Annotated in this window: 50 protein-coding genes and 3 pseudogenes (1 of these 53 cut by a window edge); 23 read left to right on the top strand and 30 right to left on the bottom strand. The window is 66.6% G+C overall.

Features of this window, described 5'->3' with window-relative positions; all coding sequences use genetic code 11:
- Positions 1-1421, bottom strand: partial view of a GMC oxidoreductase gene (locus DIE17_RS03360; RefSeq protein ID WP_124920663.1) — the 5' portion only. 175 nt of this gene lie to the left of the window's left edge; only the first 1421 of its 1596 coding nucleotides appear in the window; the start codon lies at positions 1419-1421; its stop codon lies off the left edge, out of view.
- A 370-nt stretch (positions 1422-1791) separates the two neighbouring features.
- Here DIE17_RS03360 and DIE17_RS03355 point away from each other — a divergent pair, with 370 nt between their 5' ends.
- On the top strand, positions 1792-2052 hold the full coding sequence (locus DIE17_RS03355) for a hypothetical protein (protein WP_044848681.1): 261 nt from the start codon (positions 1792-1794) through the stop codon (positions 2050-2052).
- Positions 2053-2070: 18 nt separating this feature from the next.
- On the opposite strand, the gene DIE17_RS03350 is transcribed toward DIE17_RS03355, so the two are convergent.
- Entirely contained in the window at positions 2071-2454 is a 384-nt protein-coding gene (locus tag DIE17_RS03350; protein ID WP_124920662.1) for a hypothetical protein, read from the bottom strand.
- A 384-nt stretch (positions 2455-2838) separates the two neighbouring features.
- Between DIE17_RS03350 and DIE17_RS03345 the strand changes: the two genes are divergently transcribed.
- Complete coding sequence (locus tag DIE17_RS03345; protein WP_044848682.1) at positions 2839-3099, top strand: hypothetical protein; 261 nt, start codon at positions 2839-2841, stop codon at positions 3097-3099.
- 149 nt (positions 3100-3248) lie between these two features.
- On the opposite strand, the gene DIE17_RS03340 is transcribed toward DIE17_RS03345, so the two are convergent.
- The gene (locus DIE17_RS03340) at positions 3249-4220 is read right to left on the bottom strand and encodes an NAD(P)/FAD-dependent oxidoreductase (protein WP_124920661.1); all 972 of its coding nucleotides are present in this window, start codon (positions 4218-4220) and stop codon (positions 3249-3251) included.
- An 11-nt stretch (positions 4221-4231) separates the two neighbouring features.
- Entirely contained in the window at positions 4232-6577 is a 2346-nt protein-coding gene (locus tag DIE17_RS03335; RefSeq protein ID WP_124920660.1) for a hypothetical protein, read from the bottom strand.
- Between the two features lie 281 nt (positions 6578-6858).
- Between DIE17_RS03335 and DIE17_RS03330 the strand changes: the two genes are divergently transcribed.
- Both DIE17_RS03330 and DIE17_RS03325 read left to right on the top strand, forming a co-directional pair.
- A complete protein-coding gene (locus DIE17_RS03330; RefSeq protein WP_124920659.1) occupies positions 6859-9243 on the top strand; it encodes a molybdopterin cofactor-binding domain-containing protein in 2385 nt (794 codons plus the stop codon).
- Positions 9171-9629: a (2Fe-2S)-binding protein gene (locus DIE17_RS03325; protein WP_044848690.1), complete on the top strand. Its 459-nt coding sequence runs from the start codon at positions 9171-9173 to the stop codon at positions 9627-9629. The genes DIE17_RS03330 and DIE17_RS03325 overlap by 73 nt, the downstream gene beginning before the upstream one ends.
- Before the next feature lie 17 nt (positions 9630-9646).
- Here DIE17_RS03325 and DIE17_RS03320 read toward each other — a convergent pair whose 3' ends face one another.
- Entirely contained in the window at positions 9647-11752 is a 2106-nt protein-coding gene (locus DIE17_RS03320; RefSeq protein ID WP_124920658.1) for a serine/threonine protein kinase, read from the bottom strand.
- Positions 11753-12199: 447 nt separating this feature from the next.
- Here DIE17_RS03320 and DIE17_RS03315 point away from each other — a divergent pair, with 447 nt between their 5' ends.
- Entirely contained in the window at positions 12200-12418 is a 219-nt protein-coding gene (locus DIE17_RS03315; protein ID WP_124485927.1) for a hypothetical protein, read from the top strand.
- A gap of 29 nt (positions 12419-12447) precedes the next feature.
- Here DIE17_RS03315 and DIE17_RS03310 read toward each other — a convergent pair whose 3' ends face one another.
- Complete coding sequence (locus DIE17_RS03310; RefSeq protein WP_044846567.1) at positions 12448-12690, bottom strand: hypothetical protein; 243 nt, start codon at positions 12688-12690, stop codon at positions 12448-12450.
- A 42-nt stretch (positions 12691-12732) separates the two neighbouring features.
- Positions 12733-13254 (bottom strand): lecithin retinol acyltransferase family protein, encoded by a 522-nt coding sequence (locus tag DIE17_RS03305; protein WP_124920657.1) that lies wholly within the window; start codon positions 13252-13254, stop codon positions 12733-12735.
- Between the two features lie 482 nt (positions 13255-13736).
- On the opposite strand from DIE17_RS03305, the gene DIE17_RS03300 reads away from it, so the two are divergent.
- Positions 13737-14021, top strand: a complete 285-nt coding sequence (locus tag DIE17_RS03300) for a hypothetical protein (RefSeq protein WP_044846565.1) — start codon at positions 13737-13739, stop codon at positions 14019-14021.
- Between the two features lie 84 nt (positions 14022-14105).
- The gene (locus tag DIE17_RS03295; protein ID WP_124920656.1) at positions 14106-14876 is read left to right on the top strand and encodes a PP2C family serine/threonine-protein phosphatase; all 771 of its coding nucleotides are present in this window, start codon (positions 14106-14108) and stop codon (positions 14874-14876) included.
- A 15-nt stretch (positions 14877-14891) separates the two neighbouring features.
- On the opposite strand, the gene DIE17_RS03290 is transcribed toward DIE17_RS03295, so the two are convergent.
- The 8 genes from DIE17_RS03290 to DIE17_RS03255 all read right to left on the bottom strand — a co-directional run bounded on the left by DIE17_RS03290 (position 14892) and on the right by DIE17_RS03255 (position 26355).
- Positions 14892-16220 carry a sigma-54-dependent Fis family transcriptional regulator gene (locus DIE17_RS03290; RefSeq protein WP_124920655.1) on the bottom strand — a complete coding sequence of 443 codons (1329 nt, stop codon included), beginning with the start codon at positions 16218-16220 and terminating at the stop codon, positions 14892-14894.
- Positions 16217-19288 carry a peptidase domain-containing ABC transporter gene (locus tag DIE17_RS03285; RefSeq protein ID WP_124920654.1) on the bottom strand — a complete coding sequence of 1024 codons (3072 nt, stop codon included), beginning with the start codon at positions 19286-19288 and terminating at the stop codon, positions 16217-16219. The genes DIE17_RS03290 and DIE17_RS03285 overlap by 4 nt, the downstream gene beginning before the upstream one ends.
- An 18-nt stretch (positions 19289-19306) precedes the next feature.
- A complete protein-coding gene (locus DIE17_RS03280; protein ID WP_044846561.1) occupies positions 19307-20059 on the bottom strand; it encodes a peptidylprolyl isomerase in 753 nt (250 codons plus the stop codon).
- 101 nt (positions 20060-20160) lie between these two features.
- The gene (locus tag DIE17_RS03275) at positions 20161-21570 is read right to left on the bottom strand and encodes an HlyD family secretion protein (protein WP_082088613.1); all 1410 of its coding nucleotides are present in this window, start codon (positions 21568-21570) and stop codon (positions 20161-20163) included.
- Positions 21557-23416, bottom strand: a complete 1860-nt coding sequence (locus DIE17_RS03270) for an FHA domain-containing protein (RefSeq protein WP_124920653.1) — start codon at positions 23414-23416, stop codon at positions 21557-21559. The genes DIE17_RS03275 and DIE17_RS03270 overlap by 14 nt, the downstream gene beginning before the upstream one ends.
- A 191-nt stretch (positions 23417-23607) precedes the next feature.
- Entirely contained in the window at positions 23608-25035 is a 1428-nt protein-coding gene (locus tag DIE17_RS03265; RefSeq protein ID WP_124891955.1) for an efflux transporter outer membrane subunit, read from the bottom strand.
- Positions 25036-25458: 423 nt separating this feature from the next.
- Positions 25459-25884, bottom strand: a complete 426-nt coding sequence (locus DIE17_RS03260; protein WP_124485920.1) for a DUF4399 domain-containing protein — start codon at positions 25882-25884, stop codon at positions 25459-25461.
- A gap of 42 nt (positions 25885-25926) precedes the next feature.
- Positions 25927-26355, bottom strand: a complete 429-nt coding sequence (locus DIE17_RS03255; protein ID WP_124485919.1) for a DUF4399 domain-containing protein — start codon at positions 26353-26355, stop codon at positions 25927-25929.
- A 325-nt stretch (positions 26356-26680) separates the two neighbouring features.
- Between DIE17_RS03255 and DIE17_RS38375 the strand changes: the two are divergent.
- A pseudogene (locus tag DIE17_RS38375) lies at positions 26681-27379 on the top strand (caspase domain-containing protein); the annotation flags it as partial.
- A gap of 3 nt (positions 27380-27382) precedes the next feature.
- On the top strand, positions 27383-28648 hold the full coding sequence (locus DIE17_RS38370; protein ID WP_409410391.1) for a formylglycine-generating enzyme family protein: 1266 nt from the start codon (positions 27383-27385) through the stop codon (positions 28646-28648).
- A gap of 68 nt (positions 28649-28716) precedes the next feature.
- Here DIE17_RS38370 and DIE17_RS03245 read toward each other — a convergent pair whose 3' ends face one another.
- The 6 genes from DIE17_RS03245 to DIE17_RS03215 all read right to left on the bottom strand — a co-directional run bounded on the left by DIE17_RS03245 (position 28717) and on the right by DIE17_RS03215 (position 34292).
- Positions 28717-30282: a methyl-accepting chemotaxis protein gene (locus DIE17_RS03245; protein WP_124666238.1), complete on the bottom strand. Its 1566-nt coding sequence runs from the start codon at positions 30280-30282 to the stop codon at positions 28717-28719.
- A 421-nt stretch (positions 30283-30703) separates the two neighbouring features.
- Positions 30704-31261 carry a GNAT family N-acetyltransferase gene (locus tag DIE17_RS03235; protein WP_260439195.1) on the bottom strand — a complete coding sequence of 186 codons (558 nt, stop codon included), beginning with the start codon at positions 31259-31261 and terminating at the stop codon, positions 30704-30706.
- A 65-nt stretch (positions 31262-31326) separates the two neighbouring features.
- Positions 31327-32076 (bottom strand): amino acid ABC transporter ATP-binding protein, encoded by a 750-nt coding sequence (locus DIE17_RS03230; RefSeq protein WP_044846549.1) that lies wholly within the window; start codon positions 32074-32076, stop codon positions 31327-31329.
- Positions 32063-32713: an amino acid ABC transporter permease gene (locus DIE17_RS03225; RefSeq protein WP_124519822.1), complete on the bottom strand. Its 651-nt coding sequence runs from the start codon at positions 32711-32713 to the stop codon at positions 32063-32065. The genes DIE17_RS03230 and DIE17_RS03225 overlap by 14 nt, the downstream gene beginning before the upstream one ends.
- Positions 32710-33396, bottom strand: coding sequence for an amino acid ABC transporter permease (locus tag DIE17_RS03220; RefSeq protein WP_044846547.1), 687 nt, complete (start codon positions 33394-33396; stop codon positions 32710-32712). Before DIE17_RS03220 ends, DIE17_RS03225 begins: the two co-directional genes overlap by 4 nt.
- A gap of 89 nt (positions 33397-33485) precedes the next feature.
- Complete coding sequence (locus DIE17_RS03215) at positions 33486-34292, bottom strand: transporter substrate-binding domain-containing protein (protein ID WP_124519821.1); 807 nt, start codon at positions 34290-34292, stop codon at positions 33486-33488.
- Positions 34293-34906: 614 nt separating this feature from the next.
- Between DIE17_RS03215 and DIE17_RS03210 the strand changes: the two are divergent.
- Positions 34907-35891, top strand: a pseudogene (locus DIE17_RS03210) (hypothetical protein).
- A 141-nt stretch (positions 35892-36032) separates the two neighbouring features.
- On the opposite strand, the gene DIE17_RS03205 reads toward DIE17_RS03210, so the two are convergent.
- The 3 genes from DIE17_RS03205 to DIE17_RS03195 form a co-directional block, all read right to left on the bottom strand.
- Positions 36033-36353 carry a DUF4148 domain-containing protein gene (locus DIE17_RS03205; RefSeq protein WP_124920652.1) on the bottom strand — a complete coding sequence of 107 codons (321 nt, stop codon included), beginning with the start codon at positions 36351-36353 and terminating at the stop codon, positions 36033-36035.
- A gap of 153 nt (positions 36354-36506) precedes the next feature.
- Positions 36507-37856 carry an ATP-binding protein gene (locus tag DIE17_RS03200; protein WP_185643503.1) on the bottom strand — a complete coding sequence of 450 codons (1350 nt, stop codon included), beginning with the start codon at positions 37854-37856 and terminating at the stop codon, positions 36507-36509.
- On the bottom strand, positions 37856-38518 hold the full coding sequence (locus DIE17_RS03195; protein WP_124519817.1) for a response regulator transcription factor: 663 nt from the start codon (positions 38516-38518) through the stop codon (positions 37856-37858). Before DIE17_RS03195 ends, DIE17_RS03200 begins: the two co-directional genes overlap by 1 nt.
- Before the next feature lie 164 nt (positions 38519-38682).
- On the opposite strand from DIE17_RS03195, the gene DIE17_RS03190 reads away from it, so the two are divergent.
- From DIE17_RS03190 to DIE17_RS03180, 3 genes are all read left to right on the top strand, one after another.
- The gene (locus DIE17_RS03190; protein WP_124891927.1) at positions 38683-39057 is read left to right on the top strand and encodes a cytochrome b562; all 375 of its coding nucleotides are present in this window, start codon (positions 38683-38685) and stop codon (positions 39055-39057) included.
- A gap of 43 nt (positions 39058-39100) precedes the next feature.
- On the top strand, positions 39101-39667 hold the full coding sequence (locus tag DIE17_RS03185) for a cytochrome b (protein ID WP_124920651.1): 567 nt from the start codon (positions 39101-39103) through the stop codon (positions 39665-39667).
- Between the two features lie 244 nt (positions 39668-39911).
- Complete coding sequence (locus tag DIE17_RS03180) at positions 39912-40865, top strand: universal stress protein (RefSeq protein ID WP_124920650.1); 954 nt, start codon at positions 39912-39914, stop codon at positions 40863-40865.
- A gap of 12 nt (positions 40866-40877) precedes the next feature.
- Here the strand turns inward: DIE17_RS03180 and DIE17_RS03175 are convergent, their stop codons facing one another.
- Positions 40878-43181 carry a heavy metal translocating P-type ATPase gene (locus tag DIE17_RS03175; RefSeq protein WP_124920689.1) on the bottom strand — a complete coding sequence of 768 codons (2304 nt, stop codon included), beginning with the start codon at positions 43179-43181 and terminating at the stop codon, positions 40878-40880.
- 234 nt (positions 43182-43415) lie between these two features.
- Here DIE17_RS03175 and DIE17_RS03170 point away from each other — a divergent pair, with 234 nt between their 5' ends.
- The gene (locus DIE17_RS03170; protein WP_124920649.1) at positions 43416-44033 is read left to right on the top strand and encodes a VTT domain-containing protein; all 618 of its coding nucleotides are present in this window, start codon (positions 43416-43418) and stop codon (positions 44031-44033) included.
- Between the two features lie 52 nt (positions 44034-44085).
- Here DIE17_RS03170 and DIE17_RS03165 read toward each other — a convergent pair whose 3' ends face one another.
- Entirely contained in the window at positions 44086-45039 is a 954-nt protein-coding gene (locus DIE17_RS03165) for a cation diffusion facilitator family transporter (RefSeq protein WP_124920648.1), read from the bottom strand.
- Positions 45040-45310: 271 nt separating this feature from the next.
- On the opposite strand from DIE17_RS03165, the gene DIE17_RS03160 reads away from it, so the two are divergent.
- Positions 45311-45697: a hypothetical protein gene (locus DIE17_RS03160; RefSeq protein ID WP_124920647.1), complete on the top strand. Its 387-nt coding sequence runs from the start codon at positions 45311-45313 to the stop codon at positions 45695-45697.
- A 117-nt stretch (positions 45698-45814) separates the two neighbouring features.
- Here DIE17_RS03160 and DIE17_RS37815 read toward each other — a convergent pair.
- A pseudogene (locus DIE17_RS37815) lies at positions 45815-46012 on the bottom strand (ATP-binding protein); the annotation flags it as partial.
- A gap of 152 nt (positions 46013-46164) precedes the next feature.
- Entirely contained in the window at positions 46165-46806 is a 642-nt protein-coding gene (locus DIE17_RS03150; RefSeq protein WP_311768783.1) for a CBS domain-containing protein, read from the bottom strand.
- Between the two features lie 354 nt (positions 46807-47160).
- Here DIE17_RS03150 and acsA point away from each other — a divergent pair, with 354 nt between their 5' ends.
- Genes acsA through DIE17_RS03125 form a run of 5 tightly spaced genes read left to right on the top strand, consistent with a single transcriptional unit; the run spans position 47161 to position 52341 of the window.
- The gene (gene acsA, locus DIE17_RS03145) at positions 47161-48930 is read left to right on the top strand and encodes an acetate--CoA ligase (protein WP_124920688.1); all 1770 of its coding nucleotides are present in this window, start codon (positions 47161-47163) and stop codon (positions 48928-48930) included.
- Complete coding sequence (gene pdhA, locus DIE17_RS03140) at positions 48927-49949, top strand: pyruvate dehydrogenase (acetyl-transferring) E1 component subunit alpha (RefSeq protein WP_124920687.1); 1023 nt, start codon at positions 48927-48929, stop codon at positions 49947-49949. The genes acsA and pdhA overlap by 4 nt, the downstream gene beginning before the upstream one ends.
- Complete coding sequence (locus DIE17_RS03135; protein WP_124920646.1) at positions 49946-50920, top strand: alpha-ketoacid dehydrogenase subunit beta; 975 nt, start codon at positions 49946-49948, stop codon at positions 50918-50920. The genes pdhA and DIE17_RS03135 overlap by 4 nt, the downstream gene beginning before the upstream one ends.
- 27 nt (positions 50921-50947) lie before the next feature.
- A complete protein-coding gene (locus DIE17_RS03130; RefSeq protein ID WP_124920645.1) occupies positions 50948-52084 on the top strand; it encodes a dihydrolipoamide acetyltransferase family protein in 1137 nt (378 codons plus the stop codon).
- A complete protein-coding gene (locus DIE17_RS03125; RefSeq protein ID WP_124920644.1) occupies positions 52081-52341 on the top strand; it encodes an acyl carrier protein in 261 nt (86 codons plus the stop codon). The genes DIE17_RS03130 and DIE17_RS03125 overlap by 4 nt, the downstream gene beginning before the upstream one ends.
- Before the next feature lie 139 nt (positions 52342-52480).
- Here DIE17_RS03125 and DIE17_RS03120 read toward each other — a convergent pair whose 3' ends face one another.
- Both DIE17_RS03120 and DIE17_RS03115 read right to left on the bottom strand, forming a co-directional pair.
- Positions 52481-52996: a flavodoxin family protein gene (locus DIE17_RS03120; RefSeq protein WP_124920643.1), complete on the bottom strand. Its 516-nt coding sequence runs from the start codon at positions 52994-52996 to the stop codon at positions 52481-52483.
- Positions 52997-53308: 312 nt separating this feature from the next.
- Entirely contained in the window at positions 53309-53854 is a 546-nt protein-coding gene (locus DIE17_RS03115; protein ID WP_124920686.1) for an Hsp20/alpha crystallin family protein, read from the bottom strand.
- A gap of 242 nt (positions 53855-54096) precedes the next feature.
- On the opposite strand from DIE17_RS03115, the gene groL reads away from it, so the two are divergent.
- From groL to DIE17_RS03100, 3 genes are all read left to right on the top strand, one after another.
- Entirely contained in the window at positions 54097-55731 is a 1635-nt protein-coding gene (gene groL / locus DIE17_RS03110) for a chaperonin GroEL (RefSeq protein ID WP_124920642.1), read from the top strand.
- 396 nt (positions 55732-56127) lie between these two features.
- The gene (locus tag DIE17_RS03105) at positions 56128-56478 is read left to right on the top strand and encodes a hypothetical protein (RefSeq protein ID WP_124920641.1); all 351 of its coding nucleotides are present in this window, start codon (positions 56128-56130) and stop codon (positions 56476-56478) included.
- Positions 56479-56547: 69 nt separating this feature from the next.
- A complete protein-coding gene (locus tag DIE17_RS03100) occupies positions 56548-56919 on the top strand; it encodes an HPF/RaiA family ribosome-associated protein (protein ID WP_124920640.1) in 372 nt (123 codons plus the stop codon).
- Positions 56920-56939: the final 20 nt, after the last annotated feature.

Raw genomic sequence — 56939 nt, 5'->3', positions numbered from 1 at the left:
TTGCAACCACCGAGCGGATGCGGGGTGATCAGCCTGTGGAAGTCGCTCCACGTCGGAGGGACGAAGGGTTCGCCGCCCGTGGCGGCCGACAGGCGCCGGTGCGTGTCGACCATCGCATCGACCACCGCCCGCGATCGCGTGTACGACCAGTCGAGCCGCAACACGCGACGCCACGGCGCAAACCAGCAGCGACCGAGACGCATGCGCCCGTCTCCCGGATCGATCGCCTGGCCGAACCAGGGCATCATGTTCTCGACCGGGTCGTCGCAATCGAAATGGCGCGCGAAGGCTCGCCAGAACGTGCGCATCGCCCTGCCGTGCGAACGCTGCAGGTGGCGGCGCACGAAATCATGCGCAAGATTGGGCACGCCGCCATCCTCGACGAACAAGGGCTGACCTTCGTCGGCAGCCCCGTCGAGCAGGTCGATCGCGGCGGAAATGGTGACGCCGTGCGACGGCGAGATCTTCCGGCTGCCGTAGAAGGCCGGCGTCACGAAGTCGCCGTTGAAGGCCCAGCCCCAGCCGAGCCGCGGCGATAGATTCGGCAGCGTGCGATGCGCGTCGCGACAGCGCAGCAGCAGCTCGGTGCTGCCGATCGATCCGGCGCTGACGATCACCCTGGTCGCCGTGACGGATCCGGGCATGAAACTGCCCGCGGCCGGATCGATGACGTTGAAATGCACGCGCCATCCCTGGCCGAGCGGCTCGAGCTTGTGCACGACGTGCAGCGGCAGGATCGTTGCGCCATGGCGCTCGGCCACGGCCAGATAGTTGAGATCGAGCGTGTTCTTCGCCGACACCTGGCATCCGATGTCGCAATTGCCGCAGTGTACGCACGTGCCTTGCGATACCCCGTGCACGTTGACGTGCCTGACGGAATGCCTGTCGTCGCGCGCGTCGGGCAAGGACGGATCGTAAGTCGACGAAAACGACACGGCGAGCGGCAACTTGCGATACCGATCGCCCCAGCCGCAGGCGTCGGCCGCATCGCGCAACAAGCGGGTGCGTTCGCTGATCTGGTTGTCGGGCACCTCCTGGACCGACAGCATCCAGCCCACGCGCTGGTAATAAGGCTCGAGCGCCTCGTACGTGATCTCCGGCGGCCAGCCATGCTCGAAGGCGTCGGGTTTGGCCTCGACCGAGACGTTGGCGTAGATCAGCGACCCGCCGCCGACGCCCGCGGCAGTCACCACCGACATGTCGGAAAAAACACGCAGGTCGGCCCAGCCGTGGAAGCGTTGCGGGTTCTGCTGGTTCCAGAGCCACAGGTCGGTCTCGTCGCGCGGATACGTTTTCGGCGTCCAGCGCCGGCCACGCTCCAGCACCAGCACCCTCCATCCCGCTTCCGCGAGGCGGCAGGCCGCCACCGCGCCCCCGAAGCCACTGCCGACCACGACGACATCGTATTCAAGCGCGCTCATGACGACGATCTCCTAACGCAGGTGCGCCACGGTTCCGATACGAACGACCCGCAGCATCCGCGGATTTCCGGCGGCATCGCGATGCCGGACGGAGCGAAGCCGATGCGGGCAGCCAGGCCGCCTTCGTGTTGGATGACGCGAAACAGTTGCCCGGCAAATTGTTTGGCAACACCCGACATCGTCTTTCCTCGAGCTTGCCCGGCGCACGCGGCGAATTATCGGAAGCCGGATGGAATGTCCTTTGTTTTCAGTGGGTTAAGCACCAATCGCGCAGGCGTGATGCGGGCTGGCACGCCCCATGCGTTTGTAGCTGCGAGCGCAACGAAAACGTGCTCTCTTCCAAAACCGCAGCAAACTTAGGAGATTTATCATGTCCGCACTGATGATCAGCGACCTGTCCCGCGCCCACGAACTCAGCCGCAAGGAAATGGCTTCCGTCCGCGGTGGTAGCGTGTTCCAGAACTACGGAATCAACAACATCGCAACCGGCGGCGGCTTCTCGTTCGCGAGCCCCAATACCATCACGGCCCCGGTCACCCAGGTCGATGCATCGACCCACCTGGATCTCACCAGCGTGACCAACTCGATCAACAACCTCGGCGGCCTGGTCGTCGGAAAGCTGGGCCTCTAAGCCGCGCCGGATGTCCGCTCAGCGGCAACCGTGTCCGACAGCGTCGACCGAAACGCTCCAGCCCGCCGCGGGGTTGTCCTCGCGGCGTTCAAAGCCCGCCAGGCCATGTTCCTGGCGGGCTTCCTGCATGACAAAAACGAAGCCGGCATGAACGGGCAGACGGGCCGACGCACCGTCGGCAGCACCGCCCGCGTCCATCAGCGGCCGGGCTGATCCCGCCGCGCCTTCGACCTCCCTTCCCTGCATGCGGATCCGCTTCGCCTCGTCGAGGCGGATGGCGTCGCGGCGCCAGTCATGGTGCCGCGTGGTCGCATCGATGCCCCGTTGGCCGTCGGCGCGGCAGTCCCGATGCGTTGTGCCATTCCGGATGGTACGCGTTAAATTCAGTGATCCGAAGTACATCGTGACGATCGTTGCGTCAATGCCGGTTGCTGTCGACCGCCGGCGCAGCATCGCGTCGCTGGCTTTCCTGCGCGGGCGCTCACACGCTGCGGCTGCCCGTCGATGCCTTCGACGCGAATCGCAAGCGTCATGTCCCGTTCCTGTTGGCCGGGATAGAACAGCAGACGCGGAAACCGTCTGGAAGAACCCGACACCGCCGTGCTCCGATCTTGCCCGGCGAACCCGGTGAAATGGCGTCGAGCCAATTGAATTGCGTTTGTTTTCATGAGGTTGGATGTGTTTCCCGCGCGCACGAGCAGAGCCTGGCACGCGCCGTGCATTGGTAGCTGCGAGCGCAACGAAACGTGCTCTTTCCAAACCGCAGCACACTCAAGGAGATTGACCATGTCCGCACTGATGATCAACGATCTGTCCCACGCCCACGAACTCAGCCGCAAGGAAATGGCTTCCGTCAGCGGGGGTAGCGTGTTCCAGAACGCAGGTATCAACAACATCGTGACCGGCGGCGGATTCTCGTTCGCCAGCGCCAATACCATCACGGCGCCGGTGACGCAGGTCGATGCATCGACCCACCAGGATCTCACCAGCGTGACCAACTCGATCAACAACCTCGGCGGCCAGGTCATCGCGAAGCTGGGCTTGTAAGTTTCGCGATGCTTGCTTGCAGTCGCAGCAGTGTTTCGATCGAGTCGTACCGAAGTTCCTCAGCCCGCCGCGGGTTCGTCCCGCGGCGTTTCAAGCCCGCCAGGTCCCGCTGGCGGGCTTCTTTGCATGGTCGAAAGCGCAACCGGCCTTCATGCCGCATCCACTGCCGCGCAGCGGACTGCGTCGCGCCATCCGAGATCGAGCCCAGCACGCGCGTAACTCCGTGCCAACACGGCTCTGCTGCGCTCGTAGCTGTCTGTCACCCAGTCGCAGTACAGCGCGGCCAGCACGCTTACCCGACCGGGATGACGCGAAACGTCGACGGCCATTGCGCCCGCGCGCAGGCCGGAAGCGATGGCGAAACGCAAACCGTCTCCTGTCGCGGGGTCGAGATAACCCGCCGCATCGCCGCACACGATATAGCCCGGGCCCGCGGTCCGGCGCACGCACTGCCAGCGCCTGCCCTCGCGCCACACCGGTCCGACGGGTGTCGTGTCCGCCGGCCACGCGATCTCGCCGTCGCGCAGCGTCGATAGCGACGTCCAGATCCGGAACGTGGACGTCGCCCTCATCCACAGCCAGCCGCCGCGCGCGATGTTCCAGTAGGTGCCGGGGTGCGTGCGTGGCCCGCGCGCGTAGCCGCGGCGAAGCCAGAACAGCGAAGAGTCGGTCGTCACCTCGAGCCGCATCGCGCGACGCAGCCACCCGTTGACGCCGGTTGCATCGATCACGGTGCTCGCGCCGACATCGCCGTCGCCGTGCGTGATGCCCACGACCGCGCCGTGTTCGACACGCGCGAGAAGCCCGCCGGCGGGCGTATGTGAATAGCGAACGCCGGCAGCCAGCGCTTCGGCACGCAGGCCGTCGTCGAGACGGCTGCGGATGACCGCACGTCCCCGCTGCGCATCGGCCACATCATCGAGCCATGTATGCGGTTGCCGGGCGAGACTCGGCGCCAGTCGATCGAGCAGCGCGAGCGCGGCGCCGGACACGCATTCCGGCGCCGCCCGCGAACGCCCGCGGCCCAGCATCCACACGTTGCCGCCCGCTCTTGCTGCCGCGATCGCGGCAGCGCATCCGGCAGGCCCGTCGCCGACCACGAGCACGTCGATCGCATTCATCGCGGTTCCCTTCAGTAAAGCCCGAGCGCGTCCGGCCCCGGTGCGCTGCGCAGCACGGGGCCGATCACCCGGGCCTCGGTCGCATCGCAACGGATCGCCTCACCGTAGCGCACGCGCAGCCGTCCCGGCATGTGCTGCGCCGGCGTCGCATCGGCAGCAGGCAGAACGAAAAGAAAGCGATAGCGCGCGGCAACGCCCGGCGCATCCGCAGCGTCGGCTTCGCGAAGTGCCCGCGCGGATACCAGCCACAGCTTCGTATGCGACGGCGTTTGCCCGTGGTCGCATGCGGCGACGGCATGGCGCAATGCACCGATGCGCCGGACCAGCTCGGCCGAATCGACATGCTCGAACGCGCCGTACAGCATCTCGCCGTGCAGCGCGTTGGCGACGTAGTCCGAGCGTTCGATGTCCGCGTAATCCACGCTGCCGTCGGGCGTCAGGTACGGGCCGTATTCGCCGTCCCATCCGCGCCGCGTGTTCGACTCGTCGCCGCGCGTGACCAGCGGATGACACGGATGAAGGCCGAGTTCATGGTCGAGCATCGGGATCGCGGTCGGCGCGTCGCTCCGGTTGAAGGTTCTGGACGCGTCAGGACTCACGGCGGGCCAGAAGCTGTTGGAGGCCGCGCACAGCTTGATATCTTCGGCGAACGGGCTGCCCAGCCCGAAGGTGGCGAGGAAGATGCCGCGCCGGTTGCCCGCATAGGTGACGTCCCAGCCGGGCGCAAACACGCCCGAAGACGCGTCCGACAGAAACGAGGTCATGCGCGGCATCTGCACTTCCCGGTCCCGCCGCCGCGCCGAGCGTGCCTCCCGGCTGAACGCGACGGCGACCGTCTCGTCACGCGGCGAAAACGCCTGCGTATGGCTGAACGGATCGATGTGATGGGGATTGGCCGGCAGGCGCTCGGCGCTGAGCGATATCGGCGAGCCGCTCCTGAACTGCGACTTCGGATCGATCCGACGGTCCTTGAACCAGCGCTGCAATTCCGCCTGGTCGGCATACGGGTAGAAGTCCGGCGCGGCAACGACCGAATAGGCCGGGTGTACCGCGTGTCCCGCCAGTTCGGCGATACGGATCGTCACGACGCCTTCGCTGCAGTGATCCAGAAACAGCTGCGCGCGATAGCCGCCTTTGCCGACTTCCCCGAGGAATGCCTGTCGGTCGACGGGATGCGCGCGCATATCCGTGCAGGAGCCGTCCTCATGCGCCTTGTGCCGGATGTTGATGAACTCCGGTGCATTGCGCGGTTCGGGAAATCGAAGCCAGGCGGGCGCGAAATGCGGAAAATAGTGCTGCCGCAGGTCGTCGACGGCGGCCAGCACCAGCTTCCACAGATTCGTGATGATTCTCATCGTCGTGAAGCGCCGGTTGGCGAGCGGGGCCAGCCGCCATCGAGCCGGCACGCCGAAGCCGTGCACGCCGAAGTTGGCGGCGTTCACCGGCTCGATCAGCGGCCGCGCGGCCGGGATCAGGAGTACGGCCGCGCCCGAACGCTTCAGTGCGACTGCCGGGGTGCTCGCGCCGGCAGGCGGTGCCGTGCCGGCGTCCTCGGAGCAGATCGCATACGGTGCGCCGCCCAGATCGCCGGATGGCGACGGCCGCACGCCCCAGCGCGCCTCGACGGCCCGCTTCAGCTTCTCACCGCGATGGCAGTGGCCATATTGCATCGTCAACCGGCGTCCGGGCAGGCATTCATCGGGAAACAGCTTGCGTACCGGTTCGATGAAGGTGCGCCGATCGTCGCCCGCTTGCCTGCCCTCGATCAGCGCGAGCGTGCCGGGGCCGGTGACCCGGCGCACGAGAAACGCGCCATAGCGCGCCGGCATCGCGCGGACATGCTCGATCCCGTCCGGCACGTGCGGCACGAAGCTGCGGGTCTGCTCGTCGTAGCTTGCGTCGACGTCGCCGTTGCGCGCAATGCCGAGTCGCGAAAACACGAGGTCCGCATGCTGCTGATGTCCGGTACGGCGCGCGGGCCGGTAGTGGTAAGCCAGCACCGCGATGTCCAGCGTCTGCCAGTCGGGCGGCAACGGCGCCAGCGAATCGATGTAGTTCTCCAGCAAGTCGATTGCCTCGAGGCGCACGCCGGCATCCGGCGCCGGGCACGTGGACAGTGCAAGCAGGTGATAGACGAGACTGCGTGCCGGGTCGCCGGGCTCGATCGCCCGCGTGGTGTCCGGGCAGAGATCGTGAATGCGCGGATCGTCCCAGTCGATCGGCAGCGGCCGGCTCAGTCGCTTCGCCGTCTCCTCGGGCGTGCCCGAATCGGACAGGTCGAGACCGTGACGTTCGAACGCTGCTCCCCATGGCGCCGGCAACCCGAGCAGCAACGCGTGAACCTCATCGACGAGCATCGACGGCCTCCGGCGGTGGTGCGTTCGAAGCGGCCGGCTCGATGCGCTTCGCGTCCCGGAACCCCACGCATGTCGATCCGGTCGCTGCAGGCCGCCTCTTCAGCGCTTGTTTCAAACGAACCTCACATTCAGGTTCTCGGTTGCCGAGATCAGTGACTAATATAGGTGATTGCAGCTGTAATGAAATGTCGGATTGTGTTCGAAACATTGAATGCCGGAGGCGCGTGGCGTGATTCGCCGGCGGCGCCGTGACTCGATCAACACATGTCGGCGGCCACCTCATGTTGACGCGCAGAACCTTCGTGCTGGGCAGTGCGGGCGTGGCGGGCACGCTGGTGATCGGCTGGGCGTGGTGGCGCCGCGACGACCGGCTGGCCATACCCGCGCAGCTGGCGATGTCGCGCGTCGATGTGCCGCTGAACGGCTGGGTGATGATCAGTTCCGCTAACGACGTGACGATCGTCATGAGCAAATCCGAAATGGGCCAGGGGATACATACCGGCGCGGCCATGTTGCTGGCCGAAGAGCTGGATGCGGACTGGTCGCGGGTGCGCATCGTCATGTCCCCGCTCGACACGATCTACAAGGACCGCGAATCACTGGCCGACGGCCTGCCGTTTCGTCCCGATGACGACAGCCTGCTCGCGCGCGGCGCGGCGGCCGTGGTGCGCCACGGCGCACGCTATCTGGGTTCGATGGTGACGGGCGGATCGACGAGCATGATCGATCTGTGGGGGCCCATGCGCGAAGCGGGCGCCACGGCCCGCATCATGTTGCGCAGCGCCGCGGCGCAGCTTTGGCAGGTGCCCGTCGCCGAATGCGAGACGAAAGCCGGCGCGGTGCTGCATCGGTCGGGGCGCTCGGCGACGTACGGCGAACTTGTCGAGCGCGCGCGGGACGTGCCGCGCCCGGCACATGTCGCTCTGAAGAACCCGAAGACTTTCATGCTGGTCGGGAAACGGCTGGGCCGCATCGAGGCGCACGCGAAGCTCGACGGCAGCGCGCGCTATGGCATCGACGTGCTTCCGGACAAGCTCCTGTATGCGAGCGTCACGATGTGCCCGACGCTCGGCGGAACGGTGCTGGCCGTCGACCGGTCCAGGGTCGGCGGCCTGAAGGGCGTGACCGGTGTCTTCACGATCGCGCCATACCACGGCGGAACGGGAGGCGTTGCCGTCATTGCCGACAATCCCTTCATCGCCATGCGGACGTTGTGCGGGTTGCTGGTCACATGGGATCACGGGCCGGCTGCGGGCGTGAATACCGCGGACGTCCGCGCGGCATTGACGCGCGCCCTCGACGGCGACGACGGGCGCCACGTGTTCTACGCCGCCGGCGACGCCGATGCGGCGCTGGGCCACGCGAAGCCGTTCGTCGCGCAGTACGAAGTGCCGTACCTGGCTCACGGGCCGCTGGAACCGATGAATTGCACGGTGCGGGTCGACGACGACGCGGCAACGATCTGGTGCGGCACGCAGGTTCCGATGGTGGCACGCCGGGCAGTCGCGGCGCTGCTGGGCCTGGACGAAGACAAGGTGGTCGTGAACCAGCAATTGATCGGCGGGGCCTTCGGCAGGCGGCTCGAAGTCGACTTCATCACGCAGGCGGCCGCCATCGCGCTTCATGCGAAGGGGCGGCCCGTCCAGACGATCTGGTCGCGCCCGCAGGACATGACGCACGACTTCTACCGCCCGGCCTGCGTGGCGAGATACAGCGGCGCCGTCGATGCGAGCGGCAGGCTGGTTGCCTGGAAAGGCGTGTCGGCGAGCCAGTCGATCAGCGCGCAGGCGATGCCGCGCACCTTCGGCATGCCGGGCCTCGCCGCGAAATGGCTGCCCGACGCCACCACGGCGGAAGGCGCATTCGACCTGCCCTATGAATGCGCGAACATTCTCGTCCAGCACAATACGGTGACGCTCCCGGTTCCGGTTGGCTATTGGCGCTCCGTCGGACACTCGCATCAGGCATTCTTCGTCGAGAGCTTCATCGACGAGATGGCGGCGCTGGCTCGCAAGGACCCGATCCAGTTTCGGCTCGACATGCTGAAGCAGCCGGCGCACCAGCGCCACGTGGCCGTGTTGCGGGCGCTCGTCGCGCTATCCGGCTGGCGTTCGCCGCTGGCGTGGCGCGACGAGACCGGCGCGCGGCGCGCACGCGGCGTCGCGATGCACGAATCGTTCGGCAGCGTGGTCGCGCAAGTCGCCGAAGTCCGGCAAGACGGTGACGGCTTTCGCGTGACGCGCGTGTTCTGCGTGATCGACTGCGGGCTGGCCGTGAATCCGAACCTGGTCGAGCAGCAGATGGAGAGCGGGATCATCTTCGGATTGTCGGCCGCGCTGGAGCAGGCGATCACGATCGAGAACGGGCAAGTCGCGCAGCAGTATTTCGACAGCTATCCGCTGGTCAACATGGAGACTTGCCCCGAGATCGTCACGCAAGTCCTGGCCGGCGGGACCGAGCCGCACGGCGTCGGCGAAGCGGGCACGCCGCCGATCGCGGCGGCCGTGGCGAATGCGCTGTATGCGCTCACGGGTGTGCGTCATCGCACCCTGCCGCTCATCAAGCCGAGCCCGCCCGGGCAAGGAGACGACCGATGGTGTCAGTCCGTATCAACGGGGAAACCGCTGACCTCGATACCGAGCCCGACACGCCGCTGCTCTGGGTGATTCGGTGCGAACGGAAGCTGACCGGCACGAAGTTCGGCTGCGGTGTCGGCGTCTGCGGTGCCTGCACGGTGCTCCTGAACGATCAGGCCGTGCCCGCCTGCCAGCTGCCGGTCGGTACGCTGAACGGCGCGCGCATCACCACCATCGAAGGGCTGGACGGCGTCGAAGCGCGGGCGCTGAAGAACGCGTGGATTGCCGTCGACGTCGTGCAATGCGGCTATTGCCAGAGCGCCCAGCTGATTGCCGCCACCGCGCTGCTGATGCGCTGCCCTCGTCCCGACGACCACCAGATCGACGAAGCCATGAAGAACATCGCATGCCGGTGCGGCACGTTTCCCCGCATCCGCCGCGCCATTCACCAGGCGGCGCAAGCGCTGGGCCGCTGACCGGCGCATCGGCCCGCTCAGTGGCCGTTGGCATGCGTCGTGATCTGGATGAAATCGGCGGCAATGCGCCCCTCGCCGTATTTGGCCTCGAACAGCTTCAATTGCCGCTCGATTGCCGCGAGATAGGCGGCGCGCGGCTCGGATGAAGGCCGTAACCCGTCGAACAGCGGCGCGGGCGTGACGAGGAGCACGATCATCTCGGTGCCGAACGGCGGCCCGATCACCCACTCGCCCATGCTGCCGATCGTCGCGGCGTAATTCGGCGGCGCCTGGTTGTCGCGTTCGCGGCTGCTCGGCACGAGATGCACGACGCTCCCGTTCAGCACGTAGTAATCGACGTTCACATACGACTCGTAAGCGGGTGTCGTGATGTCGATGACCAGCGGGCTGCCTTCCGCGAGATGCGCGTCGGGCGCTCGCGTACGGAGCGACGCGGCGTGTGACGATGCCTGATTCGACCGCCAGTACGGCGCCAGCGCGCTCACGACCTCGCAATCGCGGGCGTCGACGGGACGCACGTCGAGCCTGGCCGCCTGCCCGCCCGCCAGACCGCCGAGTGCGCTGCGCACGCGGCCGATGCCGACACCGGCTTCCGTATAACCGCGCACCTGCAGCACGCGATCCTGCACCGACGCAACCAGCGCCGAACACGGGACGCGCGCCAGCGCAGCCGTCACGGCCGCCAGCGAGATCGCCGGTGCCGGTGCTGCCGGCGGCGGCACGCTGGCAGCAGCGGGCACGGCGTTCGCCGCGGCCGCGGGCGCGCTGCCGGCACCGGCGCTCGCCGTCGCGCCATTCCCGCCGCCGGCGGTCGCGTGCGCAACCGTATCCGTTGCGGAGCGCCCGTCACCGCTGCGCGAAAGCGCCTGGTAGCCGTACCAGAGCACGGCGACCGCCGCCGCCGTGCAAGCGCCCACGGCCACCCCCACGCGTACGCCCGATGCCCGGGCGGGTGGCTTGAGCACGCCCATGCGTTCCAGGAACTGGTTGACGCTGGGCGTGCGCGCCGCGCGGTCGAACGACAACGCGGCGCTCAAGGTTCGCCATTGCGTGCGATCGAGACCGGGATGACGCTCGGGCCGCAAGTGGTCGTGACGCGCCTGGGTGGCCGACAGCCGATTGAACGGATGGTGCCCGCTCAGCAATTCGTAGGTGACGCAGGCGAGCGCGTAAACGTCGTCGCGCGGATCCGGCTCGAGATGCTCGAACATCTCCGGGCTCGCATAGGCCGGCGTGATGCCGCCGAGGCTCGCCGGGTCGAACACGGTCACGTCGGGATCCTCGTCGCGGCGCTGGAATGCGCGCGCAATCCCGAAGTCGATCACCTTCACCTCACCGCGGTCGGTCAGGAACACGTTGGCGGGCTTGAAATCGCAGTGAACGAAGCCGCGCTCGTGCGCGTAGGCGAGCGCCTGGCCCATGCCGGCGATGATCGGCAACGCGGCATCGAGCGGCATGCCCTTGAAGTCCGGCGCGCGCAGCACCTTGCTGAGCGGCCGGCCCGACAGATACTCCATCGTGAGGTAGACGAGCGGACCGTCGCGATCGAAGTCGTAGACGGTGACGATGTTGCGATGGGCGAGCGTCTGCGCCTTGCGGGCCTCACGCTGAAGCGCGATCAGCGAGGTCGGCTGGCCGCGAAACTGCACATTGAGCACCTTGATCGCGATATGGGGCTTGCGATCCGACGCCTCCAGCTTGCGCAGGTCGAGCGCCTTGTACACGGTACCCATGCCGCCGACGCCCAGGCACTCCTCCAGCACGAAGCGCCCGTTCAGCGTATCGCCGATGCCTTTCACGCGCTCGCCGTCGACGGACAGTGCGTCGCCCGACGGCCCGGGCGCGATGCCCGGACGCGCGTCCGGCCGAAGCGGGCTCTCCTGGATCCGGGTCGCGTCGCCCGCGGATGCCGTTCTGTCGCGACACCGCTCGAGTCGTTTCAGCACTTCCGCATAGATATCGTCCGACAACGGCTGCGTGGTTTGCGTCTGGTCGAGCACTTCGCGCAACCGCGCGCAATCGACCTGATCGGTCGCCAGCACACGGTCGATCTCTGAGAAGAACGCTTCCTGCGACAGCGTCCCGCTCTGGAATGTCTGAATCAGCTGCGCAAAGCTCATCATTCGTATGCCGTCTACTCAGCTTCAGCTTGCCGACCCGCTTCGGCGTTCCGCGGCGCCGCCAGGGCAAGGACCGTCCACGACGTACCCGTGCAGCGCGACATGTCGTTGATGCACCGGACACCATCGAACCTGCGCATGCTGCCACGTCATCGTCAGACGAATCCGGCTGCGCGCCGCACCGGCCGCGGGCCTTCTGACAGGACGTCTAACAAATCATACTAGTCTGCGGTCACGCCCTGTGCAATCGGTGCCGGAACTAGAATTCACGTCGATCGATCGCGAACCGGCTGCAGGTTTTCGCCGTCCACGCGCGCCCGCGCTGCCCGGTCGATTTTCCAGCGCGCGCGGTCGTGTGGCGAACCTATACTGGACAGATTCCCGGTACGTCGGCACATCGCACGATGCTGCATGGCTGCCCCTCTTCCATCCGATTTCGCGGAGTCAACCATGGGCGTGCTCGTCATCAACGATCTTCCCGAAAGCGTCGACCTCGACCGCCAGGCGATGGCCGCCATCAGCGGTGGCGCGCGGGTCCGCGCGCATCAGACGATGCTCGCGCCGCAGCCTTTCCCCTATCTGCACACCGACGCCCGCGGGGCTGCACTGAAACATGCACCGGCGGCCGAAACGGTGGCGTCCCCGGCGCGCCCGACCCTGTTGCGCTGACGGCACACCACCCGGCCGCGCACGCACGCTCAGGCCGCCTGCGACATCATCGCGGGCCGCCGATCGGCCGGCGGGAACACGCACCACGAGCCGTCGTCGTGACGAAAGAAGAAGATCGCGATCGTGCCGGCCGGATGCACGGCCTCGACGCAGACGAAGCGCCGCCGTTGCGCCGGCAGGCGGCTGAAGCGCACGATGCGCGCCGGCACGCGCGCGCTTGGCGCGAGCCACTTGTCGACCTGCATGCGCAGCGAGGATTCGGTTCCGTTCATTTGAGCCCCCTGATGACGATGTCGAACGCGCCGGGACGTCGCTCATGCGGCGGCGATGGCGGCCGCGGCAGCTCGTCCGCTCGCGCGCCGCGCCGCGAGCAGCGCGCGGCAGACGGACAGCGCGAACCGGACGGCCGTCCGCGGATGCATGACGCAGGTGCGAACCTGCTCGCTGTGGCCCGTCCCTTCCACGCACCACGTGCAGAAGTGCTCGCAGTTGTTCGTGAGCAGGCGATAGCGGTTTTCGCCCAGACGCGAACGCGCGCGCAGCACTGCGGTGCGTCCCGCATAGGCGGCGTACGGATGCGGCGCGACGCGCACCGCGTGACCGGCGGCGAAGCGTTCGAGCGTGACTTCCTCGATCGGGCCGCGATGCAGCGACGTGCACAGCCCCGCGTAGTGGACGACGCGCCCGTCGCCGACGTAGATGCCGTGATGGCTGTAGGCGCCGCGATCGGAAACCAGGTGCGCGCCGAGCGGCAGTGCATCGACGCCGCCGGACAGCGAAGCCGCCTGCGCGCTTGCGTCCGCAATGCTGTTCACTGGTTGAAGGTCGCGTTCCATGACGGGCTCCGTCTGCAGGTTGGCGGCCGCCCGTGTTGCTCATGGGTCAGCCGGTTGCCAACTAACCTGCATCAAGCGTGCCACTCTTCGCGGCGCCCGCCGTGCAAGGCCTGGCGGGAAGCGCCCGGCGAACCGCGCACCGCGCTGTCGCCGCGCGGCCAACCGTTTGCCGGGGATTTTGTTGGTGCGGCAGCACCAGTCGGCGCGCCCGACCGCCGTCTGCATGTGCCGGAGCACTTGTCGGTTTCGCGGCCACGTTCGTGGCCCCGACTGTTGGTTCGCGTACAACCATTGCGGGACGAGGCCGCGACGCACTAGGATGCAAGCAACGCGTGTCGATCGCGCCCTGCCTTGCCGCGTGTGGCGCCCGGGCCGATCGACGTCCGCGCCCGGGCCACGCACGCGGGTCGTGTCACGCATGGCACGAGGTTTGCACGTATCGGGTACCCGGTTCGTCGGCAAGCCCCATTCGGAGACGCATCATGACCACGCTCGCAATTACCGACCTTCACATGCAGCGCGACATCGACCGCAAGACGATGTCGTTCATCCGCGGCGCAGGCGCGCCGTGGGTATTCGGCTGGATCCAGCCGTACACGCCGCCGGCGCCTGCGTTCGGGCCGGTCGTCAACCTCTATCAGACGTACAACACGTTCTACGCGAACCAGGTTCTCAACCAGATCCAGAACATCGACGTCGCGAACTCGGCGCCTGGCGCGAATATCGTGGTCGGGGTCGGCGCGGACGGCAGGAACCGGCTCGTCTAGCGCCGGTTTCAAGCCGGCCGGCAACGCGCGTTCACAAGCCCTGATCGGCATGAACCCGCCCTGAACGAAAAGGAATGGCGCGCCGTGAGCGCAGAACTGCAATGGACTTCGGCGTCACGCACCGACGTGGGCCGGGTTCGCGAGATCAACGAAGACGATTGCCTCGCGTTGCCGCACCGTGGCCTGTGGGCCGTTGCGGACGGCATGGGCGGACATTCGGCCGGCGACCTCGCGAGCCGGATGATCGTGCAGGCGCTGGATCGGCTGGCCGCCCCGGCCACGCTGGCGGACTTCATCGCGGCGGCGCGTACCGCGCTCGATGCCGTCAACGCGCAATTGCGCGAATCGGCCGCCCGGCGCGGCGTGCGCATGATCGGCAGCACGGTGGCGGTGCTGCTCGCGAGCGGCCGCCAATGCGCCTGGCTGTGGGCCGGCGACAGCCGGATCTACCTGTACCGCGACGCGCGCCTGACGCAGCTCACGCTCGATCACAGCCACGTCGCGGAACTGCAGGCGCAGGGCCACCTGAGCGCACAGCAGGCGCGCCATCACCCGTCGCAGCACGTGATCACGCGCGCGGTCGGCGCCGCCGAGCAGCTGCATCTCGACGAACGACGCATCGACGTATGCGACGGCGACATGTTTCTGCTGTGCAGCGACGGCCTGAGCAACGAGCTCGACGAAGCCGACATCTCGGCCGCCCTCGCCTGCGGCGATTGCGCGCGCGCAACGGACGAGCTCGTCGCCCTCGCGTTGCGCGCGGGCGGCCGGGACAACGTCACCGCGGTCGTGATCCGGGCGTCCGATCCCGATGCGTCGGACCGGACGCTCGCCAATCCTTCCGTGCAACGCTGAACGATCGCGCGACGCCTACGCGTCCTTGTCGGGCGTCACGGGGTCCTGATGACGGAACGCTTTCGAACGGATGCCGTGCTTCTTGAGCAGCATCTGCAGGTGCGACCGGTTCATCTCGCAACGGCGCGCCAGTTCGGCCACGGTGCCGCCGGTCTCCTGCAACCCGCGTTCGAGAAACGCACGCTCCGCCTCGTCGCTTGCCGCACGCTTCGCGTCGCTGAGCGACATCGGCCTGCCTGACGCGCCGTCGTCGGTCGCGCGAACGGCGGCCGACCCGGTTTTCGGCCGGATGTCCTCGGGCAGGTGCTCGATATCCGCGACCTCGCCGGCGAGACACGACAGACGGTAGACGAGGTTGCGCAGTTCGCGGATGTTGCCCGGATACGCGTACGTCAGCAGGAAGTCGCGCAGCTTCGGCGTCGTCTTGAGTGGCCTGCGCTTCAGTGCCCCAGCCGCCTCGTCGCCGAAGTAGGCGAGCAAGAGCGGGATTTCGTCGCGACGCTCGCGCAGCGCGGGCAACGTCAGATGAATGACGCTCAGGCGATAGAACAGGTCCTCGCGAAAGAGCCCCTGCTCGCTCAATTGCCGCAGATTCTTGTTGGTGGCCGCGACGATGCGCGTGTCGACGCTGATCGGCTCGTCCGAGCCGACCCGCTGGATCTCGTGCGATTCCAGCACGCGCAGCAGCTTGACCTGGCCCGACAGCGGCAATTCGCCGATTTCGTCGAGGAAGATCGTGCCGGTGTGCGCGCTCTCGAACTTGCCCTTGCGATCGTTCGACGCGCCGGTGAACGCGCCGCGCCGGTGGCCGAACAGCTCGGATTCGAGCAGGTTGTCGGGAATCGCGCCGCAGTTCACCGAGATGTAGGGCCGGTCGGCGCGCGCCCCGTTCGCGTGGATGACTTTCGCCATCAGCTCCTTGCCGGTCCCGCTCTCGCCGTCGATCAGCACCGGCAGATCGGTCGGCGCGGCCTTCTCGGCAATTTCGAGCGCGGCGAGCAGCTTCGGGTTGTCGCCGAAAATGCCCTCGAAGATGAAGCTGCGCTCGATCAGCGCCTGCCGCCGTCGTTGCACCGCGGGCGCGGGCGCCTCCGGCGCGTCGGCCGAATCGGCTGCGTCGGGCGCCTGCGGCGCGGCCACGGCGGCCTCGACGAAGCGCTCCTTGCGCGACATCTGCATGACTTCGTCGCGCAGCACGTTCGCCTGATTGAGCAGTTTCTCGATGTCGACACGCTCGAGCCTGGGCGCCCAGCGCAGCATCGAGCGCAGGATCTCGATCTTCTCGAGCAGGCCGGCATACGAGACCGCGGAGTTGCCGAATCCGTGCGGGTCGAAGAGTTTCATGATGCGCCCAGCTGTTTCTGCACGAGCTGGTAATACATGCCCTGAAGGGCGACCAGCTCGTCGTGCGAGCCCTGTTCGACGATCGCGCCTTCGTACAGCACGAGGATCTTGTCGGCCCGCATGATGGTGCTGAGCCGGTGCGCGATGATCACTGCCGTGCGCCCTTGCAGGATCTCGTGCATGTTCGCGAGGATGTTGCTCTCCGACTGCGTGTCGAGCGACGACGTCGCCTCGTCGAACACGAGCAGGCGCGGGTCGTGATACAGCGCGCGCGCGATGCAGAGCCGCTGGATCTGGCCGCCCGACAGGCCCACGCCGCGCTCGCCCACCACCTGCTCGTAGCCGAGCGGCAATTTGCTGATGAAGGCGTGCGCGTCGGCCATCCGGGCGACCTCCTCCATGCGGCGCCAGTCGGGGCTCGTGTCGCCGCAGGCGATGTTCTCGGCAATCGAGCCGGAAAACACCAGGTTGGACTGCATCACATAGCCGATCTGCTGGCGGTAGTACGCCTTGTCGATCGCGCTCATGTCGTATCCGTCGACCACGATCTTGCCGTCCGTGGGCGCATAGAATCCCACCAGCAGCTTCGCCAGCGTGGTCTTCCCCGAACCGCTGCGCCCGACGATGGCCACCATCTCGCCGCGCTTGATCGTGCAGTTGATGTTCTCGAGCACGTAAGGCGTTTCGTTGCCGCCGTAGCGGAAATACACGCCCTCGAAGCCGATGTCGCCCTGCAGGTCGGGCAGCAGCACGCGCGAGGCCAGTCCGGACGGCTGCTGCTCGGGCTCGAGGTCGAGGACGTCGCCGAGCCGTTCCATCGCCACCGCCGCGTCGTTCATCAGGCTCCACATGCCGACGAGCCCCATCAGCGGCGCCAGCACGCTGCCCATGAACGCATTGAAGGCGATCAGTTGCCCGATGCTGAGTTCATGGGCGAGCACGAGGTTCGCACCGACCCACAGGATCACGATGGTGGTCGCCGCATTCAGCAACTGGCTGCCCAGCGCGACCAGGATGTTGAATGCCTGCGCGCGGTACTGGACGTCGAGCGCCTTCGCATACTTGCGCTCCCACTTCAGCCGCACCGACCGCTCGATGCCCATGCCCTTCACGGTCTCGACGCCGCCGAGCGTCTCCATCAGCAGCGACTTCGCATCGGTGGACGCGGCGAACACCTCGCGCGCATAGCCTTTCAGCTTCGGCGTCGCGAGCGCCGTGAGCGCCATGATCGGGATCACGAACGCGATCAGCACCAGCGTCATCTTCACGTTGTAGAGGAACATGATCGTGAAGTAGATGAAGATCATCAGCAGATTGAGCGCGGTGGTCACGGTGGACTCCGTCAGGAACGCCCGGATCGTCTGGTTCTCCTGGAAGCGCGCGAACACGTCCCCGCTCTTGCGGCGCGCGAAGAACGAATACGGCAGCGACATCGTGTGTTTGTAGAACTGCGACATCATCGCGAAGTCGAGACTGCGCACCATGAAGTTGGAGAGATGCGCGCGGATCGTGGTCATCAATTGCGTGAACACGTGCGAAACGACGAGCCCGGCGATCAGCAGGTGCAGCAGGCTCACGTTCTGGTGCACGACGACCCCGTCGAGGATGTTCTGGATGATGAGCGGCGGTATGACGCCCAGCATCTGGATCACGAACGTCGCGAGGAACAGGTGCGCGAGGATCTTCCGGTAAGGGCGCAGATAGCCGATGAAGCGCACCCAGGGCGAGCGTGACTCGACCGGCGCCGCGGCCGGCCCGCTCGCGGTAAACAGCAGGCAGGTGCCGCTCCAGCCGCGCTCGAACGCCTCGACGCTCAGCTTCCTGAAGCCGAGCGCCGGATCGGCGATCCGCACCCACGACTTCGACACGCCGTACACGACGACGTAGTGGTAGCCCTCCCAGTGCACGATGAACGGCAGGTCGAACCCCAGCAGCGCCTCGTACGTGCACTGCACGCCGCGCGTCGCGAAGCCGACCGCCTCGCCGGTGCGCGCGAGGCTGTCGAGCGTCGCGCCCTGGGTCGTCACGTTCGCCAGATCGCGCAGCTTGCCGAGCGTCATCGCGACGCCGTAGTGACGGCAGATCATCGCGAGACACGCGGCCCCGCAATCCATTTCCTCCGCCTGCTCGACCAGCACGAAACGCTTGATCATGCGCTCGCCGAACGCGGCGTCGGCGCCGATGTCGATCTGCAGCGGATGGCGGCGCCGTTCGGCGAGCTTCTTCTGCCGCTGCAGCTCCTGGTCGACGAAGCGGATGCGCTCCTCAAGCACCTCGCGCAATTTCGGGTTGCGCTCGAGCATGAAGTGCACGGTCTTTTCCGGAATGACGAGCAGGCGCGTATCGGTGACGGCGGTGACGGTCGCCGCCTGCTCCTGCCGCAGCAGGCACGCGCGCTCGCCGAAGATCTCGCCTGCGCCGAGCGTCGCGAGCGGATAGTCGTTGCCGTCCTCGCGGCACGAGACGCTGACCTCGCCCTGGCGCACGACGTACAGCCGCAGGTCGCCGCCCGGGCCCTGCCGGACGATCTCCTTGCCGGCCGGCACGCGCTTCACGCCGACGCTCGACACGTATTCCTCGAGCTCGGCGCGCGTCAGCTTGCCGCGCAGGTCGAACAGCCGCGTCACGAAACCGCCGGCCGAGCTGATCGCGACATAGCTCGTCACGAACGCCTGCGCGGCGGGATTGTCGCGCACGATCGGCTCGATCGCGCTGCGCGGGATGCACAGCACCTCGGTCTTCGTCGACGCGCGCACCGACACCTCGTGCCAGTACTCGCGCAGCATCGCCATTTCACCGAACACCTCGCGTTCCTTGCGCACGCCGACGCTGGTTTCCTTGCCGCGCTCGTCGGCGATCAGGCGCACGGACCCGCTGCGCAGCACATACAGGCCCTCGGCGAGGTCGCCGCGATTGCAGACGGTGTCGCCGAACCCATAGGTGCGCACCTGCGCATGGGCGGCCATGCGATCGAGTTCGTCGTGCGAGAAGAGCGACAGCGGCTCCACCGACGCGAGAAACGCCGCGAGCGACGGGGTGCTGGCCGGGGCGGGGGCTTGTGCGTCCATCGATGCGGTTCTCCGTGATCAGCGTGCCTCGATGATGTGTTCCTGCGCGCGCTCGGCGAGCCACTCCTCGCGCAGCAGGCGGCGCACCTCCGACGCGACGTCGGCATCGAGCGCGGCCGGGTGTTTCGCGGTCACCGAGAAGATTTCGAAGAACGCGCCGTCGGGCGCCGCGAACGGCCCGAGCAGATCGCCCACGTGCGCGTTGAACACCTTGGCCTCGATATCCGTCTTCAGCGAGCCGCGCAGCACCTTGCCGATCACGCCGCCGCGCTCGCTCGTGTCGGCGATCGAATGCTCGCGCGCCATGTCGCCGAAGCAGCTCGGGTCGTCCTCGAGGATCGCCATCATCTCGCGCGCCTTGCCTTCCGAATCGAGCACGATGTGGCTGACCTCGATGCTGTCGAACTTCGGCGAATTGAGCTTGAAGTACGCGTCGACGGCCGCATCGCTGCACACCGTGTCGAGCGTCTTTTCCTGGTACAGCGTATCGGTGATGAAGCGCTCGAACTCGTCGAGACTGACGCCGAACACGTCCAGGTAGCGGTTCATGTCCGCGGCGCGGTGCAGCCCGCGCACGCGGCGAAACTGGTCGGCACGCTCCTGGATTTCTTCCGGCGTGACCTGCATGCCCATCTTCCTTGCCGCGATCACCGTCAGCCGGTCGCGAACCTGCTGTTCGACGAGGCCCTCGAACTGCCCGCTGAGCTTCAGCACGCGGATGAAGTCGTCGGTGCCGATCACCTCGTCGTCGATACGCACTATTGCCGTCATCTCGTTCCCCTTGATCCCTGTCAGCGGCGGTTCGCCCTGATGCGCCGCCGGTGCCTCGCCTCACCGCTTGCCTGCGTTCCACTACGCCGTGGGGGCGCCCGTCAGCCCGCGATCTGCCTGAACGGGTCCAGCGCGAACCCGATCAGGCGGCGCTCGCGCACCACGATTTCCGCCGTGGCCGTCATGCCGTAGCGCAGCGGGTAGGTCGTGCCGGCAATCGTGTACGCGTTGCGCACGAGCGCCACCCGGCCCTCGTAGACGGGTTCCTTCGTCTGCGCCTGCGGCTTCGTCGCCGGCGAAATGTATTCGAGCGTGCCGTCGATCACGCCATAGCGTTGATACGGAAACGCATTGAACTTGAGCTTCACGGGCAGGCCCTCGTGAAGGAACGCGCGGTCCTGCTCCGCGATCGCGACCTTCACCACCGGCCGCGCATCCGACGGCGCGATGCTGCCGAGCGGCGTGTTGGCGAGGATCTTGTCGCCGGGCTGCGTCGTGGTCACATCGGTGATCACGCCGGAGACGGGCGCCAGCACGAGCAGGAAATTGTCCTTGTCGATGTTCTCGAAGCGGATCCGCGCGGCGGCATCCGCGGCGAGGCGCGCCGTCTGCACCTGCAGACGCAGCTTCTCTTCGGTGTTCGCGATGTCGCGCACGGTCGCGTCGTACTGGATGCGCAGCCCGGCGAGCGTCTCGCCGCTGCCTTCGAGTTGCGCCTTCGCCTGCGCGAACTCGTGGCTCTGCTGCGCCTCGAGCTGCGTGAGCCGCGCCTGCGCGACGCGGTAGCTGTCCTGGGCCTGCAGGTAGGCGCTGCGCTTCTGTTCCACCTGGCTCTGCGACACGCCGCCGCCGCCCGGCAGCGCGAACAGGCGCGCGTACTTGTCCTGTTCGTCCTTCGCGAGATCGAGTGCGTGGCGGGCGTTGTCGATATTGCTGCGCGCTTCGTCGATCTGCGCGTGCTGCGATTGCGCGAGCTTGCTGGTGCCTTCGGCAATGCGGTTCTGGTGCAGGTGCTCCTCGACCTCGATCTGTTGCTTCAATGCGTCGGCCTTGCGCTCCATCAGCTGCTTCTTGTCCGGAAACTGCTTCCATTCGCGCTCCGCGTCGTCGAGCTTGAGGCGCGCATCGAGCGCGTTGGTCGCCGCCTCGATCGCGCCGCGCGCGTTGATCCGGCCGATCACGTCGTTCTTTTCGACCGGCTGGCCTTCGGCGATGTAGATGTCCACCAGCTCGCCGTCGACGGGCGCGTAGATGCGGCGCACCTCGGACTCCGGCGCGAGCGCGCCCGGCGCCGTCACGATGACGTCGGCGCGGCCGACGAACGACCACAGCAGCGCGCACACGACGAGCCCGACCATCGCGATGATGGTCGCCTGCGTGAGCCGCCACGGCCGCGCCGTCAGGATCGCGATCCCTTCGACGCTGTGATCCTCCAGCGCCTCGCCCAGCGAGCGTGGCGGCTCCGGCGGCGGCGCCTGGCGCGCGCGCTTGAGCAGACTATCGAGCTTCACTGCGCCCTCCCGACGAAGCGAGCCGCTCCAGCGTCGCGACATGGGCGGCGAATTGCGGCGTCGCGAAGCGGAACTGCCTGAGGCGATCCAGTACGGCCGGCCCGTGGCCGGCCCGCGCGTCGCTCTCGAACTGCAGGTACTGCTGCAGGTCCGCCCGCACGGCGTCGAGGCCGCCGAGGCGCGGATAGCGCTGTTCGTCGTCGGCGAGCAGCGCCGGGAGACCGTCGAGCCGGTCGTCGTCGAGCGCCGACGCGATCGCGCGCTGCAGCCGCTCGAGCGCGGCCACGTAGACGGAGTTGTCGCTTTGCAGCCGGCGCAGCTGACTGAGCGCGTCGGCATACAGCACGCCGAACGCGGGAACGTATGACGAAATCCGGTCGAGCAGCCGCTGATGCGTACCTGGGTCGTCGTTCCAGCGGCCGGTCAGGGCCTTGATCGGCGCTTCGTCGCGATAGATGCGGATCGGCGCTTCCGCCCCGCCGCGCCCGGCGACGAACGCCTGCAACTCGCCGATCCACGCGACTTCGTCGACGAGCGGGCGCGCGTCGGCGTTGTGGCGCGCCAGCGTGCGCATGTCCTGCACGACGGCACGGGCGCGGTCGAAGGCGCGCGCGTTCATCGCGGCGATCCAGTCCGGCACTTTGGACCGGACGAGCGCCTCGGTGCCCAGCGCGACGAACGCCGGGTCGTCCGGATGGCTCGCCAGATGGCGGTCGGCGAGTTGCGCCGCCTGCGTGGCGTCGCCGCGCGCCAGCAGCGCGCGCATCTCGCGCAGCGGCGCGTCCTGGAAATACAGCGTCGCGACCAGCAGGCCGAGCGCCGCGAGCAGTGCGCCGCTCCACCCGCCGAGCCGGCGCAGGTTGACGTGCCCGCTGCCGCCGAACGCCTCGCTCAGCTCCGACAGGAAGACTTCGATCCTGCCGCGCCGGCGGCGCGCGTCATGCGCGGTTTCGGCGGCGCCATGCGCGGCGTGCGGGTTGACCTCGTCGTCCGACTGAACGGCCGGCACCGTGCAGAAGATGTCGAGGAACGAATGCGCGGTATCGACGAAGGTGGTCCGGTCGGGGTCCGCGACGGCCGCATGCGCGGCGGCGCCGGGCGACGATGCGGCCGTCACGGTGGAGTCCGGCCCCGGCTCGCGCTGCACCCCGACGCGATAGACGAAATGATCGCCGCCGAACGCGAGCAGCGCGCCGTCGCCGAGCGGCACCGCATGCTCGTCAAGGCGCCGGCCGTCGACGAACGTGCCGTTCGTGCTGCCGAGGTCTTCCACGAAGACCTCGCCGTCCTGCACGTAGATGTGCGCATGACGCCGCGACAGGTAGTTGACCTGATGCGGATACGCGTTCCGGTAGCAGGCGAACGTGTCGTCGGTCTTGCTCACGAGGAACGGGAACGCGGTAATGATGACCGGTTGCAGGCCGAGATCGCCGCGCTCCGGCGCCAGCGTGACGACGGCCGGCCGCGCCGGCCGATGCGTCGCGCGCGGCACGAACGCGGCGCGGTACGCGAGCGCGCCGGCGAAGCGCAGTTCGTCGCCGTCGTGCAGCAGGTGCGGCTTGTCGCCGACCTCGACACCGTTGACGGCCGTACCGTTCTTGCTGCCGAGATCGGCGACGTAGGCCGCGCTGCCTTCGAAGAAAATGCGCGCATGGCGGCGCGACAGGTCGGCCACCAGTTCGGGCCTGGCGGACGCGAACGGCGTGTTGGTGCGCCCGACGGCGAACAGCGCGTGGTCGATCCGGATCTCGCTCAGCTCCGGATGCGAAACCGGCTTGAGCACGATGTCGAACTGCCGGTCGAGCGCGGCGCGTTGCTCGGCAATCGAAGCGGCGTCTGGAACCATGATTCGGCCAACGATCGACATGCGCCCGCCAATGGAGACGCGGCGCAGGCAACGCGACGCGCTTTCGAACCACCTGAGTGAAGCCGCACCGCCAACGCACGTGGCGGCACGATCGTGAAAAAAGTTTAGGCGACGGATGGCGGTAGTCAATCGGCTGGCGCCGATCGCGCGGCCGCGCAGGGCTGGCGTGTTCATTGCAGCGCGTGGCCGGCCGGCTCGCTGCCTGCATTCGAGATTTCGACCGCACGCCAGCCGCCGCCGATCGCCTTGTAGAGCGTGACCGTGTCGCTCAGAATCTGCTGATGATTGGCGAGCAGCGCGAGTTCCGCGGATGCCACCGAACGCTCCGATTCGAGCACCTCGAGTTGCGAGACGAGCCCTTCCTTGAGCTGCGCCTCGACCTGCGCTGCGACGGTGCGCAGACGCGCGCTCTGCTGCTGAAGCTGTATGCGCTGCTGCTTGTGCGCGTCGAGATCGACGAGTGCATTTTCCACCTCCTTGAACGCGGTAAACACGGTCTGCCGGTACTGCTGCTCGGCGACCTTGGTCTGCGCCTCGGTCGTCTTGATGTGCGCGCGCACGCCCGGGTCGAACATCGGCAGGTTGATGCTCGGCAGGAAGCTGAACGTGAAGGCCTTGAAGAGATCGGACAGCGCGAACGCCGCGGTGCCGCCACGCCCGGTCAGGCTGATCGACGGCAGCTGCGCGAGCTTCGCCGCACCCACTTCGTCATACGATTCGAGCACGCGGTACTGCGCGGCGACGACATCCGGCCGGCGCGCCAGCAGTTGCGCGGGCAGCCCCATCGGCACGTCCGGCAGCTTGACGCGCTGCCGGAGATGGCCGGCGGGCATCCTGAATTCGCCGGCCGGCACGCCCAGCAGCGTCGCGAGCGCGTTCTCGGCCGTGTCGCGCTCGCGGTGCAGTTCGATCAGTTCGTTCGCCAGCCCGTTGATCTCCGCGCTCTGCCGCAGCACTTCGGTCTGCGGCGCGATGCCGTTCGCCAGCATCGACTGGTAGATCGCGAGGATCTTCCGGTTCTTGTCGAGCGTGCGCTGTTCCTGCTCGATCTGGTCGTCGAACTGGAGGATCCGGAAATACGTGCTCGACACGTCGGCGACGAGCGTCAGGTAGCCGGCGCGCCAGTCGGCCTCGGTCGCGCGGTATTCGGCCTTCTGCGCCTGCACGCCTTTCTCGACCTTGCCCCAGATGTCGATCTCCCAGTTCACCTGGCTGCCGAGGTTGTAGGACTTCGACAGCGTCTGATGCGTGTTCTTCTCGAAGTCCACGCCCGCGCCGAGGTCGGCGCTCGGCAGCGCGCCCGCCTGGACTTCGCCGACTTGCGCACCGGCCACGCCGATGCGCGCCGCCAGCACCTTGATATCGACGTTGCCCGCGATGGCCTTGTCGATGAGCGCGTCGAGCGTCGGATCGTCGAAGCTCTTCCACCACTCGGCGTTGACCGTGTCCGACGCGGATACCGGCCCGTGCGCATGCGCCCAGGTGGTCTTTGCCGGCATCTCGGGGCGCTGGTAGACGGGCACGTTCAGGTCCATGCAGCCGGACAGCAACGCCGCGCATGCGCCGGCGGAACCGGCGATGCGGGCCAGCGAACGCATGAAGCCGCGGCAGTTGCGCGTGGCAGTCGGCGACAGGCAGGTGTTCACGATCGACTCCTTGGGCGGAACGCGGCGACGATGCGGGATCGGCGGAAGTGTTGGTGTCGATGCAGCAGCGTGGCACGCTCGCGTCTCGTCTTGCATGGGGCGTGCCAACCGCTCGCGGGGGCGGCGGCAATCGTGCCGGCAGGCTTGCCGGCGCGGGTCCGGGTCACGAAGACGGGAATTGGAGCGACGTGCGCGCGGCACCCGGATCAACGGTGCGTGACGGGGCGTCGCAGACAGTTCGGGCTCGGGATGTCGGGTGTGCGCCGACACTTGGCGCATCGGGCGGCCGCGTCGCCGTCCGGCGCCCGCCTGCTCACCTGCTCGCGTGAGCGTGAGCGCGCGTACGTCAGCGGTCGCCGATCGGCGTGCGCGACGTCACTTCACGTAGATCGTGATTTTCTTCGAATAGACGGGGGGATTGTGCGGCACGTGGTTGGCGTCGCCCATCAGGAGCTGCAGCGTGTGCTTGCCCGGCGGAAGCTCCAGCGTGGTCTCGGTCTCGCCCGCGCCGAAATGCAGGTGATTGCGGTCGGACGGAATCGGCTGGTCCATCGGCGGCAGGTCCGTATCGACCAGCAGGTGATGGTGGCCCGTGTTCGGAAACTGCACGTGCGACGGCGCGACACCCATGTCGCGCAAGCCGAACCACACGCGGAACGGACGTCCGGCCGGCATCACCTGGCCATCGTTGGGCCAGCCGATGTAGACGACGGCCTTCGGGGGATGCGTGCCGGTCTCTGCGGTCGCCGCCCCCGTCCATAGCAGCGTCACGGCAACGGCGAAGAGGATGAGTTTGTTCATGGCGGCAATTCCCGGTTCGTGCGGCAGGCGCGGCATGGCGCGCTACTTGACCGTGATCGTGATCTTCTTCGAGTACACCGGCGGATCGTGCGGCACGTGGTCGTGGTCGCCCATCAGCAGCTGCAGCGTGTGCTTGCCGGGTGGCAGCTCGATGCGCGCCTCGGTTTGACCGGCACCGTAATGGAGGTGATTCCGGTCCGACGGTATCGGCTGGTCCAGCGGCGGGAGATCGGTATCGATGAGCAGATGATGGTGGCCCACGTTGGGCCGCTCGATGCCTTTCGGGCAGATGCCCATGTTGCGCAGGCCCATGCGCACCCAGAACTTGCCGCCCGTGATCGTTGCGCCGTCGGACGGCCAGATGATGTAGGCCTCGGCGCCGGGCGGCGAAGTCGTACGCCCGGCGGCGAACGCGATCCTCGGCGCCAGGACGGTGGCGGCCAAAGCCAACAAGGTAGCCCTTCTTCGCATCGTGTTGCTCCTCGCGTGGATGGCGGCGCGCGGCGTCGGACAGTGGAGCGTGTCTAACAGCTTAGGACGTAATCGACAGGAAGGCACATAACGATGTTCCCGGGTAACGGGCCGGCCGCGATGCGCGGATCCGTATGTCCGTTTTTTGCAAGACCCGCGGGTGGATCCGGTGATCGCCGCCAGGCGCACGTGCTATCTTGAATGTGTCCCGGCCGCGCCCGTGCCTGCCGCAAGCCGGCATTGCGCTCGCCGCGACCGAACACCCGGCAATGGCTGCGCTCCGCCTTCGGCATCGGGTCCGACGGCGCACCCTGGGGGGCTCAACATGTGGCGAATACTCCTGCCCGCATGCCTGCTTGCGTCGATCTCGGTGGCATCGAGCACGTGCTCCGGCGAGGACATGCATGTTTTTCCCGCACCGCCGTCGGCGTCCGCGCGCGCCCCGTCAGCCGAACCGCGGCGCGTCGCGCTCGTGATCGGCAACGGCGCCTATCGCGGTCATCCGCTCGCCAATCCCGTCCATGACGCCGATGCAATGAGCGACGCGCTGCGCGCGCTCGGCTTCGACGTCATCACGTTGCGCAACGCGACCCGGCAGCAAATGCTCGACGGGCTTGCCGCGTTCGAACGCCACGGCGCGGCCGGCGGCACCGGGCTGGTCTATTTCGCGGGCCACGGCGCCAGCGTCGGCGCAACGACATGGCTCGCGCCGGTCGATGCCGACGTCGGCGCGCCGGCCGGCCTGTCGCGAACGGGTATCGACCTGCAAACCGTCTTCGACGCGACGTCGCGGCCGCGCGGCGACCGGATTGATCTGATCATTCTGGATTCCTGTCTGATCGCGCCTCCCGGTGCCGGCCACGTGGCGGCCCGCAAGCCGCCGCCGCACACGCTCGTCGCATACGCGGCAGCGCCCGGGGCAGGCGCCGCCGACGGTACGGCGCACGGTGTCTACACGGCAGCGCTGCTGCAGACGCTCGCGGTGCCGGGGCTCGGTATCGCACAGGTCTTCGACCGTGCCGGCGCGATGGTCGAACGCGCCACCGGGCATCGGCAGACGCCGTGGATCGCGTCGTCCCTGTCCGGTGCGGCGGCGACGTTGGCATTCACCGGGGCACGTCGCGCAGGAACCGCCGGGGCGCATGACGGCGGCGGCACGGCGCAACGATCCGACGTGCTGGCGGACGTCGGCGTCGTGGCGCTCGATAGCCGCGGCGTGATGCCGAAAGACAGCGCCGAACAGTACGAAATCACGTTCTGGGAGTCGATCAAGGACAGCAAGGAGGCGGGCGACTACGAAGCCTATCTGAAGACCTACCCGAACGGCCGCTTCGCGCAGTTGGCGCAGGCTCGTCTCGCGCGACTGCGCGCGGCCGCGCCCAAGGCGCCAGCGGCGTCCGCGCCCGCGCAGACGGCGAGCGCCGCGCCGGCCCCCGCCGCCGTTACGGCTCCGGCTCCGGCTCCGGCTCCTGCGCCGGCGCAGCCCGCGCACACGTCCGGCTCGACGCCGAAAGCGCCGCCGCCCGCTGCCGCGGCGGCCCCGTCGGCACCGCCGCAGAAAGGCGGCGCGACGACCGCCAATGAAATCCACGATTGCCCTGCCTGCCCCGCCATGCTGGCGGTCAGTCCGGGGGCTTTCACGATGGGCAGCAATTCGGGCGATCCGTCGGAAAAGCCTGCGCATCGCGTGACGCTCGATCACGCCTTTGCGCTGGCGAAGTACGGCGTGACGGTTGCGCAGTGGAACGCGTGCCGCGATGCAGGCGCCTGCCCGCGCCTGCCCAACGACAGCAACACGGCGGCGAACGCGCCGGTGCGCGACCTGAGCTGGGACGATGCGCAACTGTACGTCAAGTGGCTGTCGAAAATCAGCGGCAAGTCTTACCGGCTGCCGACCGAGGCCGAATGGGAATTCGCGGCCCGTGGCGGCACCGCGACGCGCTACTGGTGGGGCAACGAGATGCGCCCGGGCAACGCCAACTGCAAGGACTGCGGTCAGCCGTGGCATGCCGACGCACCGGACAACGTCGGCTCGTTCGCGGCCAATCCGCTCGGCTTCTACGACATGGGTGGCAGCGTATGGGAATGGGTCAGCGATTGCTGGCACAACTCGTACAGGAATGCGCCTGCCGACGGCCGCTCATGGGACGAGCCGAATTGCCAGGTCCGCGTCATCCGCGGCGGCTCGTGGCGGGATGGTGCAGGCTACATGCCCGTTTCGACACGCTTCAAGTACGACAGCAGCGTACGTTATTCGGCAAACGGGTTTCGCGTGGCGCGGGACATGAAGTAGGCGGATCTCGGCGCGAGAACGGCCGGCCGCCGCGTGCCGGTCATGCAGATCGATTCGGCCGCCCGGGTTCACGAATCGGCGTGCGAGGAACCGATCCGAAACACCGAGACAGTCGCCTCCAGCTGCCCCGCCTGCTCCCTCAGCGACAGCGCGGCCGCCGACGCCTGCTGAACCAGCGCCGCGTTCTGCTGAGTGACCTGATCCATTTGCGTCACCGCCTGATTCACCTGTTCGATGCCCCTGGACTGCTCGTCGGACGCGGCGGCAATCTCGCCCATCAGCACCTGCACCCGTTGCACCGACGTCAGGATCTCCGACATCGTCCCGGTCGCGCGATCGACCTGTCGCGCACCGGTCTCGACGCGTCTCAGCGAATCCGTAATGAGTTCCTTGATCTCCCGCGACGCCGTGGCGCTGCGCTGGGCGAGCGAGCGCACTTCGCCTGCGACGACCGCGAATCCGCGCCCCTGCTCGCCAGCCCGCGCTGCTTCGACCGCCGCATTCAGCGACAGGATGTTGGTCTGGAATGCAATGCCTTCGATGACGGAGATGATTTCGGCGATCTTGCCAGACGCTTCCGACAGGCCGCGCATCGTGTTCACGACTTCCTGCGCCGCCTGATTGCCCTCTTCGGTCAGCTGCGCCGCGCCTTGCACCACCTGATTCGCCTGCTTCGCGTTCTCGGCATTCTGGCGAACCGTCGAAGTCAGTTGTTCCATCGAGGCGGCCGTTTCTTCCAGCGACGCGGCCTGCTCTTCGGTCCGTTGCGACAGGTCCATGTTGCCGGCCGTGATCTCGCGCGCGGCCGTCTCGATCGAGTGCGCGCCATCCTGCACCACGCGAATCGTCTGCAGCAGCTTGTGTTGCATCGCCTGCAGTCCGGTCATCAGTTGCCCCATCTCGTCGGTCGAATGGACGTCGATCCGCGTCGTCAGGTCGCCGCCGGCAATCGAGCTGAAATGATCGAGTGCGTGCGCGAGCGGCGCACCGATCGCGCGCTGAAGCGACCACCACGTGAGTACGGCTGCGCCGAGCGTGACCAGAATGCCGGCGATCGCGATCCCGACGAACCAGTGGAAACGCGCCTGCGCGGCATCGAACGTCACGCGCGAGGCCGTCATCTGGATCCGGCCGAGCGCGTCCATCGCGTCGGAGACGTCGATGAACAGCGACGGCGGAATGTGCCGCCAGACGTCGGGGATTTTCGCGGGATCGTGCGCGGCAATGGCGCTGAACATCGGTTCGAGGCCGTTCTCGACGAGCGCGTTGAACTTCGTGTTCGCGTCGGCCGCGAGGCGTGCTTCTTCCGGGCCGGAGAGCCGCAGCGCGCGATACGCGTCCCACGCCTTTTTCGACGCGGCGAGCAGTTCGCGGGACGACGCGGTTTCCTGCGGCACGTCGGGGCCGTCCGGATCGAGCGCGATGCGATACAGCCATAGACGGGTTCTCGACAGCGCGACATTCGCTTGCCCCAGCGCCTCCGATGATGCGAGCCGTTCGGAATAAAGCGTCCTCACGTCGTCGTTGCTGATCGCCACGCCAATCACACCGATGATGCCGCCGATGACGAGCAGTACGCCGAGAAAACCCATCGCCAGCGCCAGCCGGGCGCGAATGCTGAAATTCCTGATCATGATGAGGGAAGCGTTGAGCACGAAGCCGTTGCATGCGACGCATGCGTGTCAAGCCGATCGAAGGCGGCACGTGCGAGACCGATGCCTCGATAACGACCTGAGCGGCGCGTGAATTAGTGCGAAATCGACAAGGAACGCTTCCGGAAACGATGCGTTATGCGCCGAATTTCGGCGTGGTAGGTGAATCGCCGCCCGTCCGGCGTGTGCGGCCGCTTCGTCTGCGAACCGTCGTGAATGAAGCCCCCACCGGCCGCCCGCGAAACCCGCCGCATGGCTTCATGCGAAACCGTGCCGTCACGCCATGCGTACTATCTCGTCGCGCGTCACGAGATGACCGAGGCGCCGCTCGTGACCGCGTTCACGGCGTGGCTGCGCGCGCGCGTCGCGTGATGCGCGCACGTGTTTGCAGCGAGGCGGGAAGTCAGGAAACGAGACTCGCGAAATCGTCCCACACCATCACGATGTTCCGCGATCGCCAGATCGGCCCCGCATCGACGTACTCGCCGGCCAGCCGGCCGTTCAACGACGCGTAAAAGGCGATCGCGGCGTCGTTTCCCTTGACGACGCTCAACGCCGCGCCCCGGTACCGCATCGTTTGCAGATGCGTTGCGAGCCGGGCGAGCAGCGTGCGGCCGATGCCGCGACGCTTGAACCCGGGATCGACGTACAGGAACTTGATCTCGCCACGGCCGCCGAAGATCGGCTCCGACGGCGCGCCGGCCGCGCCGATGCCGACGATCGTGCCGTCGGTTTCCGCCACGAGCACCAATTGGTCGCGCTCGTTCGACGCCAGCTTTTCCCGCCATGTCCTGCCGCGATGGCGCTCGTCGAGGACGGCGTGCGCCTGCGCCGGCGCGAGATCGCGATAGGTATGCCGCCAGACCTTGACGTGAAAATCGGCGATCGCCTGCGCATCGTCGAGGTGGGCGGTCCTGACGGATATTACGGACATGGAAGACTCTCTCGGCTGGCTTGGCACACGCGGGCGCGGCGCACGAGCCGGATTGTCGACGATCGGGGCGACCGTGTCAGCACCGTCGCGAATCAGCGCGCAACCGCTTCCGTGTTCCGGACGCTGCCCAGAAACCGCGTCAGCTCCACCGTCTGCGGCCGCTCGAAAATCTCTTCGGCCGTCCCGCTCTCCCACACCCTGCCCTGGTGCATGAACACGATCCGGTCGCTCACCGCACGCGCGAAGTTCATCTCGTGCGTGACCATGATCAGCGTCATGTCCTCGCGCGCAAGCTGCGCGACGACGCCCAGCACCTCGCCGACGAGTTCGGGGTCGAGCGCGGACGTGATTTCGTCGCACAGCAGCACGCTCGGCTTCATCGCGAGCGCACGCGCGATCGCGACGCGCTGCTGCTGGCCGCCCGACAGCTGTTCCGGAAACGCGTCGAACTTGTCGCCGAGGCCGACGCGCTCGAGCATCAGTTCCGCGATCGCGCGCGCCTGCTGGCGATGCGACTTTTTCACGACCGACTGCGCGAGCATCACGTTCTGCCCGGCGCTCAGGTGCGGAAACAGGTTGTACTGCTGGAACACCATGCCGACCTTCAGCCGCAGCGCACGCAGGTCCGCGTGCCGCGCATCGACGCGTTCGCCGTCGATCGAGATCGTGCCCGCGTCGATGCTCTCGAGTCCGTTGAGCGTGCGCAGCAGCGTGCTCTTGCCCGAGCCGCTGCGGCCGATGATCGAGACGACCTGCCCGCGCTCGACGGAGAAATCGATGCCCTTGAGCACATGATGGGTGCCGAAGTTCTTTTCGAGACCACGGGTTTCAACGAGCGGCATGCCATCTCCTTTGCAACGTGCGCGCATAACGGGTAAGCGGATAACAGAGCGCGAAATAGATCAGCGCGACGAGGCCGTACACGACGAACGGCCGGAACGTCGCGTTCGAGATCGCGATGCCGACCTTCGTCAGCTCGGTGAAGCCGATGATCGACACGAGTGCCGTATCCTTCACGGCCTGCACGCCGAAGCCGACCGTCGGTGCGATCGCGATGCGCGCGGCCTGCGGCAGGATCACGTGACGCAACTGCTCGACGTAGCTCATGGCCAGGCTCGCCGACGCCTCCCACTGCCCTTTCGGCACCGCCTCGACGCAGCCGCGCCAGATTTCGGCGAGATACGCGCTGGTGAAGAACGTGAGCCCCGCGGTGGCCGCGATCCACGGCGGCACGTCGAGCCCGACGAGCGGCAGGCCGAAGAACACGATGAACAGTTGCATCAGCAACGGCGTGCCCTGGAATATCTCGATGTACAGCTTCGCGACGCCGCGCAGCAGCGTCGAGCTCGACACGCGCATCACGAGCAGCCCGAGGCCGACGAGGCCGCCGGACAGGAACGACACGATCGACAGCACGATCGTCCAGCGGGCCGCGAGCAGCAGGTTCGCGAGAATCTGCCCGAACGTGAAGTCGATCATCGCGCACCTCGCACACGGCGGGAGAACAGGCGGCGCCCCATCGAGCCCAGCGTGGCACGCAGCAGCAGCGCCATCGCCAGATACGCGAGCGCGATGACGAAGTACGTCTCGAACGCACGGAAGTTGCGCGACTGAATGTAGCCGGCCGCATAGGTCAGGTCGGCCACCGAGATCTGCGACACGACCGCCGAGCCGAGCATCGTGATCACGATCTGGCTCGACAGCGCCGGAAACACCTTGGCGAGCGCCTGCGGCAGCACGACGTGGCGCAGCATCTGCGCGCGCGACATCGCAAGCGCGGACGCCGCCTCCAGATGTCCTTTCGGAACGGCGGCGACGCCCGCGCGCACGATCTCGACCGAATACGCGCCGAGATTGAGCGTCATCGCGAGGATCGCGGCCGTGTATTCGTCGATGTGCACGCCGAGCGCGGGCAAGCCGAAGAAGATGAAGAACAGCTGGACGACGAACGGCGTGTTGCGGATCGCCTCGACGTACGCGCCGATCAGCGGGCGCAGCCGCACGGCCGCGCGCGCGTCGGCACTGTACGCGGCCGCGCCGAGCACGCCGAGCGCGACGCCGAGTACGGTCGCGACCGCGGTGAGCGCGAGCGTGATCGCCGCGCCGCTCGCGAACACGCCGGCGTATTCGGCAAGCTCGCCGAATTGAAGCTGGTAGCTCATGACGATTGAGTAAAGTCGGGTTCGGACAACGACACCCGCCGCGCCGGCGGTGCCGGCCGCGGCGATGTATCAGGCGACACTGCGATTCGTCACAGTCCGGCCGGCAACGGCTGGCCGAGCCACTTCTTCGACATCGCGCCCAGCGTGCCGTCCTGCTTCGCATGGGCGATCGTGTCGTCGATCTTTGCGAGCAGGCGCGGTTCGTTCTTGTTGACGCCGACGAAGCACGGCGAATTCTTGATCACGAACTTGACCTCGGGCCGGCGCGGCGGATTCTTCGCGAGAATCGCCGCCGCGACGATGTTGCCGGCCGCGATCAGCTGCACCTGCCCCGACAGGAACGCCTGGATCGTCGCGTTGTTGTCCTCGAAGCGCTTGATCGTCGCGTTCGGTGCGAGCTGCGACAGCGCGATCTCCTCGAGCGCGCCGCGGGTGGCGCCGACCGTCTTGCCGGTCAGGTCGGCGGGCGCGCTCACCTTCACGTCGGCCGGCCCGAACACGCCCTGGAAATACGGTGCGTACGCGCTCGAGAAGTCGATGACCTTCTCGCGCTCCGGCGTCTTGCCGAGCGACGAGATCACCATGTCGACCTTGTTGGTCGTCAGGTACGGAATCCGGTTCGCACTGTTCACGGGCACCAGCTTCAGCTTCACGCCGAGCGACTTGGCGAGGAGTTCGGCCATGTCGATGTCGTAGCCCTGCGGCTGCATGTCCGTGCCGACCGAGCCGAACGGCGGATAGTCTTCGGGCACCGCGACGCGCAGCGCGCCGTTTTTCGCGATGGTGTCGAGCGCGTCGGCATGCGCCGGCGCAGCGGCGAACAGCGCCATCACGGGGGCGGCGATCAGCGCAGCCAGCCAGGTGCGTCGGGGGAACGGTCGAGTCGTCGGGCTCACGGTGAATCTTCCTTGTCTGGTATGTCGTCGGGCAGCGCGCAACCGTTGCGCGGCCGCGGGTACTCCAGCAAAAACCGGGCCACCGCCGTGAAACGCTTGCCTTAGCGGCAGTCGACGGAAATTCCGGCGCACCGCATTCCTCATTTTGGTGCATGAGCCGGCAGCGGCGGCAGCGGTTGCCCCCGCAGTGCGCGCCGGCGCACCAAATTACCTAACTGGTTCACCCCGCGAATCGGAAGTCCGTGCATTGGGCGCACGCCGGCACCGGTACATCGATCCGGGGCGCGCGGAATGAGGACATCGAAACGAAGTTCGAATTCACGCGATGCACGGCATCGCCGACGCCGTGCAGGTTGCTCGCTTTTCGCTGCGAGGCGTCATGGCCGAGGCCCATATGCACGGATTCGAACAGGCCCGGTCCAAATTTGCATTCTGTTTGTGGTGGGAATTACAGCTGAATACGTTCGCGACGTACCGTGCCTTTCGCCGCACTCGGCGAATCGCAACCAGGACGGGTGCGCTTGATTCCGCGCCCCGATCCGCCGGTACCGGTGGTTCCGGGTCGCCTCGCGATCGGGATGAATCCAATCACATCCGCGCGCGAGGATACCGTCATGGCATCGATTCCCGAACCGTCGACAACCGGCGAAACCGACAAACGCAGCTGGCTCGAATCGCACGAAGCCGGCTACCACAAGACCCTCGGCAATCGACAGGTGCAGATGATCGCGATCGGCGGGGCGATCGGCACCGGTCTGTTCCTCGGCGCGGGCGGCCGTCTGCAGGCCGCCGGACCGTCGCAAGTGGTCCGCCGAGATGGAGTTCTGGTTCGCGCTGATCAAGGTCGCGGCGATCGTGCTGTTTCTCGTGATCGGCTCGGTGATCCTCGGGGGCGTGCAGGTCGCCGGCCACGACACCGGCATGCATCTGATCACCGACCACGGCGGCTTCTTTCCGCACGGCATGATGCCGGCGCTGGTGCTGGTGCAGGGCGTGGTGTTCGCGTTCGCGGGCGTCGAGCTGGTCGGCACGGCCGCCGGCGAATGCAAGGACGCGCGCAAGGTGCTGCCGCGCGCGATCAACAACGTGATCTGGCGCATCGCGATCTTCTACGTCGCGTCGGTGGTGCTGCTGGTCTGTCTGCTGCCGTGGAGCGCGTACAAGGCTGGCCAGAGTCCGTTCGTCACGTTCTTCGGCGCGCTCGGCGTGCTGCTCAACTATCTCGTGCCGTCGAGCGTGTTCGAGATCGTGCTGAACATCGCGTCGCTCGGCATCATCAGCACGTGGGGCTTCATCGTCGTGTGCCAGATGAAGTTCCGCGCGGCGGTCAGGCGCGGCGAAGTGGACGACGTGCCGTTCAGGATGCCGGGCGCGCCCGTCACGTCGTGGCTCACGCTGCTGTTCCTGCTCGGCGTGCTGGTGCTGATGGCGTTCGACTACCCGAACGGGACGTGGACGATCGCGTCGATCCCGCTGGTCGCACTGCTGCTCGTGGGCGGCTGGAAGTGGTTGAGCAGCCGCGCGCACCGTGCGTCGCTGAAGCCGACGATTCCGTCGGTCACGCTCACGCAGAACGTGCTCGAGAAGGGCAACGACTGAAACCGCGCGCAACGACGGGGGCGGTATCCGGCCCGGGCCCGGCGAAAGCCGCCGCCGGCTCATATCACATGCGCGCTCGAGTCGGCGATCGTTGCCGGCAAATCATCGTGAGCGTAGCCCCCGACGCTCGCATGCATGGCATCAATGATGCGTATACAAATGAGGCGCCGCGGCATGACTCTGGATCACGCCCCCCGAGTCGCCCGCTGCGTTGTATGCAGGCCCATAGCCCGACGTATCGGCCTGCGGGGCCGATGCGGTCGCCTGGATGCGCGCCTCGGCCCGCTGGATCGATTGCGGATAGTGAATGTCCTTTCGGGCCGGGTTGTAACCGGCCTGCTCGGCCTGCGTGATCTGCGCGCGGACTTCCGCCCGGGTCAGGCCGTTGCTCGATTGAGCGGCCGCTGCGAATGCGGGGATGATGGCCGCCGCCAGCATGATGGTACGGATAGCGAATTTCATGATCTCGACCTCCAGTGAACAGGGTCGGCATCCGAGAACATCTCTTCTGCCGTAAGAACAGCATGCGCCGTTCAGCTGAAGGCAATGTTAACTGCGCGTCTTCGAACGCCTCGCCCGCGAAAGACAGGGGCGGACCCGGAATCGCCGCGGCGGTCAGGCCGACGACGGCAACCTCACGCGCACGCCGAACCCGTTGCCGTTCAACCCGTCGACGTACGTCAGACTCCCGCCGAGTTTGGCCACGATGCGCGCGACGATGGACAGCCCCAGGCCACTGCCGCTTTCGTCGTGATCGGCGCCGCGAAAGAAGCGATCCTGCAGTCGGGACAGATCCTCACCCGAGACGCCCGGTCCGTCGTCTCGTACCTGAAGGCTGATCGCGCCGGCATCCTGCCACGATGCGATTTCGACGCGCCCCTGTTCGCGACCGTACTTGATCGCGTTATCGACGAGATTGTCGAGCAGGACGCGCACCAGCGTCGACGGGACATGTGCGACAACCGGACCGTCGACGCGTGAAATCAGTGAGATCCGCTTGCGACACGCGCGCGCCTGATGGTCGTCGATGCAGGTCTGCACCACGCGTGCGAGATCGACCTCCTCGCCGCGCATCGGTACGGTCTCGTCAAGTCGCGCCAGTGCAAGCAGCTGGTCTGCCAGATGCGTGCTTCGGTCCACGCCCTCGACGACCCGTTGCATCGCGCGCCGCTGCCGGTCCGGATCGCGTGCGGTCAGCGCGACTTGCGCTTGCACCTTGAGTGCGGCGAGCGGGGTCTTGAGCTCGTGTGCGGCATCGCTGGTGAATGCGCGCTCGCGATCGAGCGAGCCGCGCAGACGTTGCAGCAACGTGTTCAGTGCGGCAACCAGCGGCCGCACTTCGTCGGGAATGCCCTTCGTGCCGATTGCGTCGAGGTTGTCGGGCGAACGTGCATCGATTGCCTCGGACAGCGTCCGCAGCGGCGTCAGGCTGCGTCCGATCGCCAGCCAGATCAGCACGGCCAGCACGGGCAACGCGAAGGCGAGCGGCCGGGCGACCCGGCGCGCGACCTCCGCGGACAAGTCGGAACGCTGCGTGCGTTGCTCGAAGATCCGCACGGTACGGCCGCGCGCGGCATCGGTCAGCACGTACGCGTGCCACTTCGGATTGCCGAACCGGATCGGGCTCGATGCGGCGGCGGGAAACACCGGCAGATCGAGCGCGTCAAGCCCCGGGCTGGCGGCCAGGATGCGTCCGCCCGCGTCCCTGATCTGATACAGCATGCGCGGTGATGCGTCGTTGTCGCCATCGTTGTCTTCCCCCGAGCCGAGGACGATATCCGCGAAGACCGGCAGGTCGGACGCATCGAGCGCGACGAACGCCCGTGCGATCTGCTCGATGCGGGTTTCGTCCCACTCCTCCGCTTCGTGAATCGCCTGGCGATAGCTCGACACCAGCGAATAGGCCCACACCACCACGACACCCGACAGCACCAGCAAGGTCAGCCGTTGCCGGATCGAGCGCATCACGACGCTTTCTCCACCACGTAGCCGACACCTCGAATCGTGCGGATCAATTCGGCCCCCAGTTTCTTGCGCAGATTCGACACATGCACTTCGATCGCATTGCTTTCGATTTCTTCGTTCCAGCCATAGAGGCTGTCCTGGAGCTGCGTGCGCGAGAGCGGACGGCCCTGATTCGCCAGCAATTCGACCAGCAACGCGCATTCGCGCGACGTCAGCGCAATCCGTTCGGTGCCGCGCGTCACCGTCATCAGCGCGGGATCGACCGACAGGTCGCCGTATTCGATCGTCTCGGTGCCGCGGCCCTGCGAGCGCCGCACGAGCGCACGGCATCGGGCGATCAATTCGGTCAGGTCGAACGGCTTGCCGATGTAGTCGTCGGCGCCCGCGCTCAGGCCGCTCACGCGATCGGCGACGGTGTCGCGCGCGGTCATGACGAGCACCGGCGTATGGTCGCGGCGCTTGCGAAGCCAGTCGAGCACTTCAACGCCCGACATGCGGGGCAGGCCGAGATCGAGCACGACGAGGTCATACGGCGTGGTTTCGAGCGCGAGCCGTGCATGCCTGCCGTCGTGCGCCCAGTCGACCGTCATGCCGGCCTCGATCAGGCCATCCTCCACCCCGCTGCCGATCAGCTTGTCGTCTTCCACGAGTAACACCCGCATGGTGTCGCGTTCCTTTTGGTGCGGACATGGCGTCCATGGGCGCACGATAACCGCAGGCACCGGCCGGCATCAAGCACGGCGCGGAAAAATCCGGTCCTTAAGAATCCGTTAACGTCGGCGCCCTATGGTCGCGGTCACCGACACCCGCAATCGAATCGACGACCATGAACAGGCTACCGTTCCGACTCCGTTTTTGCGCAACGCTGGGCGCGCTGCTGTTCGTGGCTGCCGCGCCGGCGTCCGCAGGTGAGATCAAGACGCTGATGCGAGACATGAAGCACGCGATGCAGGGTGCCATGAACAGCCGGACGATTCCGGAAATGAACGGCTACGTGGCCCGGCTCGAAAGCGATGCGCAGCAGGCGAGCCGCCAGCGGTATCGCAATGACCAGCCGACCTACGATGAAGGCATGCGCACGTTGCACGACGAATTGACCGAAGTCGATCGTGCCATCCAGGCCAATGATCTGCCGGCCGCCAAACAGGCGTTACGGCGAATCGACGGATCGAAAAAGCACTATCACGACCTGCTCGGATAACCCGGGCCGGACACGCTTTCGCCATTGAACAGGCATTCCCGCCATGAAAACCATAACCCGCTACCCCCTGTCGATCAGTTTGCTGCACTGGCTGCTCGCCGCCGCGCTGATCGGCAATCTGATCGTCGGCTTGTTGCTGGACGACAATGAAGACCTCGTCGGCCTGCACAAATCGATCGGCATCGCGATTCTCGGATTCGTGGCGGTTCGCATCGCGAATCGGTTACGCATGGGACGCAGGCTCCCGCTGTCGGTCAATCCGGCAGGCACGCTCAATCATTTTGCGGAACGCAGCGTTCATGGGCTGCTCTATGTGCTGATGCTCGCCATTCCCGTCCTCGGGTGGATGAAGACCAATGCGGCCGGCCACACGGCCAGCTGCTTCGGGCTCTTCTCGCTGCCGACCCTGGTGCCCAGGAGTCGCGAGCTGTCGCACTGGCTGGGAGAACTGCACGCGCTGACGGCTTACGGGCTGGCCGCGCTGGTGGGCCTGCACGTGCTCGGCGCGGTGGCGCACAAGCTGTTCAAGTCGGAGAACGTGTTGCCGCGCATTCTGCCGTTGCCGACGCGTGTCGTTCGGCAGAGGGCTCCATCCGGTGACCGGAATTGAGCGTCGGGCACGGCGTCGCGCGGAGTGCTACCGGGGCTACCGGGCGACGCCATCAAGTCGGACAAATGGCGCGTGGGTGCGGCAGGCCATGAGGTCGCGGAAGCGGGCTCCGTGATCGGACCGGAAAGGAACCGCGACGAAGACAAGACGAAGACAAACGCGCTTGACGAAAGTCAAACCCGTGAAGCAGGCACGTGCAAAAAATTGCGTATGCAGGATCGCCGATTGCCACCGGGAGACATTCATGAGCGCCAGCACTTCGACCTTCCAGGCGGCACCCGCGCTCCAGCGGGTGCTGATCGCCATCGACGGTTCCACCGCATCCGATCAGGCGCTGGCGTATGCCAGGGCGTTCGTTCCACCGAATGCATCGGTACGCATCGTCAGCGTTGCGGATAGTCCGCGCACACTCGTCCCGCGCGGGTCGAGATCCGCGGCGTTTCTCGAATCGGCCCGCGACGAATTGCTGCGAGACGCATCCGACGTGCTGTCGCGCGCCCGAAGCGCAATGGCGCGCGACGACATCGCGCTCGACACGGAAGTCGTCGACCTGTCCACGCACGGCGGGGATATCGCGCATGCGCTGGCCGACAGTGCGCAAGCCTGGCAGGCCGAACTCGTGATCGTCGGGGCACGCCAGCATCATGGCCTGCGCGCGTGGATCGAAGGAACGGTTTCCGGCCCGCTCGGCGCGCTCGTCGGCTGCCCGCTGCTCATCGTGCCGGAAGGTTTCGGGTCGGTGGCCGAGCGCCTGCCGCGGCGGATGCTGTTCGCCGTCGACGGAAGCCCGATTGCGCTTCACGCATTGCGAACGGGATTGAAATTCTCGTGGCCCGACACCGAATTCCGGGCCATATACGTGCTCGATCGCGCCACGCAGCTGGGTGATTTCGTCCCCGTCGAGACGCTGGAAAAGGCGTTGCTTGGCGAAGGCAATCACGCACTGCAAAAAGCCATGGCCCTGCTCGACGGCATCCCCGCCGAGCGCTCGCAGTCGCAGCTGATCGAAACGGATCGAACGGGCGAAGACGTGCCTCACCTGATCGTGCACGACGCGATCGCATGGAATGCGGACTTGATCGTCATGGGCACCCATGGGCGGCGCGGCGCCACGCGCTGGCTGGTCGGCAGCGTGGCCGGACGCGTTGCGCGCATCACGAAAACGCCGGTCCTGCTCGTGAGTGCGCCGCGTGCATGACGCGCTTCGTCGTCACGCATCCGCTCCGACGGCGTGGAACAGTTCCTCCTCCTGAGCGCAATGCAGGCGTACGATCGCTTCCAGCCCGTACAGCAGGCGTTGTATCGCCTGCACCTGCATGGCGTTCGTCCCGTCGCCCGGCAGGTCCGCGACCATCTGCCGGAGCGATCGAACCATCTTGAAGATCTCCCGGTGCGCGCTGCTCATCGCCGCCAGCGGGTCCTCGCCACCGAGCATCGGCGCGAGGCGCGCGTAGACGTCCCGATCGTCGGCGCGTTCGTGCGGCAGCAGCCGTTCGTCGAGCGAGTCGATCAGGCGGACGAGCTCGCCGGCGATGGCGGCCCCGGACAGGTGCGGCAGGCGATCCGCGAGATCCCTGATCTGGTCCAGCAACGGTGACAATGCCGTGTGCTCGCGCTTGAGTTGCTCGACGTCGACATCCGCGAGCCGGGCGTCCGTCAGCCTCGGGCGAACCAGCAATACGCGCAACGCATTGACGATGACGGCGACGTCGATGACTTCCTGAATCACCGCGCCGGCAATCGGCGGCAGGAATCCGGCCGCCGCGATCGTCATCGCGACGATCGACAGCGACATGCCGGCCACCACGCTCTCGAGCGCGATCCGGCGCGAGCGTCGGGCGATTCGCATCGCATCCACGAGCCGATCGAGCCGATCCACCAGCAGAACCACGTCGGCCGCCTCGGATGACGCGGCCGCGCCCCGCGCGCCCATCGCGATACCGACGTCGGCCGCCGCCAGCGCCGGCGCGTCGTTCACGCCGTCGCCGACCATGATCGTCACGCCTTCCTTGCGCGCGGCCTGGATGGCGGCGAGCTTGTCCGTCGGCGTCTGCTCGGCGCGCACGTCGGTGACGCCCAGCAACTCGCCGACGGCCTGGGCGATGTCGCGCCGATCGCCGGTCAGCATGACGAGGCGCGCGACGCCTTCGCGTTTCAACAGCCGCAGCGCCCGCGGCGTTTCCAGCCGCACCTGGTCGGCCATCTGGATCGCGCCGATCATGACACCGTCGACACCGACGAACACGGCAGCCCCGCCCTCGTTGCCGACCCGTTTCAGGAACGCGTCGCTCCACGGGGCGGCCGTCGAGCAGGCGCGGACGTACCCGAACTTGCCGATCGCGACGGCCCGGCCGTCGACCCGGCCCGTCACGCCCTCGCCCGCCGTTTCCACGACGACCGACGGCGGCGACAGCGTGATCCGGCGCTCCCGCGCGGCGACCGTCAGCGCGTCCGAAATGACGTGCCCCGAAGCCTGGGCCAACGACGCGGCGAAATGCAGCACATCGTCCGTGCCGACGTCCGCGCCGACGTCCGCGCCGCATTCGATCGCAACGATGCGGGCGCGCCCTCCCGTCAGCGTCCCGGTCTTGTCGAAGAACAGGATCGTCGCTTGCGCGAGTCGTTCCAGCGCGCCCCCGCCCTTGACCAGGATGCCGCGTTTCGAACAGCGCGACATGCCGGACACGATGGCGACCGGGACGGCGAGGATCAACGGACACGGCGTGGCCACGACGAGCACGGCGAGCGCGCGTGCGACATCCCCGGCCAGCAGCCAGGCGATGCCCGCGACGAGCAGCGAAGCGAGTACGAAGAACGCGGCATAGCGATCCGCGAGACGCACGGACGGGCTGCGCTCGCGCTGCGCGCGTGCGACCAGGCGGACGATACCGGCAAACGTGCTGTCACCCGCCGTCGTGCGGGCCACCATTTCGAACGGCGCGCCGGCGTTGACCACGCCGCTGCAGGCGCTTTCTCCGGAGCGTCGCCGCTGCGTGGACGACTCGCCCGTCAACATGGATTCGTCGAGTTCCGCATCGTCGGTCAAGGTGCCGTCGACCGGCACGAATTCGCCGCTTCGCACGAGCAGCCTGTCACCGGGAACGAGCGTTTCCACGCCGACGGAACGCCACTCACCGTTCTCGAACCGGGTTGCCTGCCGAGGGGCACGGCCGAGCAGCGCGGTCATCTCGCGTTGCGCGCGGTCTTGCGCATACCGCTCCAGCGTCCGCCCGCTGGCCAGCATCAAGGCAATGACCGCGGCGGTCAGCGTCTCGTCGAGCGCGATCGCCAGGCCGATCGCCAGCCATGCGAGCACATCGATGCCGGCTTGCCGTCTCGCCACGGCCCTGGCAAGCGATACCGTCAACGCGAGCAGGACCGGCAGTGCACCGAGCAGCCAGACGACGCGCGCGAACGAAGGCAGGCCGAACGCAACGCACCCGCCTCCTGCGGCGAGCGTGACCGCCGCCAGAACCAGCAACACGAGATCGATCGACCAGCGGATTCGCGACATGACGATTGTTCCGATCGCCGCGCATGGCGGCGTTCGCCGCATCCGGTTCGGGTTGCGGTTGCGGACGGCGTGGCACCAGTCTAGGAAACGCCGCGGCTCGACCGTTGACATGGGTCAGCACGACGCGCCTCCCGCGACATGCCGGCGCGGCGCGCGGCTTGACGTGAATCAAGCCGTCAGCCACTTTCCTCAGCAAAATTGAATCGTGAAACCGGATGGCCCGGAGTCGATATCGTGCTGACGCTGGCGGTACTCTTTCTGCTGATTCTGCTGCTGAATCTCATGCCGGCATTCGCCCCGCCCACCTGGATGGCGATGTCGTGGGTCGGGTTCAACCTGCCGGACGGCAATCCGTTCATCTTTGCCGTCGTGGCGGCCGGCGCGGCCACGACCGGCCGCGTGATCCTGGCGACCTTCGCACGATCGCTCGTCCGCTCCCGCTGGATACGCGAATCGGATCGCGAGAATATCGACGTCGCCACGCGCTGGCTGCGAAAGCACCGAACCCTCACCGCCGGCGCGTTCTTCTTCTATGCATTGAGCCCGCTTCCGTCGAACTATCTGTTCATCGCGTACGGACTGTCCGGGTTGCCGCTCAGAATCATCGCGGCGGCCTTCTTCATCGGCCGCGCAACCACCTATGCGATCTGGGCGCATCTCGGCCGCTTCGCGTCGACCCGGCTGGACCTGGAATCCGAACTCGAAGGCACTTATCTCGGCGGATACTTCATCGTCACGCAACTGGTGTTGCTCGGCCTCGTGTTCGTGTTGATGAAGCTCGACTGGCGCGCGCTCGTCAACGAACGTCGGTTGACGTTCCGGCGCGGCCATCATCCGCGCAGCTCCGATTGACGTTCGCGTATGCGCGAAGTGCGAAACGGCTGCGGCGGCCGGCCGTTGCGTCCTATCGGTCGCGAATTCCGGGCATCACTTCGGCAACGCTTTCCCGCATGCGCGGATCGACGTGCGTCATCACGTTCAGGACGCGGTGATGCCTCATCACGCGCGCACGCGCGTCCACGGCGATGTCGTGCCCTTGCGCAACGCTGAGCTCGGCGTCGATGTCGAGATGCACGTCGACGAGGATCAGATCGCCGGTCTTGCGCGTGCGCAGGTCGTGTACGTCGAGCACGCCCGGCGTCGCGAGCAGCGTCGCGCGGATCGCCCGAACGTCTTCGGCGTCGGCCGCGCGGTCCATCAAGTCGTGCAACGCGTTCCAGCCGAACGTGGCGCCCATTTTCACGATCATCCCGCCGACGATCAGCGCGGCGACGGGATCGAGCAGCGGATAGCCGAACAGGTTGCCGACGATGCCGCAGGCGACCACCAGCGACGATGCGGCATCCGAACGCGCATGCCATGCGTTGGCAACCAGCATGCTCGATTTCACCCGTGTTGCCACGGCAAGCATGTAACGGAACAGGCTTTCCTTCGCGACGAGCGCGATGACCGCCACCCAGAGCGCGGCGACGTGGACGCGCGCGATCGTTTCCGGATGCTCGAGTTTACCGATCGCGGACCACAGCATCCCGCCGCCGACCAGCAGCAGGATCGCCGCAAGCGCGAGCGAAGCGCCGGTTTCGAAGCGCTGATGTCCGTAAGGATGCTGTTCGTCGCCAGGCTTGCGGCTATGGTGACCGGCCAGCAGCACGACGAAATCCGCGATCAGATCGGATAACGAATGAATGCCGTCCGCCACGAGCCCCTGCGATCGGGACAGGATGCCGATCGCCACCTGTCCGGTGCTCAGCGCGAGGTTGACCGCCACGCTCACCCAGGTGCTTCGGGTCGCGGCCGCGGCCATCGCGGGCGTCGCTTCCGCGATGGTTTCAGGAACAACGTCGAGGTTGGTTGGCATCACGATTCAGGTTACGTACCAGGATTGAAGGATCGATCGGATTCGGGAAGTCGCGGGCAACCGGGGCGGCCCACGTGGCACGCCTGCGCCCGACGCGTTGGTACTGCGACGTGGAATGATGCGTTGCACGTCTGACAGACGTCTGACAGCTGCGTGTCTGCGGCATTGATTCGATGGTATTGGGGGTCACTCCGGGGTACTTGATCTGAGGCAAAGGATCGCCCCCCGTTTTGCGTACCGTTGAATCCATGCAAGCGACCTGGAGACCGTCATGTCCAGAGCAAACAGGTTCACCGTTTCGTGCCTGCTCGGCGTCGCGATCGCGATCGCGTCCGGTCTGGCCGATGCCCAGCCACGTCAACCGGCTAGCGATCGCGCCGTCGAGTGGCGCGGCATGATGTACGGCAGCCAGCTGATGACGCCTGCCGAGCGGAACGCATACCGCACCCGCATGCTCGCCGCGAAATCGGATGCCGAGCGCGAGAAAATTCGCGCGCAGCACCACGCCGAGATGCAAAAACGTGCGAAGGCGCGCGGCATCACGCTGCCTGACGCTCCCCCCATGAGGGGCATGCACGGCGGGCAAGGCATGGGCATGGGTATGGGCTACATGCACGGCCAGCCTGGCGGCCCTGCAAGCGGCGCTACCGGCCAGTGATCGCGCGGTTCGGCGTGTTCGGTGACGAACACGCCATTCCGGCCGCGACCGACCGCTCCCGTGACCTCCGGCCGCGCATCGAACGCGTGCAGTCTGATCGGCGACGTGCATGATCGACTAGCGCATGGCCGCAGCGGCAGCATCGGCAGGCGGCCACGAAACGGCCACGCGCAGTCCGCCGAACGCGGGCGATCGATCCACCTGGATGTCGGCCTCGTGCGCCGCTGCGATTCGCCGCACGATCGACCAGCCGAGGCCGCTCCCGCCCGGCCGGGTGCCGGCCGGACGAAAGAAGCGTTCGCCCAGTCTGCGCACGTCGTGCCTTCCGTAGGAGTGCCGACAAGTTTTCGGGCGACAGGGTCGCCGTCACAGACCTTCTCCCGGTGTTCCGATGACGCGCTGCCGACGCGTGTAGATTTACATCGACGGAAGCGTCAGCGGATAGACAAGGTGACTGATTACCTGTTTCACCCCGGGACGGTCTGGGCGTTGACGCACACTGCTTTGCGCTCTTCCTCGCTAAAGATCACGCCCCAGAGATGCACATGTCCGTTCTTGACGATGGCCTGACCCCGAGATAGCGCCCCGCGTTGGCCAGACATCGCCTTCAGTATCGCCTCGCGTATCTCCACGTCGGCACGCGGGACCAGCGACTGTTCGGTGCGTGTCTCGCTGGCCAGAGCGCGCACGAGATCGGCGCGACTCACCAGACCCGTCACCTCGTCATCCTTGACGACCGGCACGCGCTTGATACGGTACCGCTCCAGCAGATCCGCAACTTCAGACAGCGGAGTGTCCTCGTGGACAGTGACGACGTCGACACTCATCAGATCCTTCATCTTCTGCGCATGCTCCCTTACGTACTCGCTGGCCGGCTCAGTGCTGGATGCAAGAAGCTCCAGCCACCAGGAGCGACGCCTGACACCGGCGCCGAGCTCGACGCGGCGCACAAGATCGCCTTCGCTGACGATACCGATCAGCCTGCCGTATACATCCGCTACCGGAACCGCGCTGATCGCGTGCTCGGCGAGCAGCTTGGCGACCTCCCGTATGCTCATCTCCGGCGTCGCGGAAATGACCGAGGTTGTCATCACGTCACGTGCCCACATGAGGTTTCTCCTTCGACGCGCTGGCGCTTCACCGGCTAGTCTGCGGGGGACGCTGCACGCGCTCGCCCAGTTCGACCGGCCTGAAAGATGAATGCTTCACTCAGAAGCACCGGATCAATTTGTCCGATATCAAAAGGCGGGGGATCGTATACGGTTGTAGCCGTATGGCCGTTCAAAGAGTGACGTGTTCGGTCGGCATCTTCCGTGGCAACGTGGATCCGAATCCTGTGGTCCATCATCACCGCGGCGCGGTCGGGCCCGATTCGTCAACCGCGGCGCGTTGATGCACGTCAACGGAAAAGCGGGTGCGGCGACCAGAATGAATCACGTCCGACCCGACCGGATGGTGTCCGAATGAATGTCCCAGCGATCATCGCCAAAACACCTGCCGACCTGCGCGTCGTGCCGAATCTCGTCGACTACGACGGCGAACGGCACCGTTTCTCGTGGGAGGCTGCGGCGCGGGAACTCGCCATCGAACCGGGCGGCGGCGTCAACATCGGGTGGCAGGCGGTCGACCGCCATTGTGCCGGCCCCGGACGCGACAGGATCGCCCTGCGCTTCCTCGCACGGAATGCGCCATCCCGCACAATCAGCTACGCCGAACTCGCGACGCTGACTGACCGCTTCTGCAACGTGCTGCGTGGCCTGGGCATAGGCAAGGGCGACCGCCTGTTCATCGTCGCCGGACGCATGCCCGAAATGTATGTCGGCGTGCTCGGCGCACTCAAGAACGGCACGGTCGTCTCTCCCCTCTTCTCCGCGTTCGGGCCGGAGCCGATCGCCACACGCGTGAATCTCGGCGCGGGAACGGTGCTGCTCACGACCGATACGATCTTCGAACGCAAGATCGCCCCGTGGCGCGAACGCATGCCGGGGCTGAAGCACGTTTTGCTCGTCGCGGACACACCCGACACGGCGACGAACGTTTCCGGCACCCACGACCTCGCATCGCTGATGGCCGGTGCGGCGGACACATGCCGCTACGAACCGACGTCCCCGGAAGACATGGCGCTGCTGCACTTCACGAGCGGCACCACCGGCACGCCGAAAGGCGCCGTCCACGTGCATGCGGCGGCGCTCACGCACTGGATCACCGGACGGTATGCGCTGGACCTGCACGAGGACGACATCTACTGGTGCACCGCCGACCCCGGCTGGGTCACCGGTACCTCGTACGGAATCATCGCGCCGCTGCTCCATGGCGTGACCTCCATCGTCGACCGCGAGGAATTCGATGCCGAGCGCTGGTACGGCATCCTCGAGGACGAGCACGTATCCGTGTGGTATACGGCGCCGACCGCCGTGCGCATGCTGATGCGAGCCGGCTCCGGGATCGCTTCGCAGCACTCGTTCCCGCACCTGCGTTTCGTCGCCAGCGTCGGTGAGCCGTTGAACCCGGAAGCCGTCTGGTGGGGAAAGGCAGTGCTGGGGCTACCGATTCACGACAACTGGTGGCAAACGGAGACCGGCGGGATCATGATCGCGAATACACCCGCGTTCGACATCAAGCCCGGCTCGATGGGAAGGCCACTGCCGGGCGTGGATGCGGCGATCGTGCAGCGCGACGCTGATGGCGGCGTGCAACTCGTCGACGAGCCAGGCGTCGAGGGCGAACTCGCGCTCCGGCGCGGCTGGCCGTCCATGTTTCGCGGCTACCTGAACGAAGATGCACGCTATCGCAAATGCTTCGCCGGCGACTGGTATCTGACCGGCGATCTCGCCAGGCGGGATGCCGACGGCTATTACTGGTTCGTCGGGCGCGCCGACGACGTCATCAAGTCGGCTGGCCACCTGATCGGGCCGTTCGAGGTCGAAAGCGTGTTGATGGCGCATCCGGCGGTCGCGGAGGCGGCGGTGATCGGCAAGCCTGACCCGGTCGTCGGCGAATCGATCAAGGCATTTGTCGCGCTGAACCAGGGCCAATGCCCCGACGAGGCACTCAGGATGGCGCTGCTCGCCCACGCGCGAAAGCGCCTGGGTGCGGCGGTCGCGCCCAAGGAAATCGTGTTCATCGGCCATCTTCCGCACACTCGCAGCGGCAAGATCATGCGGCGCCTGCTGAAGGCCCGCGAGTTGGGGATGGCGGAAGGCGACACATCGACACTCGAGAGCGGCGCATGACCCTCGTCGACCACCCGCCTGCGCCGCCGCCGTCAGGCCCCGTGCCCTATCCCGCGGATCTGGCGCTCGCGCTGTTGCGCGACATGCTGCGCGTGCGCCGCCTCGAAGAGAAATGCGCCGAACTCTACGGCGCGGGAAAGATACGCGGCTTTCTACATCTGTATATCGGCGAGGAAGCCTCCGGCATCGGCGCCCTGCATGCGCTGACACCCGACGACAACGTCGTCGCGACCTACCGCGAGCATGCGCATGCACTGGTGCGCGGCATGGACATGAGCGTGCTGATGGCCGAAATGTATGGCAAGCGCGAAGGCTGCGCGCGCGGGCGGGGCGGCTCGATGCACCTGTTCGACCGAAGCACCCGGCTGTTCGGCGGAAACGCGATCGTAGCTGGCGGCCTGCCGCTGGCGGTCGGTCTCGCGCTCGCCGACAAGATGCAGTCGAGCCCGCGCGTCACCGCATGTTTCTTCGGTGACGGCGCGGTCGCCGAAGGGGCATTTCACGAGTCGATGAATCTCGCGGCGCTCTGGCGGCTTCCGGTGCTGTTCTGCTGCGAAAACAACCTGTATGCGATGGGCACGGCCATCGAGCGCCACGAATCCCAGACGGACCTGTGCACAAAAGCCGCCGCCTACAACATGCGGGCGAGCTCGACCGACGGTATGGATATCGTGGCCGTACACGACGCGGCGAAGGATGCGGTCGCCTATGTGCGAAGCGGCGCCGGCCCGATGTTCCTGGAACTGCGGACGTATCGTTTCCGCGCGCATTCGATGTACGACGCCGAACTCTACCGGCAGAAGGCAGAGGTCGACGCATGGAAAACCCGTGGCCCGATCCACACGTTCACCGCGCGCCTCAAGGCCGAAGGCAAGCTCATGGAGGACGCGTTCATCGCGCTCGATGCCGATGTCGAAGCCGAAGTCGCCCGGGCGGTCGCGTTTGCCGATGCCGCTGCGTGGGAGCCCGTCGAAGCGCTCGCAAACGACGTCTATACGACGGCGGGAGGCCCGCCATGACCCGCCGGATCACTTATCGCGAGGCGCTGCGCGAGGCACTGCGCGAGGCGCTGTCGAACGATTCACGTGTGTTCCTGATGGGCGAGGACGTCGGGCGCTACGGCGGCAGCTATGCGGTGTCGGCCGGACTGCTCGACGCGTTCGGGCCCGAGCGCGTTCGCGACACGCCCCTGTCGGAACTCGCGTTCACCGGGGCAGGCATCGGCGCCGCGCTGGGCGGCATGCGGCCGATCGTCGAAATCATGACGGTGAACTTCAGCCTGCTCGCGCTCGATCAGATCGTCAATACCGCCGCGCTCTACCACCACATGTCAGGCGGGCAATTCTCGGTGCCGCTGGTCGTCCGCATGGCGACGGGCGCCGGCCGCCAGGTCGCCGCGCAACACTCGCACAGTTTCGAAGGCTGGTACGCGGGTATCCCGGGAATCAAGGTGCTCGCGCCGGCGACCGTCGAGGATGCGCGCCACATGCTGGCGCCGGCATTGGCCGATCCGGACCCGGTGCTGATCTTCGAACACGCGGGCCTCTACAACATGGAAGGAGACCTGCCGGACCTCGACGGTGTCGACATTCGCACCGCGAAAGTGCGCCGCGCGGGCAAGGACGTCGCCATCCTCGCGTACGGCGGCTCGCTGCCGAAGGCGCTCGATGCTGCCGAGACGCTCGCTGGCGGCGGCATCTCCGCCGAAGTGATCGACCTGCGCGTGCTGCGGCCGCTCGACGACGCGACGATCATTGCGTCGGTAGCGAAGTGCCGGCGCGCGGTCGTCGTCGACGAATGCTGGCGCAGCGCCAGCGTCGCCGCGGAGATCATCGCGCGCATCGTCGAGCAGGCGTTCTACGAGCTCGATGCGCCGCCGGCACGCGTGTGCGCCGAGGATGTGCCGATTCCTTACGCCCGGCACATGGAAGACGCGGCATTACCCCAAGTCGACAAGATCGTCACCGCGGTGAAACAATTGTTTTCGTGATTGCTGACAGACTCCGAAGGAGGACGCATGATCGAATTCACCCTGCCTTCCATGGGAGCGGACATGGACGAGGGAATGCTCCTCGAATGGAAGGTCAAGCCAGGTGACGTGGTCAAGAAAGGCCAGGTGGTCGCGATCGTCGACACGAGCAAGGCGGCCGTGGATGTCGAGAGCTGGCACGAGGGAACAGTCGACGAATTGTTCGTGAACCCGGGCGAACGGATCCCCGTCGGCACGCCGATGGCCACGCTGCTCGAGCCGGGGGAAGCGCCGCCGGCGGCGCGGCATACGCGCCAACCAGCGGCACCCGTCGCGGCTGCCCGCGCGGCAACGCGCCGCAAGATCTCGCCGGCCGCGCGCAAGCTTGCGCAGCAGCACCGGGTCGATCCCGAGAATGTCACAGGCACCGGCCCGGCGGGCTCGGTGACGCTTGCGGACGTCGAACGGACGATCGTGGCGGCGGGTTCGCCCGCGGCCGGCACGCCTGGCGAGCGCTTTCCGGAAATGAGACGGGTGATCGCGGCCGCGATGGAGCGTTCGAAGCGCGAGATTCCGCACTATTACGTGTCCGAGACGATTCCGCTGGGAAAGGCGCTGGCATGGCTAGCGGCCGAGAACGCGATGCGTTCCGTGACGGACAGGCTGCTTCCGGCAGCGCTCCTGCTCAAGGCGGTCGCGCTCACGCTGCGTCGATTTCCGGAGCTGAACGGGTTCCATCGGGAGGGCATTTTCCGGCCTGCCGGCGCAGTGCATCTCGGCGTGGCGATCTCGTTGCGCCAGGGCGGGCTGGTGGCGCCGGCGCTGCTCGATGCGGATGCCAAGCCCCTGACCCAACTGATGCGCGAACTGCTCGACCTGACGCAGCGATGTCGCGCAGGCTCGCTGCGGAGTTCGGAGTTGTCGGAATCGACGATTACCGTTACGAATCTCGGCGATCGAGGTGCCGCCGAGGTGTTCGGCATCATCTATCCTCCCCAGGTCGCGCTCGTCGGGTTCGGGCGAATCATTGAGCGGCCGTGGGCTGAAGACGGCGGGCTGAAGATCATGCCGGTGACGACCGCCAGCCTCTCGGCCGACCACCGCGTATCCGACGGCCATCGCGGTGCGCTGTTCCTGGTTGAACTGGGCGAATTGCTGCAGCACCCCGAGGAGTTGAACCGATGAACAATGCAGACATCATGTCGGTCGTACTGGAAACGCTTGCATCCGTCGCGCCTGAAATCGATCCATCGACGCTGCGTGCGGATCGTCCGCTGCGCAGTCAGGTCGATCTCGATTCGATGGACTGGCTCAATGTTCTGACGGGCCTTCATGCGCGGCTGAAGGTGGAGATCCCGGAGCGCGACTACGGTCGTCTGGTTACGCTCGACGATATCGTCGGCTATCTCGCGGCCGCAGACGCGCACCGACCGGTATCTTGAAGCCGGCGCCATCGCGCAAGCGGGCGATTGCGCCGGCGTCGGAACGTCCGCCACGCCGTTGCATGACGGCGCGCGGTCTCGTGCAACGGTGCCCGAGAGTACTACCGCCCATCGACTCGCTCGCGCGCCCGCGCATGCTTCAGCGCGCCGCAGTCGCCGCGACCGCTTCCGCTAGCCTGCGCGCTGCCTGTTCGGCAAATGCCGCCAGAATCGGGCTGGCGTCGCCATGCAACGTTTCGCGCGGCGTCACGCGACATTCGGCGAGCGGCGACTTGCGTGCCAGCATCCGCATTTGCGTTATTGCCGAGTCCGCACCACGTTGCGCGAAGCTGCAGAAGAATGCGACACGCGGCAGACGCCGCTGATTCGCGACGAGATACGCCCGCACCGGCGACGATACGCAGCCTGCCCAGACCGGGGAGCCGATCACCACGAGATCGTACGCGGACGGGTCGCGCTTCGCCGCGACGATCTCCGCGGGCTTCTGGTTGATTGCCTCGACGAGCGAACGCAGATAGCCGAACGGGCCGGCACGATCGCGCGTCACGACGATTTCCTCGACGTCGGCGTCGAGCATCTCGGCCAGCGCGGATGCGGCCCGGCGGGTCGTGCCGGTGCGCGAATAGAACACGACGAGAACCTTGCCGGCTAACATGACGACCTCCTTCATGCACGCTTGTCGGGCGGCGCGTGCGTCCGTTGAATTCATTCGCCATGACGCGCGGGCGATCCGAAGAAAATCGGTCGCGTGTGTGTGCCGATTGCACGCGACGGTGCAACCACTGGCTCAAGGGCGCCGTGGCCGATATCCCGGTTATCGGCTCTCCATGCATGGCGAATGCAGGACCGCCTTTCGTCGACCGCCCGAATGTCGGTGTGTCACGACATGATCCAGCGATCGAGAAGCAAACGGAAAGCATGTGCACAGGCATCCGCCGGCATGCGTCGGCGGATGCCCGCACCAGTTTCAGCCTGCCTTGACCTCGATCTTCTTCTCGGCCTTGCGAGCTCCCGGCGTCTTCGGCAGCGTGACCGTCAGAACGCCTTTCTGGAACGACGCCTCGATCTTGTTTCTGTCGACCCCATCGGGCATGCGAAAGTAGCGCTCGAACGAGCCGAAGCGGCGCTCGTGGACGTAGTAGTCCTTGTGCTGTTCCTCCTTTTCTTCCTGCTTTTCGCCGCGGATCGACAAGCCGCCGTTCGCGAGCTTGACCTCGATGTCCTTCTCGTCCAGCCCGGGCAATTCAGCAGTGATTTCGTATGACTTGTCGGTTTCCGCGAAGTCGACCGCGGGCTCGGCGCTCCATTCGTGATCGCGGCGCCAGAATGGCTGGCGGTTGAAAATCGGTCGCCGCACCGACGGCATGCCCGCGCTGCGATTGAAATCGTCGAAGAGACGGTCCATCTCATGGCGCAGCGTTTCGATCGGATGCCAGTACGGCGCGCCCATCGGCGCATGCTCCGCACTCTCCTGCGGCTTGTTGACCGGCAGTTTCGTGGACGATTCTTTCATGTCGTGCCTCCTTCTCGTCAGTGATGCATTTATTCTCGATTGGCGATGACCGCGGCAATTGACGGAGATCAACGCTCAGGATGGAGACACCGAAGGCTCTTGGGCGAGCACATGGCGGTGCGAAACACGTTGCGCTCGTTGACCCAGGTCAATCGGCACGACGCGCCGGCAGGTGGAATATCCGTATCGGTCGCCGGTCCCGAGGCGCGTCGTGTCCGGCTTCGTCGCACAGGAGGTGTATCGTGCCCGCAAAATCGCTTGTCTTTCATCAGGATGCCCGCCAACGACTGCTCAAAGGCGTCAACGCGATGGCCGAGGCAGTCAAGCTCACGCTCGGCCCGGGCGGGCGCAACGTGATCGTCGAGCGGGCCGGCACGGCGCCGCTGGTCGCGAACTCGGGCGTCGTTGTTGCCGGTGCTGTGGATTTGCCCGACCCGTTCGAGGAAATGGGCGCCCGTTTGTTGCGCGAAGTGGCGACTCGCACCAGCGAAGTTGCCGGCGACGGCACGACCACTGCCACCACCCTGGCACAGGCCATCGTTGCGGAAGGCATCAAGTGCGTCACTGCCGGCCACGATCCGATGGCGCTCAAGCGTGCGATCGAAGCGGCCGGCCGCGACGTGGTCGCCGAACTGCACCGCGTGTCGAAACCGTGCGCGAGCGCGGACGAAATGCGCCAGATCGCGACGATTTCCGCCAGCGGCGACAACACGATCGGCGCGCTCGTCGCACAGGCCGTCGAGCGTGTGGGCAGGGACGGCGCAATCAGCATCGAGGACGGCACGAAGCTCGACGACGAACTCGAGACGGTGGACGGCTCGCTGATCGATCGCGGCTATCTGTCGCCGCTGTTCGTCGATTCGGACAATCATCGCATCGTCCTTGACGAGCCGCGCATCCTGCTCTGCGACATGAACATCAGCGCGATCGCACAACTGCTGCCGGTACTCGAGGCGCTCAGCAGCACCGGCAAACCGCTTCTCGTCGTCGCGAACGAAGTGGAAGGCGAAGCGCTGGCGACCCTCGTCGTCAACCACCTGCGCGGCACGCTGAAATCGTGCGCGGTCCGCTCGCCCGGATTCGGCGAGGCACGCACCGAGCAGCTCGCCGACCTCGCCGCGCTGACTGGCGCGACGGTCATTTCCGTTCAGGCCGGACGGACACTCGAGCGCACGACGCTGGACGATCTCGGTGCCGCGCGGCGCGTGGAGATCACGCGCGAGACGACGACCGTCATCGCCGGGCGAGGCGAACGCCACCGTATCGACGACCGCGTCCAGGCACTGCGCACGCGAATCGCGGCGACACCGGCCGGATACGAGCGCGACGCGCTAACGCGCCGGTTAACGAAACTCGCGGGCGGCGTCGCGGTGATTCGCGTCGGCGCCGCGACGGAAACCGCGCTGCGCGAGCGCAAGAATCGCTTCGAGGATGCCTTGCATGCGACGCGCGCCGCGATGGAGGAAGGCATTGTGCCGGGCGGTGGCGTCGCACTGCTGCGTGCACGACGCGCGCTCGAAGGCAATCGCCCAGACTTGACAGACGCGCAACGCACCGGCGCGCGGATCGTGCACGACGCACTGGCATCCCCGCTGCGTCAGATCGCCGAAAACGCCGGAGCGGACGCGCAGGCCGTCGTACACGCGGTCGATGCTGCAACCGGACCGTTCGGCTATGACGCGGCGACGGCGACATATGGGGACATGATTGCTGCAGGAATCGTCGACCCGGTCAAGGTCGCGCGTTCGGCGCTACAGAACGCGATCTCGGTTGCATCGCTGCTGCTCACGACCGATTGCATGATCGCGCATCGCCCACGCACGGCCGCCTCACCGGGCGTCGCGGAATCGGGAAACTGGGGCGGCGAACTCGGCTGATCCATCAGTGTGCCGCCGGTCGATCTTGTACGACTCGCCAGGGGGGACGCGGAATTCATGTCGGCCACGGAGCGGCCGGCGCCACCGTTGCCGCAGGGCAGTCGTTTTCGCCCTGGATGCCCGATTCCGGGGCAGTTCCGTTCGACATCGTGTTTGCGTTTCGCGTCGATGGCACGATCCGAATTTCGCCCTTCCAGCCGATCAGCCGTTAATGCCGGTCAAACCTTCGTCGGCATGGCCCGGACACGCTCTCGATGGAATCGTCTCGTTTCCACGGGCCGACGCGGTCCATAAAAGTCGCCGTTGATACGTGTCAAGCGGCGGTCGCCCGGGAAGCCTAGGCTGGAAATGTGGACGACATCGTCCCGACGTACGCGTTCAGGCTGGGAGGCAATCATGCAGACCGCACATCATTTCCTACCCGAGTTTCGGCATGCGACTGTGCCGACGTATTTCGTTTCCTACGTGTTTCCTCTGCTGCTGGCCGGCTACGAGGTCTACCGGATCGGCTATTGGGTAAGCCGGCATGGCTGGAATTTCGCGCAACTGCCGCAGGCCGGCTACGAGTTCACGCTGATGTTGTTCGTATTCGCACTGCAGGTAATTCTTGACGGAGTGTTCTTCATGACGGCATGGGCAGGCAAACATCCCGACGTCGAGCATCGGCTCGCGAACTTGGCGCTCGGTGTTTTGTGCTCGGCACTGGTCATCGCGTTCGATGTCGTCCTTCAGATCGCCACGTTCTGAATCGGAATCTCAGGGACGCCGGCACGACGGGGCACGACCGGTATTCATCAACCATCAACGGATCAAGCAATGAAGCCCCCCTACGAACTGGTATTTCAAGGCGTGCCGCGCTCGGACGCGCTCGAGGCGGCAGCCGCCCGGCATGTGTCGAGACTCGATCGATTCCGGCAGGACATCTCGCATTGCCGGATCAAAGTCGTGCTGGACGAGAAGCACGATCATCAGGGGAAACCGTTCAATATCCGGATCGAAGTCACGATTCCCGGACATCAACTGGTATCCAGCAAGGAGCGCGACGAGGAAGTCTACGTCGCGCTGCGCAATGCCTTCAGCAACGTCACGAGAATGCTCGAAGACACGGGACGGAAGCAGCGAGGCCGCGGCAAACGGCACGATGAACGTTCGGCCGCTCCTGCCACGCGATCCGAGGCGCATGAATAGCGCGCTTTTGCGCCAGCATG

The sequence above is a fragment of the Burkholderia sp. Bp9099 genome, assembly GCF_003857805.1.
In the GTDB taxonomy this organism is placed as follows: domain Bacteria; phylum Pseudomonadota; class Gammaproteobacteria; order Burkholderiales; family Burkholderiaceae; genus Burkholderia.
This window is presented reverse-complemented; position numbering and strand designations above follow the sequence as displayed.

Coding starts and splice junctions, on each gene's coding strand:
- DIE17_RS03355 (WP_044848681.1), top strand. CDS start 1,792: ATGTCCGCACTGATGATCAGCGACCTGTCCCGCGCCCACGAACTCAGC.
- DIE17_RS03350 (WP_124920662.1), bottom strand. CDS start 2,454: ATGTACTTCGGATCACTGAATTTAACGCGTACCATCCGGAATGGCACA.
- DIE17_RS03345 (WP_044848682.1), top strand. CDS start 2,839: ATGTCCGCACTGATGATCAACGATCTGTCCCACGCCCACGAACTCAGC.
- DIE17_RS03340 (WP_124920661.1), bottom strand. CDS start 4,220: ATGAATGCGATCGACGTGCTCGTGGTCGGCGACGGGCCTGCCGGATGC.
- DIE17_RS03335 (WP_124920660.1), bottom strand. CDS start 6,577: ATGCTCGTCGATGAGGTTCACGCGTTGCTGCTCGGGTTGCCGGCGCCA.
- DIE17_RS03330 (WP_124920659.1), top strand. CDS start 6,859: ATGTTGACGCGCAGAACCTTCGTGCTGGGCAGTGCGGGCGTGGCGGGC.
- DIE17_RS03325 (WP_044848690.1), top strand. CDS start 9,171: ATGGTGTCAGTCCGTATCAACGGGGAAACCGCTGACCTCGATACCGAG.
- DIE17_RS03320 (WP_124920658.1), bottom strand. CDS start 11,752: ATGATGAGCTTTGCGCAGCTGATTCAGACATTCCAGAGCGGGACGCTG.
- DIE17_RS03315 (WP_124485927.1), top strand. CDS start 12,200: ATGGGCGTGCTCGTCATCAACGATCTTCCCGAAAGCGTCGACCTCGAC.
- DIE17_RS03310 (WP_044846567.1), bottom strand. CDS start 12,690: ATGAACGGAACCGAATCCTCGCTGCGCATGCAGGTCGACAAGTGGCTC.
- DIE17_RS03305 (WP_124920657.1), bottom strand. CDS start 13,254: ATGGAACGCGACCTTCAACCAGTGAACAGCATTGCGGACGCAAGCGCG.
- DIE17_RS03300 (WP_044846565.1), top strand. CDS start 13,737: ATGACCACGCTCGCAATTACCGACCTTCACATGCAGCGCGACATCGAC.
- DIE17_RS03290 (WP_124920655.1), bottom strand. CDS start 16,220: ATGAAACTCTTCGACCCGCACGGATTCGGCAACTCCGCGGTCTCGTAT.
- DIE17_RS03285 (WP_124920654.1), bottom strand. CDS start 19,288: ATGGACGCACAAGCCCCCGCCCCGGCCAGCACCCCGTCGCTCGCGGCG.
- DIE17_RS03280 (WP_044846561.1), bottom strand. CDS start 20,059: ATGACGGCAATAGTGCGTATCGACGACGAGGTGATCGGCACCGACGAC.
- DIE17_RS03270 (WP_124920653.1), bottom strand. CDS start 23,416: ATGGTTCCAGACGCCGCTTCGATTGCCGAGCAACGCGCCGCGCTCGAC.
- DIE17_RS03265 (WP_124891955.1), bottom strand. CDS start 25,035: ATGCGTTCGCTGGCCCGCATCGCCGGTTCCGCCGGCGCATGCGCGGCG.
- DIE17_RS03260 (WP_124485920.1), bottom strand. CDS start 25,884: ATGAACAAACTCATCCTCTTCGCCGTTGCCGTGACGCTGCTATGGACG.
- DIE17_RS03255 (WP_124485919.1), bottom strand. CDS start 26,355: ATGCGAAGAAGGGCTACCTTGTTGGCTTTGGCCGCCACCGTCCTGGCG.
- DIE17_RS38370 (WP_409410391.1), top strand. CDS start 27,383: ATGGTCGAACGCGCCACCGGGCATCGGCAGACGCCGTGGATCGCGTCG.
- DIE17_RS03245 (WP_124666238.1), bottom strand. CDS start 30,282: ATGATCAGGAATTTCAGCATTCGCGCCCGGCTGGCGCTGGCGATGGGT.
- DIE17_RS03230 (WP_044846549.1), bottom strand. CDS start 32,076: ATGCCGCTCGTTGAAACCCGTGGTCTCGAAAAGAACTTCGGCACCCAT.
- DIE17_RS03225 (WP_124519822.1), bottom strand. CDS start 32,713: ATGATCGACTTCACGTTCGGGCAGATTCTCGCGAACCTGCTGCTCGCG.
- DIE17_RS03220 (WP_044846547.1), bottom strand. CDS start 33,396: ATGAGCTACCAGCTTCAATTCGGCGAGCTTGCCGAATACGCCGGCGTG.
- DIE17_RS03205 (WP_124920652.1), bottom strand. CDS start 36,353: ATGAAATTCGCTATCCGTACCATCATGCTGGCGGCGGCCATCATCCCC.
- DIE17_RS03200 (WP_185643503.1), bottom strand. CDS start 37,856: ATGCGCTCGATCCGGCAACGGCTGACCTTGCTGGTGCTGTCGGGTGTC.
- DIE17_RS03195 (WP_124519817.1), bottom strand. CDS start 38,518: ATGCGGGTGTTACTCGTGGAAGACGACAAGCTGATCGGCAGCGGGGTG.
- DIE17_RS03190 (WP_124891927.1), top strand. CDS start 38,683: ATGAACAGGCTACCGTTCCGACTCCGTTTTTGCGCAACGCTGGGCGCG.
- DIE17_RS03185 (WP_124920651.1), top strand. CDS start 39,101: ATGAAAACCATAACCCGCTACCCCCTGTCGATCAGTTTGCTGCACTGG.
- DIE17_RS03180 (WP_124920650.1), top strand. CDS start 39,912: ATGAGCGCCAGCACTTCGACCTTCCAGGCGGCACCCGCGCTCCAGCGG.
- DIE17_RS03175 (WP_124920689.1), bottom strand. CDS start 43,181: ATGTCGCGAATCCGCTGGTCGATCGATCTCGTGTTGCTGGTTCTGGCG.
- DIE17_RS03165 (WP_124920648.1), bottom strand. CDS start 45,039: ATGCCAACCAACCTCGACGTTGTTCCTGAAACCATCGCGGAAGCGACG.
- DIE17_RS03160 (WP_124920647.1), top strand. CDS start 45,311: ATGTCCAGAGCAAACAGGTTCACCGTTTCGTGCCTGCTCGGCGTCGCG.
- DIE17_RS03150 (WP_311768783.1), bottom strand. CDS start 46,806: ATGTGGGCACGTGACGTGATGACAACCTCGGTCATTTCCGCGACGCCG.
- acsA (WP_124920688.1), top strand. CDS start 47,161: ATGAATGTCCCAGCGATCATCGCCAAAACACCTGCCGACCTGCGCGTC.
- pdhA (WP_124920687.1), top strand. CDS start 48,927: ATGACCCTCGTCGACCACCCGCCTGCGCCGCCGCCGTCAGGCCCCGTG.
- DIE17_RS03135 (WP_124920646.1), top strand. CDS start 49,946: ATGACCCGCCGGATCACTTATCGCGAGGCGCTGCGCGAGGCACTGCGC.
- DIE17_RS03130 (WP_124920645.1), top strand. CDS start 50,948: ATGATCGAATTCACCCTGCCTTCCATGGGAGCGGACATGGACGAGGGA.
- DIE17_RS03125 (WP_124920644.1), top strand. CDS start 52,081: ATGAACAATGCAGACATCATGTCGGTCGTACTGGAAACGCTTGCATCC.
- DIE17_RS03120 (WP_124920643.1), bottom strand. CDS start 52,996: ATGTTAGCCGGCAAGGTTCTCGTCGTGTTCTATTCGCGCACCGGCACG.
- DIE17_RS03115 (WP_124920686.1), bottom strand. CDS start 53,854: ATGAAAGAATCGTCCACGAAACTGCCGGTCAACAAGCCGCAGGAGAGT.
- DIE17_RS03105 (WP_124920641.1), top strand. CDS start 56,128: ATGCAGACCGCACATCATTTCCTACCCGAGTTTCGGCATGCGACTGTG.
- DIE17_RS03100 (WP_124920640.1), top strand. CDS start 56,548: ATGAAGCCCCCCTACGAACTGGTATTTCAAGGCGTGCCGCGCTCGGAC.